The following is a 56,149-nucleotide window of genomic DNA, read 5'->3' as shown; positions in this document are numbered from 1 at the left end:
CCTGGCCTCCGCCCACGTCCTGGGCATCGTGCACGGCGGCGTGTGCCCGGCGGGCGTGCTGCTGACCGCCTGCGGGCCGCTCCTGGGCTGCTTCGGCGCGACCCGCGCCCACCCCCTCGCCGCGGCCTCGCCCACCGCGACCAGCGGCCTGGAGACCGGCTGCCTGGCTCCCGAACGCGCGGCCGGCGGCCCCGCGGACCGGCCGAGCGACGTCTACGCCCTGGGCGCCGTGCTGGCCTACGCGGCGACCGGCCACACCGTGCCGGAACGCGACGAGGTCCCGGCCGGCCTGCGCGAGGTCATCTCCGCCTGCCGCTCGCGCGACCCGCAGGGCCGACCCGAACCGGTCGCGGTGCTGGGCGAGTTGCTGCCGGGTGCGGCGTACGGCGCACTGGCCGGCGCCACCGAGCCGATCTCCCTGCCCGGCCGCGTCGTCGAGGCGTTGTCCCGCCAGTCGGCGGGGGTCCTCGCCGCCGCACTGCCCACCCAGGAGCGCTGAGGCGTGATCTCCCCCCTGCTGCACGACGACCCGCACACCGTCGGCCCGTTCCGCGTCCTGGCCCGCCTCGGCGGCGGCGGCATGGGCACCGTCTACCTGGCCCGTTCGGCGGGCGGCCGCACCGTCGCGGTGAAGACGCTGCACAGCCGGCTCGTCTCGGACACCACGCTGCGGACCCGGTTCCGACTGGAGGCGGACGCGGCGCGCGTCATCGGCTCCGGGCACGGCGCGGCGGTCGTCGACGCCGACCCCCAGGCACCGACCCCGTGGCTGGCGACGGAGTACGTCCTCGGTCCGCCGCTCGACACCGCCGTCGCGGCGGGCGGGCCGCTGTCGGAGCCGGCCGTGCGCGCCTTGGGCGCCGCCCTCGCCGCCGGGCTGGAGCAGCTGCACCGCTCCGAGGTGGTGCACCGCGACCTGAAGCCGTCCAACGTCCTGGTGACGGCACAGGGTCCCCGCATCATCGACTTCGGCATCGCCCGGGCCTTCGGCGACGAGCACCTCACCAGCGTCGGCAGTGCGGTGGGCACCCCGGCGTTCATGTCGCCCGAGCAGGCGGCGGGCCTGGAACACGCGGCGGCCGGCGACGTGTTCGCGCTCGCCGGCGTGCTGGTCTTCGCGGCCACCGGCGTCGGCCCGTTCGGCGGCGGCGCCCCCACCGACCTGCTGTACCGCGTCCGGTTCGGCGAGCCGGAGCTGGGCCGGGTCCCCGATGCGCTGCGCCCCCTGCTCGCCCGCTGTCTGGCCAAGGACCCCGCGCACCGCCCGTCCACCACCGAGCTGCGCACCGCACTGGGCGCCGCCGGCCGGGCCCCGGCCGACCACGGCGCCTTCGCGGAGCTGCTGCCCGACGCGCTGCTGAAGGAGATCGCCCGGCGCAGCGACGAGGTGTGGCGCGAGCCGCCGCACCGCCTGCCGCCGCCGGCACCCGCGGACGCCCCGCGCGCCGAGCCGGGCGCCGCACCCGGGGTCTCCCGGCGGCGGCTGCTGACCGTGGCCGGCGGCGCCCTCCTCGGGGGCGGACTCCTCGGCGGCGGGGGCTGGGCCCTGTTCGGTGGGGGCGGTGGCGGCGGTGGGGGCGACGCCCCGAAGCCGGACGCCGTCGAGCGGCCGAAGCCGCCGACCGCGCTGTGGAGCGCCGCCCTGTGGTGCCCGGACTCCGGCGGCGAGGTGATGCGGGTGGGCCGGAACCTGGCCCTGCGCGCGGGCATCGTGCTGTGCGGCCTCAACGCCGAATCGGGCGGCGCGACGTGGCAGTCGAACATCGAGGAGACCTACCGGTCGGCCACCGACGGAACCCGCATCTACGCCCTGCGCGAGGCCGACAAGGGCGCGTCGCTCGCGGTGTGCGAGGTCGCGCAGACCGACGGCCAGTTGGGCAAGCCCCTGGTGGAGCTGTCCGCGTTCGCCGGCAAGGAGAAGCTCAACCAGCTGCTGTGCGTGGTCGAGGGGGTCGCGTACCTGGTCGCCAAGGCCGCCGCCGGCGGACGCTGGTACCTGGTCGCCGCCGACCTGGGCACCGCCAAGGAGCGCTGGCGCGCCCCGGTGGACGGCCCGCAGGTCGAGAACGGCCCGCCCGCGCTGTGCGGCGCCGTGTCCGGGACCCGGGTGGTGCTGTGCGGGAGCCCGTCGGAGGGCTCGAAGTTCCTCCACTTGTCCGTGCACGACAAGGCCGACGGCCGCCAACTGTGGCAACTCGCCGAGACGTTCGACGGCGCACCCCCGTCCCACCTGGTCCTCGACGACCGCAACATGTACCTGGGCGCGCAGGCCCTCACCGCCCGACGGCTCGCCGACGGGGAGCTGGCGTGGGTCTTCGGCAACCGGCGCGACGTCGGCGACAGCGCGGGGGAGGAACGGCGGTACGGCCCGCCCGCCGTCCTGGACGGCGTCGTCTACTGCACCGAGGCGGACCGCGGCCTGGTCGCCGTGGACGCCCTCTCCGGCACCCTGAACTGGCAGGAGAAGGGACTGTCCGGCAGGAAGAACCTGCGGGACGTGGGCGTGGCGGTCGGCAGGCGGTACGCCTACTGCGCCGACGACAAGGGTGTGCGCGCCGTCGACCTCAAGGCTCACGAGGCCGTCTGGACCTACGAGGCGACGCCCGTCGTCCTGACCGCCGACGCCGAGGCCGGCCACCTGTACGTCCGCCAGGAGAAGCGGACCCTCGCCCTCCCGCTGGCCTGACCCACCGCCCCGCACGACCCAGGAGACGACAACCGTGAAACCCCTCGGCCAGGGAGACCCGCTGCGCCTGGGCCCCTACCGCCTCCACGGCGTCCTCGGCGAGGGCGGCATGGGCAAGGTGTACTTCGGCGTGGACGCGTCCGCGCGCCCCGCCGCGGTGAAGGTCCTGCTGCCGGAACTCGCCCACGACGGGCACCTGGCCGAGCGTTTCCTGCGCGAGGCGCGCACGGCGCAGGCGGTGACCAGTGAGGGCGTGGCGCGCGTCCTGGCCGCCGATTTGGCGGGCGGCCGATCGTGGATCGCCACCGAGTTCCTGGCCGGCCCGACGCTGGACGACGCCGTCACCCGCTTCGGCCCGCTCGACGACGCGGCCGTGCGGGAGGTGGCGCGCTCACTGGCCGGCACCCTCCAGGACGTGCACGCCACGGGGCTCGTCCACCGGGACGTGAAGCCCCCCAACGTCGTGCTGACCTCCCGCGGCCCCCGCCTCATCGACTTCGGCATCGCCCGCCCCGAACACGGCCTGACCCTTACCCGCACCGGACAGATCCCGGTCACGCCCGGCTACGGCGCCCCCGAACAGGTCCTCGGCCAGCGCGTCGGACCGGCGGCCGACGTCTTCTCGCTCGGTGCCGTCCTCGCCTACGCCGCGGCCGGCCGCCCCGCGTACACCGGCGCCGAGATCACCGCGGTCCTGTACGAGGTCGTGCACGGCGAACCGGACCTGGCGGCGGTGCCCGAGGCCCTGCGGTACCTCCTGGCGCCGTGCTTCGCCAAGGACCCCAAGGCCCGCCCGCTGCCCAGCCAGGTCGCCGCCGCCGCGGCGGCCCCGCGGCAGCCCGAGAAGCTGTGGAAGTCCGGCCGGTTGGGGGAGGAGATCCGCAGGCGGGAGGTGGCGGCCCGGCGCGTGACGGCCCGGCCGGCCGGCCCCGCGACCGGCGCCGGACCCGATACGGCTGGCGGCGGCCCCGGAGTCTCCCGCCGGCGGCTGCTGCTCGCGGCCGCCGGCGGGGGCGCGCTGCTGGCCGCGGCGGGCGGCGGAACGGCCTGGTGGCTCAACCGCGGTGCCGCGCCGTCCGACCCGTTCGACGTGCCGCCCGCCGCGCAGGTGCAGGCCGCGCCACTGGGCTCCGCCGACGGCACCCCGACACCGCTGTGGGGCCCCCTCCAGGACGTCGCCGACGTCGGCTCGCCGGCTCCGCTGCCGGTGCGCGACGTGGTGGTGTTCGGGGCCTCCGGCGGCGGCATCGCGGCGCGCCGGGTCACCGACGGCCGCGAACGGTGGCGGGTCGGCGACGCCAAGGCGGACGCCGGCTACCTCTCGATCGGGGACCGCCTGGTGGCCACCGCCGACGCCGAGGGGACGCTGCGCACCTGGGTCGCCGCCACCGGTTCGCCGCGGTGGACGGTGGACGCGCAGGTGGGCGCCCTGCTCGCCGCGGACGCCCGCGCCGTCTACCTGCTCACCACCGACGGCCGGCTGCGCTGCGTGGGCACCGACGGGAAGGTGCGCTGGACGCAGCGGCCACCGCTGTCGCTGGCCGGCGGCCACCCCGTCGCGGCCCTCGGCGCCGGCCACTTGGTGCTGTGCACGCAGACCGGCGACGTGGCCGCGGTTCGCGCCGCCGACGGCGCCCGCGCCTGGGTCCGCAAGGGCCAGGCCGACGGAGCGCTCAGGCCCGCCGTCGACGGCGGCACCGTCTACCTGGGCGGCCGGACCCTGGCGGCTGTGGAGGTCGCCGGCGGTCGCCAACTGTGGTCCCTGGAACCGTTGCGACCGCCCCGGCGCGGCGCCGGCGGCTGGGGCCCGCCGGCCGTGACCGGCGGCGTGGTCCACGCGTTGGACTGCGACGCGCTGCGGTCGCTGCACGCCGACGGCAGCCAGGCCGCCGACCCGATGATGGTCGCCGGCGTCGTCCCGCCGTGGTTGCCACCGGTCGTCCAGGGCAACGGCGTCTGGATCGTGGAGAGTCAGGAGACCGGGGTGAGCGGCCTGCCGCGCTCGGGCCGGGGCCAGCCCCAGACGTACGCCCTCGCCGGCGGCCCGCCCCGCACCATCGCCGCCAGCGGCAACCGGCTCTTCGTCCTCAACCACGCGACCCTGCTGGCACTTCCCGTGTACTGACGCACGTTCCGTCAGCGCCACCCGGCGCGTCCACGCCCCGGCCGTGGCATCCGACACCCCCTCACGAGCCGCCGGACCGGGCCGACCAAGGCCCCGCAACCGCCGAACCTCAGTCGCCGTACGCGGCGACCGCGATCCGGACGAACGCACGGACCAGCGGGCGGGCGTCGCCGGCGGGCCACGCCACCACCACGCGGCTCGGCGCCATGTCGACCAGCGGTACCACGGTGAGACCCGGCACCGGCTCGTGGTCCAGGAGGGTCACGCCGACCGTGCCGCTCCAGAGCACGGCCTGCTGGCACTCCTGAACGGTGCGCACCACCGGACCCTCGCGGGGCTCCCCACCGTGCCAGTACGCCTGCCAGCGCGGATCGGTGCCCTCCGGGAACCGGAACCAGCGGCGGTCGGCCAGGTCGGCCAGCTCCAGTCCGTCGCGGCGGGCCAGCGGATCGTCGGTGCGCAGCAGGGCCCCCACCGGGTCGGTGCGGAGCGTGTGCACGGTCAGACCGGTCTCGTCGAACGGTCCGCGGGTCAGTGCGACGTCGACCGCTCCGGAGTGCAACCCGCAGGTGGGGTCCGTCAGGTCCACGGCGCGGACATGCGTCTCGACGTGCGGGTGCTGCCGGTGGTGGGCGCGGGCCAGTCGTGTCGCGCGCGGGTCGTTGCCGTCCCCCAGGATGCCGACGGCGAGGGTGGCGTGGCCGGCCGCCGCGGCCACCCGCTCGCGCACCCGGTCGGCGTGGTCGAGGAGGCCGCGCGCCTCGTCGAGCAGTACCGTCCCCACCGGGGTGAGGGCGACCCCGGTCGGCGACCGATCGAGGAGCGGAGCGCCGACCTCGGCCTCCAGCCCCTTGATCGCCCGGCTCAGCGGCGGCTGGCTCATGTGCAGCCGAGTGGCGGCCCGGCCGAAGTGGAGTTCCTCGGCGACCGCCACGAAATAGCGCAGCGTGCGTAGCTCCATGCTGCGACGATACCCGTCCGGTATCGCCCCTGCAGAACGGGTCTTGGACGCCGGCGGCATCCGGCGGTGAGATCGGAACATGACCGATCGACCGAAGGCCAGTACGCCCACCTCCCACCTCACCGTTTCCGTCGTCGGGCCGGACGACGGCGAGACGCTCACCCTCGGCACCACGCGCATGCGCATCCTCGAAGACGGCAGCAACACCGGCCACCGTCTCGGAATGGCCGAGTCCGTCCTCGCCCCGCACACGCCCGGGCCGCCGCAGCACCGGCACGCGCAACACGACGAGGGCTTCTACGTGCTGTCCGGCACCGTGCGGTTCACGGTCGGGGACACACAGCACGACGTGACCGCGGGCACCTTCGTGCTGGTCCCGCCGGGAGCCCCCCACACGTTCGCCAACGTCACCGACCAACCGGCCGTCATGCTCAGCACGTTCACGCCGGACCTGTACGTGCAGTACTTCCGCGACCTACAGGACCAGTTCGCCGGCGGCCAGGCACTGACCCGGGAGGCCAACCTCCGCACGATGAGCCGCTACGCCACCGAACCCGCCGACGACTTCGCCGGACCTGGAACCCCCACCGCCGCACCGCGGACGGAGTCATGAGCGCCGCCTATTGGCCCGTTGCCGGTCTCCTCGCCCTCTTCTACCTCCACGCCGGCCGCCTGAAAGCGTTCCGGAGCCGTGACGGGCTCCGACCGATGATGGCGTGGGTGGACGACGTCCCGATGCCTGCGGTCCGGGCCCTCGGAGTGCTCGAAGTGCTGGGCGGACTCGGACTGTTGCTGCCACCGCTGACGGGTGTCGCACCCTGGCTGTCCCTGGCCGCGGCCGTCGGCTTCGTCGTCCTGCAACTCGCCGCGACGCGCGTCCACCTCGCCCGCGGCGACCGCCGGATCGCCCTCAACCTCAGCCTGCTCCTGGCCGCGGCCGCGACGTGCTGGCTGGCCACGACCTGGCTGTGATCCCCGGTCGGACGGGCCCCGCGCCACCCCAGGCATCCGCCGCGCGGCGCCCGTCCGACCCGTGGCACGGGGACAGGCAACGACCCGCGCCCGCCCGGCGCACCACGCACCTGCCTGTTGGCCAAAACACAACGGTTCTTTCGAACTTTCCTGCGCTATGTTCTCCAAAGTCCAGATCGGCGTTCATATCGCCCGTCTAGGGGCGGTCATTTCCCTTTCTTCCCGTACGTGTTGCGTGTATCTGCTGACTTGTTGAGGGAGACGCGATGAGAAACCGGGTTCTTGCCGTGGCGGTGGCGACTGGCGCGGCCGTGCTCTGCCTGCCGGGCACGGCACAGGCCGCCGACCCCGGCGCGTGCACCAAGAGCCACGGCGGTCCCATGGCCACCGTGGCCTGCCAGGGCGTCCCGCCGACCACGGTCTGGCGGGCCACCGACTGGTGCGTGCGCTACGTGAACGGTCAACCCTTCGACTTCTTCGTCCGGGGCGCACAGGTGACCGGCAACGGCACCTCGGTCGTCGCCTGCGGTCCGGGCACGTACGCCACGGACCACGTCAGCGCGGAGATCCTCTACGACGGCCGCCCCCGCACCCCCATCGTCGGCTACGGGGGCAAGTGCCTCGACGTCAAGGACGGCAAGTCGAAGAAGGCCCAGCCGGTCCAGATGTACGACTGCAACGGCACGCCCGCACAGGACTGGACGCTCAACGCCAACGGCACGATCAGCGCGTTGGGCAAGTGCCTGAACGTCGTCTGGGGCGGCAAGGACAACGGCACCCTCGTCGAGATCTACGACTGCGTCGACTCGCCGTCCGAGACCTGGCAGGCACGCGACGACCGGACCCTCGTCAACCCGGTGACGGGCAAGTGCCTGGACGTCCTCGGGTTCAACACCGCCAACGGCGCACGACCGGGCCTGTGGGACTGCAACGGCGCCGAGAACCAGAAGTGGACCGTGACCCGCTGAGCACCCGAACGGGCTGTCGAGGCGGGGAAGTTCCGCCCCGACAGCCCGTTCCCACCCCGCCGGCCTTCCGTACGGCCGACGGGTCCGGTCAGCCGGCCAGGCCGAGCGCGGCCAGGCGCGTCGGATCGGTGAGGATGTCGAGTCCGACGATCCGGCCGTCGCGGATCGTGAACGACATGACGGACAGTGGACGCCCGTCGGCGAAGGAGACCACGCCGGGCGTGCCGTTGACGAGCACCAGGCGCGCATCGGCGGCGAAGCGGGCGAAGGCGATCGCCTGGGAGGCGACGTCGTCCGCGCCACGCCGCAACAGGCTCGGCAGCAGCGCGCCGCCGTCCGAGCGGGCCACGACGTCGGGGTCGAGGAGGGTGAGGAGTGCCTCGAAGTCGCCCCCGCGCGAAGCGGTCAGGAAGGCGTTCACGACCTCGCGCTTGCGTGCCTGGTCGGTGTCGGCTCCCACGGTGACGCCCTGGACGCGGCGGCGGGCGCGACTGGCGAGCTGCCGGGTGGCCGCCGAGGTGCGGTGCACGACGGGCGCGATCTCGTCGAAGGGCACGTCGAACATGTCGTGCAGCACGAACGCCACCCGCTCCGCCGGCGCGAGGGCCTCCAGGACGACCATGAGCGCCATGCCCACCGAGTCGGCGACCAGCACCTCCCGCTCGGGGTCGAGCGTGGCCAGGCCGCTGACGACCGGGTCCGGCAGCCGTACGGAGCCGTCCTGCTCGGGCAACGGCTCCTCGCGCCGCGCGGCACGCGACCGCAACTGGTCCAGGCAGACGCGGCTGACGACGGTGGTCAGCCAGGCGCCCAGGTTCTTCACCTCGCCCACGTCCGCGCGGCTCAACTTCAACCAGGTCTCCTGCACGGCGTCCTCGGCCTCGGCCAGCGTGCCCAGCAAACGGTAGGCAACCGCGCGCAGTTGCCCGCGCTCCGCTTCGAAGCGCTCCGCCAGAACTTCCTCTTCGCTCACCTGTCACGTCCTCATACCGGTGTCCGTCGGTCCCGCGACGGAACCTAATCGATCACGCCGGAAAGGCCCATGTTCCGCGCCCGTACCACCACCGCGTCCCCCGGGGGAGCACCGGATCGCGCCGGTACCGGGTCCCGGGTTCGCCACCGAGGTCGGCCGGTTCCGCCGGGCCGACCGGGACGAATCCGGCCGTGACCAACACCCTCCGGGACGCGGCGAAGTACGCACGGTCCGCCCACTCGAAAGCCAGGACCGCGGGGGAACGGCCGGCGTGCAGCCGCGTGAGTTCGGGCACCCCGCGACTCTAACCGGGCGATGCGCCGAGCCCACCACCGTTTTCCGCCGGCGAGGCGGCCCGCGCGGGGACGGCCTGCCGGACGACGAGGGCGGCGGCCAGGCATCCGGCACCGGCGACGGCCATCCCGGAGACGGGCCCCAGGGCCGTCATCACTCCGGTCGCGGCGGCCAGGACCAACGTCTCCAACGTCATCCGCGTCGTACTGAACAGCGCGGCGCCCGCCCCGCCGTGCCGGGAGGGCACGTACCGCAGCGCCTGTCCGTCCGGTACGCCTTCGGTCAGTCCGAGGGCGAGCCCCACCACCCCCGCCGCGACGAGCAGGGCCGCCGGCCGGTCGGCGACCTGGAGGACGACTGCGGTGGCGGCACAGGCCGACAGGGCCGTCGTCACCAACCACCGGGCCAGGCGACGTGCGAGCCGGGCGGCCAGCAGCGGCAGGACCGTCGACGGCACGGTCAGGAGGCTGAGCATGGCCCCTGCCTGGCCCGGACCCATGCCGTGCGCCGAACCGAGCTGCGGGAGCACCGTCAGCCCGACCACGAGCATTCCCATCAACGCACCCGTCGCCACCGCGTACGCGCGGTAGGCGGGGATCCGCAACAGGTCCAGGGGAATCGCGGGGGCGGGCGCGCGCCGTTCCAGCCGGACGAGGCGGGCCACGCCGGCCGCCGCGAGCCCCAGGAGCCCGGCCGGCCCCCACCACGGGACGCCCGCCCCGAAGCCCAGTCCGAGTGCGGTCACCACGGCGGCGACGACCACCCCGAAGAGCACGGCCCCGGCGAGGTCGAACGCTTCGGACGGCTTCGCACTGCGCAGGGCGGGAAGCCCGACCGCGCCCAACGCCGCGAGCGCGGCCACGCCGCCCGGAGCGGCGAAGACGAGCGGCCAGCCGCCGGCGGCCATGAGCACCTGGGCAACGGCGGGCCCCAACGCCAGGCTGCTGCCCAGCACGGCGCCCGCGTAGCCGTACACCCGGCGCCGCTCCTGCGGCGGGTACACGGCCAGGACCATGGACGATCCACCGGCGGCACACATCGCCGCCCCGACCCCGGCCACCGCCCGCAGCGCCACCAGCGAGGGCACGTCCGGCGCGAGGGCGGACAGCATGCCGGTGGCGGCGACGACGGCATTGCCCACGGCGAAGAAGCGGGTGCGGGCGCTGCGATCAGCGCGCGCTCCGGCCAGCAGCAGGGCCGCCGCGAACAGCCCGTTGTAGGCGAGGACGATCCACGGCCCCAGTGCCTTTGCACCGGGCATCTGCGCCGTCACTTCGGGGACGGCTGCCGTCGCACCGGTGATGGCGAGCGGAAACACCGCATCGGAGAGGAGGGCGGCCACGAGGACGCGCCGACGTTGACGAACGGACAGGACGAACACGGATGCGCTCCGGAACAAGGGGAGTCCGAGCACCACGAAGGCGCTCCTGGCCAGGGCTCAGGAGCGACGACGACAACCGGGTTGTTTGCGCCGCCGCTCTCAGCGACGGCGCACCTTGTCTGTTTCCGGCACGAGCCCACGCTAGCAGCCGGCATGGGCGTGGAGTCCCGACCTCTCACCCCCCCCCGCACATCCCACTCGAACTCGGGCTGCTCGCCGGGAAGTTGGCGGAACGGCGGGCGCCGCATTCCGTGCAACGCCGTCGCGCGGAATCGGCCGGGAGATCGAAGCGCGCCCTCGGCGAAATGCCGCCTGTCAGCAGCGAGCCCCGGTGCCGAGGCGGTAGCTCGACACCGGGGCGTTTCGCCCTTGCTTACTTGCTTGCCTGCCTACTTCTGGAAGGCGCCGTTGTTGCACCCCATGTCGGAGCCCATCTTGGTCTGCTGCGAACCGGCCGAGCCCTCGCCGTTGAGTGCGTTCCCCAGCGCGCCGTCGAGGAGGCCGACCGCACCGAGGACGTCGATGTTCAGGTCGTGCGACCGGCACTGGGTGGCCTGGGTGACGCCGAAGATCCCGTCCCTCCCGCCCCTCTTGCCGCCCTCTTCCCCGTCGCTGGAGAAGGAGTTCGTCCCGCCCTGGCTCCCACCATGGGCGATTGCGGGGCCGGCGCCGAGGAAGCCGACGCTGCCCAGAACGGCGATCACCACGGCGGCCTTGCGAAGCTTGCGCATTTCATCTCCGGTAGGTTGAACGGAAGCGATCGGAAGGCGATCGACTTCGTACGGCTATGAAAGCTAGTGCGGAATGCGTTCCAACTCCGGGTTGACACGCGGAATTTCACGTCTGCCGTAATGCGGCCCGCTCGCGCTTATCGGATAACCCGCACCCTTTGCCGGTCACGGGAATATCGGCAGCTTTACATGAAGTGGGGTGAGGGGTGCGGTCCGGCGGGGCCGTCGGCCAAGCCGGGCTGACGGTTGGTCAGCCCGGCGGGGTGCGGTGCCGCTACGGCCTGTTCCTGAGGCGGGGCCAGCGGCCCCGGCCGCCGCCCGTGGCGAAGGTCGCCACCAGGTCGGCGCCGCGGGCGGCCAGCAGGCGCCTGCGCTCCCAGCGCGAACGCGGCCGGAGGGCCGCCCGGTTGCCCGGCGCGGGGTGCGTGCGGGCGGTGAGTCGCCGACCGGCCTCGGCGAGGTCGGCCAGGATGCGTTCCCGGTGGTGCTCGTCGCGCGCACCGCGCAGCGCGGTGTACAGGCCCTCGATCTCCGCGACGGCCGCCCCGACGTGCAGATTGGTGCTGCCGACCGACGACATCCTGCCTCGCGCCACCTAAGACCTCCCAGAAAATGAGTCAATGCGTAAAACACTTTCCCAACTGCGCAACTCTGCAACCCTCTGGGGCGGCACGAACCCGTGCGGACGTGGTGCCTGGGTGGGGGAGGGGGACGGTCGTCGGGATCGGGTCTTGCTACGGACGTGGTAGCCCGGGGCCGACCTTGCCCTGCTCCTTCCGCGGGCCGGGGACGTTCGCCGTCACCCGGCCGTCCTCGGCGAGCACCACGATGGCGTCGCCCTCGCCCAGCACCAGCGGTTCGGCCTTCGCGGGGTTGAGGACCACGCCGTAGGTCGGGGGTGCGTCGCCGTGCCGGGCGAGCCGGTAGCCGATGGCGGTCTCGCCGCGTTGGCGGGCGGCCTCGATGACGGTGCTGAAGTTCGCCGTGGTGCCTGGGGTGAGGTAGTTGGCGGCCGGCTTGAGGTAGATCTCCGAGCCCTCCGGGTCGAAGAGGTCGGTGAACACGGCGTGCAGGGCCCGGTCCTCGGTGAGTTGGGTCAGCACAAGGCTGATGATCTTGGTGCTGACGATGAAGTCGTCCGCCTTGGTGACCTGGGCGATCTCCCGGTTGGCGTCGCTGTTCATCTCGGTGACGATCGAATACGGATTGGCGGTCCGGATGGCGATGTCGCGCAGGTGCAGCAGGGTCACCAGGGCGCGGTCGTCGGAGCGTTCGGGGTCGATGTCGTCGTCGGTGAGGACGATGATGTGGCTGTAGCGGTCCAGGCCCAGGGACTCCAGGGACGGCCGGAGGGTCGGTTCGCAGGGCTGGTAGCCGACCGTGAGGTGCGCCAACTGGTCCCGGAGGTCCTCGGCGGGGGGACGCAATGCCGCGACGTCGAGCAGCGCACCGGGCTCCACCAGGCGGTCCAGCAGCCGGACGATTTTGGCGCCGCGGGAGTTCCACCCGATCACGAGGGTGCGGTCGGGGACCGGCAGCCGGTCGGCGGGCGGCGCGATCGCCGACGCGACGACGTGCGGGCGGGCCTCCGCCAGCCGGATGAGGATGTCGTCCTCGGCGATCACCAGCACCTGGTCCGTGCTGCCGATGACGGTGTCCATCGGGGGGTTGATCAGGGTCGTGCCGTCGGCCCTGCGCAGGCCGACCGGAATGCCGAGGTCGAACCGGTCGAGGGCCGCCCCGTAGCCGGTGCCGGCCAGGGCGGTGGCGGGGTACGGATAGAACTCGTTGCCGACGAAGCTGAGGAGTTCGTTGAAGACGGTGGACAGGCCGGACTGTCGGTGGGACTGGACGATCAGGCGCACGGCGATGTCCTCGGCGTCGATCACCAGCGCTTCCTCGCCGGCCGCCAGTCGGGCCGCCGCGAGGTTCGGCGAATTCTGCACCGCCGCCACGATGTTCGGTCGAGTCCCCTTCCACGGGCGGCTGTTGAGGAGCAGCAGGACCTTGATGACGTCGGTGTCGCTGTCGTCCCCGACCGGCGGCAGCACCATGACGGACTTGGCCGCGTCCAGGCTCACCAACTCCAGGTCGGCCCGTTGCAGGGGGCTTCCGGAGCGGCAGACCACCCGCGTCCGGCCGGTCTCCGGGATCCGCCGCCGGATCGCGTCCTCCATCGCGACCTTGTCGCGGTCGGCGAGGATCACCACGCAGGAACGCCGTTCGCTCTGGTTGGCCTCCACCAGTTCCGCGATGACCGTGAAGACCTGCTCCGACCAGCCCAGCACGATGGTGTGCTCGTGCTCGATCAGCCGTGACTTGCCCTTGCGCAGCTCCTGGATCCGGGCCTCCAGGCCGGTGGTCAGCACACCGATCAGCGCACTGACGATGAAGATCCCGCCGATCGTCACCGTCAGCATCAGGCCCAGGAACACCGGCCCGCCGGTGTCCCCGCCCATCGTGCCGGGATCGAGCGTGCGGAGCAGGCTCATCCAGGCCACGCCCAGCCAGCCGCCGTTCTTCTCGGTGTCCGAGTTGGTGAACACCACCACCAGCACCGTCACCACGGCGATCAACGCGACCGAGGCGAGGCCCAGCCAGCCGATCAGGGCCGGCGTCCCCCGGTCCATCGTGCCGTCGAACCAGTACCGCAACCGGTCCCGCAGTCTCGCACGTGCCACGGAAGACCTTCCCCTTCACCCGATGAGGTCACTTGCGCTGTTGCGCATCCGTCAAACCTATCGTCAACGCGACGAGTTGACGTGACGTCATGGCGCGGTGCGCGGGCGCAGCGGACCCGAGCGGCTACCCGGGATGCTCGGGCGGCGGGGGCGCCGCCGCGGATTTCGGGGTGGCGAGGAAGAGCGTAGCGAGGGTGAGGGCGGCGGCCAGCCACGTGGCGGTGTGGAAGGCGTCGGCGAACGCCCGGGCCGTCTGCGGGGTGGTGCCGGCGTCCAGCGGGGACGTCGAGGTGCCCGGCGGGAGGAGCGCGCGGTAGGCCACCGCGGTGACTGTGCCGAAGATGGCGATCCCCAGGCCGGCCCCGGCCTCGTAGGCGACGGACTCGATGCCCGCCGCCGCGCCTGCCTGGGAGGAGGGCGCGGTGGACATGATGAGGTTCGAGGCGACCATCTGGACCAGGCCGTGCCCGAATCCGATCAGGGCGAGCCCGAGCGGGACGAGCGTGCCGGACGCGACCAGGACGTACCCGGCCACCGCGAGCAGCAGGCCGGCGGGGACGTCCACCCGCGGGCGTCCCACACGGGAGAGGACCATGCCGCCCACCGGGCCCGCCACCATCGCGGCCGCCGGCATCGGGATCAGGTACAGCGCGGCGTCCTCCGCCGACAGTCCGTTGACGAACTGGAGGTACTGCACCAGTTGGAGTTCGAAGCCGACCATCACCAGCACCGGCAGCACCGAGGCCACCACTCCGGCGCGCAGTCCCGGCAGCCGGAACAGGGACAGGTCCAGCATCGGGTGCGGCGCGCGCTGCTGGCGCCGCACGAACAGCACCAGGGCGCCCAGGCCCAACACGGCCGGCAGGGCCAGCTCCAGCGCTCCGACGCCGTCGTGGGTGACGGCGATGATGGTGTAGGCGCAGCCCAGGAACCCCACGATCGACAGCAGGGGCGAGGTGGCTTCCCAGGGTTGTCGCTCGGACTCGACCTCGTTGCGCAGCAGCAGCATCACGGCGGGCACGGCCAGTGCCACGATCGGCAGGTTGACGAGGAAGATCGAGCCCCACCAGAAGTGTTGGAGCAGGAGGCCGCCGACCACCGGTCCCAGGGCCGAGGCCCCGGCGGCGACGGCGCTCCAGGCCCCGATGGCCACCGCGTGGTCGCGGCCGTCGCCGAACGTCTGCCGGATGAGCGCCAGCGTGGCCGGGATGATCATCGACGCGCCGACGGCCAGCAGCGCCCGGGCTCCGATCAGGGTCAGCGGCCCCGTTGCCGCCGCGCACAGCGCCGAGGCCGCGCTGAACACCGCCAACCCCACCAACAGCAGCCGCTTGTGTCCGATCCGGTCGCCCAACGGGCCGCTCACCAGCACCAGTCCGACCATCAGCAGCGAGTAGACGTCGACGGTCCACAGCAGTTCGGGTGGGGACGCGTGCAGGTCGTGGGCGAGTGTCGGGACGGTGATGGTGAGGATGGTGACGTCCATGGCCGCGGGCAGGAAGCACAGCAGCACCACGGCCAGCACCAGCCAGCGTCGCGCCCCGACCACGGGCAGCGTGTCGATCACCGGTCCGGGCTCAGAGCCGCCTTGACTCCGACGATGAGGTCGTGCAACTCGGCCAGGTTCGGGGCGTAGAACATGCAGCTCAGTCTGCCAGTTCGCAGATCCGTCAGCTCGGTTGGCACCACACCGCGCCCGGCGTGTCGGGGCGAGGCGACGAGCGGTCCGAGTAGGCGCAGCACGTCCGGCAGGTCCAGGCCGGTCGGCAGCCCGTAGAAGTCGTAGTTGCCGACCGCGTGGGTGTCGAGGTAGTCGGGGCCGATGAGGTGCGCGCCGAACTCGTGGACGTGGCTCGACCCGGTGCGTCGGGCGTTGAGGTCGTGCAGGTAGACGACGCCGTCGCGGCCGATCGCGTCGATGCCGAAGCGTCCGCGGTAGCCGCGCCGTTGCATCTCCTCGGCCAGCCGCTGTCCGCCCTCGGTCAGCGGGCGGTACCACCAACGTTCCCGCAGTTCCCGCGCGGTGACGTTGCCGCGCAGGTGCGTGGCGCCCTCGAACAGCATGTCGGTCGTGTAGCACAGGTGCGGTGGGGCGTCCGCGGGCACCATGTACTCCACGGACGGGAAGCAGACGTCGCCGTCGAGGAACTCCTCGACCACCACCTGGTCTTCGTCGTAGAAGGTGCTCGCGGCCAGGCGGGCGGCGACGTCGTCGTCGTCGCACGGCCGGAAGATCAGCAGTCCGAGGCTGGCTTCCCCGCGGTCCGGCTTGACGATGCACGGCGTGCCGGTCGCGAGCATGCCGTGCACCGCGGCGGGCAGCTCGTGCTTGGCCGAGCAGTGCGTACCGGTCGGGATGCGGCAGGGCCCGTGGGTCAGGCCGAGGTCGGTGGCGAGGTCGCGCAGGCCCGTCTTGGTGTCCAACAGGTCGCGCAGGCCCTGCTGCGGCGGGCTCTCGGGCAACTCGACCACCAGGCCGTAGGTGCTGCGCAGGGCTTCGGCGAACCGCCACAGGTCGGTGGTGGTGGTGTGCGGGACCAGCCGCAGCCTGCGGCCCGGACCCGCGTGGGCGACCACCGCGGCCATCAACTCGGGATCGGCGAGCGCGTCGGCGAACAGCGAGCCGGTGCGGCCCGCCGGGCTGAGGTTCACCACGCCGTCGATCTCCAGGAACTTCCGTTGCCAGTCCAGGTCCCCGATCGGCTCGTAGGTGATGAGCATCTTGTCCAACGGGCCCCAGAACAGGGCCTGGTCCTGCTGGGCGTAGCACTCCGACAGCAGTTGCTCGACGTCGTCGGCGCGGACCGCGAAGTCGTGCAGGGTGTCGACCGCGTTGCACACGCAGAGGGTGGGCGTGGTCATGATGTCTCCTCGCGTAGCAGTCCGTTGCCCTCGGACACCAGGGCGACCGCGGCCGCGACCACGTGCCGGAAGAGGTCCTTGCCGAGGGCGGCGGTGGCGTTCGACGTGCTCGACAGGACGCCTTGGTTGGTCGTGCGGTCCACGTCGACGGGGTGCAGGTAGACGCCCGGGCGGGGCGGGTCGGCGTGGTCCGGTCGGGCGGCCGAGACCAGGTCCGGGCGGAGGTACAGCATCAGGCTGGTCTCGGTGAGCCCCGCGTGCTCGGCGTGCCAGCCCGGAAAGAGCGGCACCCGGCCGGCCAGCCAGTCCGTGTCGACCAGGCTCCACCAGCTCAGTGCGAGGAACTCCTTGCCCGCGGCGACCGGCCGGCGCCCCACCTCGTCGAGGGCCTCGAACAGGAACGGTTCGTTCTCGAAGTGGCCGTTGACGATCAGCAGCCGGTGCCACGGCAGGGCGCACAACGACTCCAGCGCGTCCTCCAGGAAGGCCAGCAGCGAGCCGCCCCGTACGTGGATGGTGCCGGGGAAGGCCAGTCCGCCGCCGCTCTGCGGCAACGACCGCGCGGCGATGGACTGCACCGGCAGGGTCAGGGCGTTCAACTCGTGGGCGATCTGCCGGGCGAAGGCGTCGGCGAGGAGGGTGTCCACGGACAGCGGCAGGTGCGGACCGTGCTGTTCGACGGATCCCACCGGCCACACCACGGTCCGTCCGGCGGTGGCCGTCAGGACCTCGGCGCTGCTCAGGTCGCACAGGTGCGGCCCGGCCGACCGGGGGGTCACGACCGCACCTGCCGGGACCGGTCGGCTTCGGTGGCGGGTTGGGTGACGGGTTCGGGGTCGTGGTCGGTGCGGGGCGAGCCGGCGGTCTCGGCGACGATGCGGACGAGCGTGGGGCTCATGTCGGTGTGCAGAGCGGTGTAGACCTGGGCCGCCACCGCGCCGACCCGCAGGTAGTCGTGGACGTCGCGGCCCGACTGCACGCCGCCGGAGCCCAGCAGGGGCAGCGGGAATCCGGCGCGGCGCAGCTTCCACAGGGAGGCCAGGACGAGCGGTTTGATGCCCGGTCCGGAGTAGCCGAACACGCCGCCGAGGCGGAGGTCGCCGGTCTCCGCGTGCACGGCGGCGGCCGGCAGGGTGTCGCTGATGGTCACCGCGTCCGCGCCGGCCCGGGCGGCCGCGAAGGCCCGGTCCTGGACGCCTTCGCCGCTGGCCAGCTTGACCGAGAACGGCAGTCGGGTCGCGGCGCGGGTGGCCGCGGTGTAGGCGTGCACCCGCTCGGGGACGTCGTCGAGGCCGTCCTGCTCGTTGAGGCAGGAGATGCCGAGTTCCAGCGCCCGGCAGCCCGTCGTCTCCACCTGGGCCGCCAGCGCGGCCAGTTCCGCCGGGCTGTCGGCGTGCAGCGACGCGATGACGGGGAGCCGGTCCCGCGCCAGGTCGCGCAGGATGCCCACCCAGTGGTCGACGGACCGCTTGGAGTAGGTGGTGCTGTTGATCATTCCGGTGGGCAGCCGGACGATGCGCTCGTCCAGGCCGGTCGGTGGGTTGGGGTGGATGGTCTTGGTGACCACCGCGCCCGCGCCGGAGTGCAGCAGTCTGCGGATGTTCCGCTCCTGGTCGGTGAGCAGGCCGGATCCGACCACGACCGGATTGGCCAGCTCCAGCCCCAGCACGCGTGTCGCCCTCGCCACGTCAGACCGCCGTCCTGGTCCGGCCCAGGGCCGTGAGCACGCCGTCGACGAGGAGTGCCGGGTCGGCGGCGATCTCCTTGGCGGACAGGAACGTGGCGGCGGCCACCTTGGCGAGGCCCTTGAGGAGGTGGCTGGCCGACTCGGCGAAGGGTTGGTCGGTGATGCCCACGATGGGGCGGCCCAGGGCGCTGGCCCACCCCAGTTCGATGTGCGTGCCGTCGGTGCGCAGCAGGGTGCCGTCGAGCACCGGGAGGACCGGCACGAACACGTCGCACTCGCGCATCCACGCGTAGTCGCGCACCGACACCTGGTCGGGGGTGAACGAGGCGGTGTCGGCGCCGAACTTCTCCGCCACGTGTGCGGAGAGCACGGTGGCACCGGCCCGGCGCGATTGGTCGATGGCCTGACTCAGGCATTCGCGGATGGGCGTCGCCATTCCACCGGGCACCAGGGCGTGCTGGATCGGGCCGCCGACGAACAGGGTGACGCCGCGCAGGGCGTCGGAGGTGACACTCATGGCTTTCGCGGTTCCTTTGAAAGGTTCTGCCAACGGCCAACGGCCGGGAAATCGGGCGGACTTCGGCCACCGGCAGGGAGGGGAATAGGCAGCGCAATCACATAATGCGCTTGCGGTGAATCGCAGGGACTCCGGGCGCGAAACCCGGTGGTGTCACCGGGCTGCCCGGTTGCCTCCTCGTCCCGCACGCGGCGTGCACCAGGTAGGCAAATAGACGACTAAAGGCTAGTCAGGGGTGATTCGGGTCGACAAGCCCCATCTACGCCAGCTGAAAATTTACAGCAAATTACGCATATGGTTCATAACGATCGACCGGAAATGGGGCCCGACCACCCTCGATCGATGCCCGCCGCGGTGATTCCGTGGGCGCGGAGGGTCGCTCAAGGGGTTCCGTTCCGCGGTGCTATTCGCCACCGGACGGGCATGGCCGAAACGCCGCCGAACTCGTGTGCAAGGCCCTTGTGAACGTCGCACACCGAAAAGTATCCAACGAGCAAAATCAGAGGGCGCGTTGACAGGTTCGCAAATCCTCAACTAGCTTCGATAAGCGTGCACGGTCGGCGCCATCATGTTTTCGATGGGGGCCGACCTGCCTTCGGCCGGACCGTTGCCGCGTTCTCATCTCCCTTCCTTTTCCATGCGCCGGGCGCCGGCCGTGGACTTTTCGATGAACCCACCCAGACTGGATGAACCCGCCCAGAGGGGAAACTCCTGGTGAACTCATTGCAGACCATCAAACGCATTCTGCATTCCGATGTGCTGGTGGAAGTGCCGATCGACAAGATGCAGCTCGACGACAGCCTGCGCGAGAGCTACGGCATGGACTCCCTGGGGTTCGTGGAGCTGCGCGTGCAGTGCGAGGAGGCGTTCGGCATCGACATCCCCGACGAGGCCGTCGCCGCCGGGGAGTTGGCCACCCTCGGCGACGTGCTCGCCCTGGTCGAACGCCTGTCGGGGGCCGGCCGCCCCCCGGCCGTCTCGTGACCGCGACCCCGGTCGCCCGCGACGACCGCCCCGGGGAACCAACCGGTGTGCTCGCGCGCGGCACGGACCTCCAGCTGAACCACTACGGCACCGCGCGGCTGCCGTTCGCCTGCGTGGGCGGGCGCGGCCTGGAACTCGACGTGGTCGACCTGGACCCGGCGCGCCGGGGCCGGCGACTGCGACTGCTGGACGCCAGCGCCGGCTACGCCAGCGCCACCCTGGGCGGCGGGCACCCCGTCGTGCGCGCCGCACTGGCCCGCGGCACCGGCGTCGGCAACGTCACCGACGAACTGGGCTCGCTGGAGCGGGCCGCACTCCTCGACCGGCTCCTCGGCCCCGACGGGCTGTGGACCGCGCACTTCCCCGTCGGGAACTACCACGTCAGCGGCCGCAACTCCGGGTCGGAGGGGAACGAGCTGGCGCTGCGGCTCGTGCTGGAGTCCCGGTTCGACGGCCGGCGGCTGCGCCACCACCCGGGCAAGGAACGGCGCGACACCGTCCTGGCGTTCCAAGGTGCCTGGCACGGCTGGACCGGCGGGCTGGTGCCGCTGCTCAACCGCAGGTACTACCGGGCCGGACTGCCGACGCCGGAGGCCGCAGGCCCGTACGGCGTCCGGGTCGACCACCTCCCGTTCGGCGACCCCGACGCCCTGGCGGACTACTTCGCCGCGTCGGCGGACCGGCTGCTGGCCGTCGTGGTCGAGCCGATCCAGGGCGACGCGGGCATCCTCGCGCCCCCGCCCGGCTACCTGCGCGACCTCGCACGGCGGTGCACCGCCGCCGGCGTGCTCCTCGTGGCCGACGAGGTGCTGACGTTCGCCAAGACCGGCGACTGGTTCGCCATGCGCGACGCCGACGGGCCGGTGCCCACCGACATCACCGTGATCGGGAAGTTCCTGGGCATGGGCGCGGTGTCCACGTCGATGGTGATCGCCCGCAGGGAACTGGCCGTCCGCTCCTCCGGCGCCGTGACCACCTCCGACCTGCGCCCGCTGAACTGCGCGGTGATCCGCGACGGCATCGAGCACATCGCGGCCGAAGGGCTCCTGCAAGACTCCGCGGACCTCGGCGCGCACCTCACCGAGCATCTGGACCACGCCTTGGTGGACGACCACCCCGACGTGTTCACCGAGGTCCGCGGCACCGGCGCCATGCTCGGCGTGGAGTTGAGTGCCGCGGCGGCGGACCGGATCGGCGAGCTGCGCAGCGCATTGATCGAAGCCGGGGTGTACGCGGAGTTCATGGCGGGCGCGGGGAAGCGCTCCGGCGGCCGGCGCTACGTCCATCCCACCCTGCGCATCGTGCTGCCGCTGAACGCCACCGCGAGCCAGGCCCACGAGATCGTGGACCGGGTGGCGGCGGGCGCCCGGGCGCTGCGGTGAGCGGGGGGTTCTGCACCCGGATCGAGCACGTCGACACGGACGCGACCGGGATCGTGCACTTCTCCCGCTACGCCTCCCTGATGGAGACCGCGGGCACCGAACACCTCGAAGCGCACCACGCGGGCCTGACCGCCTTCAGCGCGGCGGGCGTCGACCTGGTGGCCACGGACCTGCGGGTGACCTACCTCAACAGCGCGGTGTACCGCGACGTGATCGTCGCGGACACCCGGGTCGACCACGTCGGCGCCGCCTGGTTCGCGCTCGCCGTACGCCTGCTGCGTGCCGAGCCGGACGGCCTGCGCACCCCCTTGGTGACCGGCGACCTGGCCTTCGCCGCCGTCGACCCCGGCACCCGGCGCCCGGTCCCGCTGCCGGCGCCGCTGCGAAAGACACTGAGAGGAATCGCCCCCGATGCGGCACACGAACGAAGCGGCACCCCCTCCCACCCCGGTCCGCGCGGCGCGACCACTGGGCACCTCGGCCATCGCCGCCCTGGTGCGCGGACGCCATCCCCGCCTGTTCATCGACCGGGTGCTGGACCATGAACCGGGCGTGTTCCTGCGCAGCATGTTCGCGGTCTCGGCCGAGATGGGCGCACTCTGCGGACACCTGCCCGAGCGCGGCCTGACCCCGGGGGTGATCCTGCCCGGCAGCCACACCATGCAGGCGTTCGCCCAATCCGGCGTACTGCTCTACCAGTTGAGCAGCGCCCCGCTCGCCGACGACGAGGTGACCCTGGTGGGCACGGTCAAGTCCCGCTTCCTCGCGCCGGTCGTGCCCGGCGACCAGGTCGTGCTCGACGTGCGCGCGGACCGGCTGTCCGGCCACACCTTCTCCTTCTCCGCCGCGGTCACCGTCGAAGACCGCTCGGTCGCCGGGTTCCGCGGCGCGATGAGCCGGGTGACGGTACAGCCCGCGGGAGCCCGGCCGTGGTGACCCCGGTGATCACGGGGCTGGCCTGGGACACCCCGCTGGGCCGCGACCGGGAGGCGGTGTGGCGGCGCCTGTGCGCCGGCGACTCGGGCCTGGCGCCCGTCGACTCGCCGCACCCGCTGCGCAACACCGTCGCGGCCGTCATCGCGTCGGTGCCGTACGCCAGGGCGCCGGGCGAGCGCCAGCGGGTCCTCGCCGGACGGGCGCTGCGCTGCGCGTTCGCCGACGCCGGCCTGTCCCCGGCCGACCCCGACGTCGCCCTGGTGCTGGGCACCAGCTTCGGCGCGTCGTTGGACGAGCAGGAACCGACCCTGCATGCCTGGGCCGACGACGCGGCGGCGGACGTCGGGCACCCGGGTGCGCCGGTGTGCGTCATGACCGCCTGTTCCGCGGGGTCGGATGCGATCGCCGTCGCCGACGCCCTGGTGCGCTCGGGCCAGCGGCGCGCCTGCGTGGCGGGCGGGGTGGACGTGGTCACCGAGGCCAAGCGGCTCGGGCACTCCGCGCTGGGCACGATGAGCCCCACCGAACTGCGGGCGTTCGACCGGGCCCGCGACGGCATGCTGCTCGGCGAGGGCGCGGCGTTCGTGGTGCTCGAACACCCCGATTCCGCCCGGGCCCGCGGCGCCCGGACGTACGCCCGGCTGCGCGGCGCCGGCGCGGCCAACGACGCCGCCGGGCTCACCGCACCGGACCCCACCGGACGCGCCGTGGTGCGCGCGGTGGAACGCTGCCTGGCGAGAGCCGGCCTGGCCCCCGCGGACATCGCGGTGATCAACGCGCACGGGACCGGGACCCCGCTCAACGACGAGGTGGAGGCGCGCAGCCTGCTCCAACTCTTCGGCACGGAAGGCCCGTTGGTCTTCGCCACCAAGGGGGCGTTCGGACACAGCCTGGGGGCCACCGGGGCGATCGAGGCGGTGGCGACGGTACTGGCCCTGCGCCACCGAAGGGTTCCGCCCGTCGTCGGGCTGCGCACGCCGGCGGCCCCGCTGCGGCTGGCCACGGGATCGACGCAACCCGTGGGCCCCGGCGCCGGTTTGAGCCTGACGTTGGGGTTCGGTGGGTTCAACACCTGCCTGCTGTTCGAAGGGGTGAGGGCGTGACGCACGTACCGCCGGGCACACGGGTGCTGGGGTCGGCAACGGTCGTCGCCGACGACCCGAGTGAGCACGCGAGGAACCGACCGTCCTTCTACGCCGACCCCGCGGCCTGGCTGGTGGCCGAGACCGTGGACCGGGCACTGGCGGACTGCGCGGAGCACGTGCTCGCCGCCGCCGACGACACCGCGATCCTGGTGATGAGCGCGACCGGCACCGAGCGGACGATGCGCCGGATCGCCGGCGCGGTGCCGCGCTCGCGGGTCTCACCCCTGCGCTTCGCCGGCGCCAACCCGGGGGTGCTGGCCGGGCTGCCCGCCCTGCACCACGGGCTGCGCGGGCCGTCGCTGCTGTTGGCCGGACACCCGGACGCCGCCGCCCCCGTGGCGGGCACCGTGATCGCCGGATGGCTCGGGGACGGCCACGCCCGGCACGTCCTCCTGGTCGGCCTGCACACCACCGAGGGAGACCGCGTAACGTGCTGCTGCCTGGTACTGACCCGTGCCGGGGAGGACCGGTGAACGGCCTCACCCGCTCCGCGGTGGCCGACTTCCTGTCCCGGGTCGACGGCGCCCCGGCCGGCACCGGCGCCGCGCCGGGCGGGGTGGACGACGTGCTGGCGGACCTGGCCGGGCTGGGCCTGGCACCGGGCGACGCCGTCGTGCTCTGCCTGGCCAACGGAGTGGCGCTGCTGCGCGTGCAGTTCGCGTCGTTGCTGCTCGGCCTGGTGCCGCTGGCCGTGCCGCCCAGCACGCCGTGGCAGCGGGTGCGCGCACTGGCCGGGCACGTCGGGGCCGGCGTGGTGGTGACCACCCGGCTGACCGGCACCGGGCCGTGCGCTTCGGTGGGCGGCGCGTTCGCCGTGCCGACCGGACACCCGACCACCCCGTACCGGCCGGGCGAGATCCTGCTGTCCACCTCCGGCACCTCGGGCATGTTCAGCGCCTGCGTCCACCGGGTCTCCTCGCTGCTGCACAACGCCCGCCTGCACGCCGCCGCCACCGGCATCACCGCCGGTGACACCCTGCTGGTGAACCTGCCGCTGTACTACTCCTACGCGCTGGTGGCCCAGGCGTTCGCCGCGTATCTGACGTCGGCGCGGCTGGTGCTCGACGGACCGCCGTTCTCACCGGTCGCCTACCGCGACGCGATCACCACGCACGGCGTCACCCATTCGTCGGTGACCCCGACGATCGCCCGCCAACTGCTGGCCGCCCCCGCATTCCTGCCCCGGGGCCTGCGGACGCTGGCGGTCGGCGGGGACCGGCTCGCGCCCGCGGAGGTGGCGGACCTGCTGGCCGCGCGCCCCGCCGGGGAGCTGTACCTGACCTACGGACTCACCGAGGCCGGGCCGCGCGTCTCGACCCTGGCCGCGCACGCCGAGCCGGCGCACCGCTACGGCTCGGTCGGCCGCACGCTGCCCGGCGTGCGCGGGTCGCTGCGCGAGGTGCGGGACGGCGTGGGCGAATTGCTGGTCGAGTCCGACACCGTGCTGCTGCGCCGGGTCGGGGAGTCCAGCGGGCGGGTCCTGCTGGCGCCGCGGACCATCGCCACGGGTGACGCCTTCTCCCTCGACGACGGCTACCTCACCTTCCACGGGCGCCTGTCCGACTTCGTGGTGCTGCGCGGCGAGAAGGTCTCGCTGAACACCGTCCGCCAGGCCGCGCACGCCATCCCGGGGGTCGTGCACTGCCTGCCCGAAGTGGTCGACGAGGACGGCACGCACGTGCTCGACGTCCACCTGTCGGTCACCGCCTCCCCGCCCGGCGGCGAGAAGGCGCTGCGACGCCTCCTCAACTCCCAACTCCTGCCCGCCGAACGCCCCCGCGCGGTGTTCATCTCCACCGCCGACCCGGAGACCTTCCGCAAATGACCGTCCGCCTCGGTTGCACCGTCCCGACGGGCCTCCCGCCCGGCGAGCTCCGCGCGTTCGCCGAGACCGCGGAACGCCTCGGGTACGACCACCTGTCCGTCCCGGAACACCTCGTCTCCCGCACTCCCGCCTACGAGAGCCTGACCCTGGTGGCGTTCCTGGCCGCCGTGACCACCCGGATCGAACTGGCCACCGCGATGACGATCCTGCCGCACCGGCCGGTGGTGCTCGCCGCCAAGCAGGCCGCACAGCTCGCCGACCTCAGCGGTGACCGACTGCGGTTGGGCATCGCCGTCGGCGCCGATCCCGCGGAGTCCGCCGCGCTCGGCGTCGCCCGGGGTTCCCGCGCGGCACTGTTCGAGGAACAGGTCCGTGCCCTGCGCCTGCTGTGGACGCGGCCGGACGCGGAGTTCGCCGGCGCGCACGTGGCGTTCTCCGGAGTCACCCTCACCCCCCGGCCGCGTCCGATCCCGCTCTGGATGGGCGGCGGCACCCTGCGCACCGGAGGCAGACCGGGCGCCCTGCACCGGATCGCCACCCTCGCCGACGGGTTCACCATGTCCGGCCTGCTCGCCAACCGGACCCGCCGCGGTGCCGCACTGATCGCCGAACTGCGCAAGGCGGTGACCGAGGCCGGCCGTGACTGGGCCGCCTTCGGGACGGAGGCCCGCCTCCGTCCCGCCCCCGGTCGGCCCGACGCCTGGCGCGCGCTGGCCGATGCCTGGCGGTCCGCCGGCGCCACCCACCTCACCGTCACCACCGACCATCGCTCCCAACTGGCAACCCTGCACGCGGCGTTGAGGGGATAGCCGGAGGGAACGCCGACGACCCGGCGGCCCGTCGCACCGCGTCAGGCGGTGTCGAGGGTGTCGGTGACGGTGGAGGTCGGGGTGTGGAGGACGGCGTCGAACGCTTCGACGACGGGGGTGTGGAGGTAGGCGCTCTGGATCCGGATGCGGTCGGGGCCCGGGGGGAGGTCGGTTCGCCCGGGGGACCGGGGGCGTGCCGGCCGGAGGTCGGCGAGGCCGAGCCCGAGTCCGGCGTCGGTGAAGGCGGCTTCGATGCTTCCCGGTTCGGCCGGCCCCAGCGGGGTGGCGTCGATGGTGAAGCCGAAGCGGGCGTTCTCGTCGCGGGGCATGTCCGCGGTGTGCCCGGTGGTGCTCGTCAGGGCGAGGGGGCGGTAGGCGGCACCGAGTGCGCGGTGCAGGTGCTGCCCCATGGGGAGCCCGGTGAGGTGGCCGTCGAAGGAGACCGGGGTCCGCTGGATGTGGGCGTTGTGCGCCGCCAGTACGACGCGGGTCCCGGGTTCGAGGCGGTCCAGGTGCCACAGCACCGAGCGGGCCATGTAGGCGTCGCGGGCCGAGGTGTCGGCGGTCAGTCCCGTGCCGGCGAAGAGGCCCGCCATGGCGCGGAAGGTGTAGTCGGCGTGGCAGGCGCCTTCGAGCCGGCGCAGGGCGACGTCGTAGTCCTGCTGGTCGCCGCGGGAGACGTACAGCGGTTCGAGGGCGCGGAAGCGGATGAGCAGGCGCGTCAGGAGCGCACTGAGGGCGTCCTGTTCGGCGGTGGCCAGGCGGGCCCACGCGGGTGCGGCGACGGCGCCGGAGCCGGCGGCGAACGTCGCGGCGATCCGCAGCGCCTCCTGGAGCGCGGGCAGCGTCTCCGGGTCGATCCGGTGCAGGTAGTCGGCGACCGGCGTCAGGGCGGGTAGCAGGGAACCGCCCGCCGCGGGAATGTCGACGCCCGCGAAGCGCACCGGCGTCGGGGCGGTGCGGTTGTGGCGGCGCAGCCACCGCAGCGGTGCGTCGAGTCCCACGGGAACGGTTCCGGCGAGGTGTGCCGCGAGGGCGTCGTCCGTTCCCTCGCCCCGGGCCCACGCGTCGAGGGCGAAGCCTTCGCTGAAGCCGTACTCGAAGGCCAGGACGGTGAACCCGCAGCGCTCGACCAGGAACCGCAGGATGCGCTCGCGCAGGAGCGCGAACTCCTGGATGAAGTGGGAACTCTCGCCGATCGCGACGACCCGGGCGTCGCCGACGACGGCACGCAGCGGCTCCAGGTCGTCGAGCGGCGCTTCGGGGTCGAGGTGGGCCAGGGCGGTGGCGTGGGTGCGGAGCCAGTCGGCGAACGGGTCGGGGTGGGGCGAGGCAGGCATGCCGGCGGCTCGCTTTCTCGGGAGGGCGGGGTGGGCGGGTCGTCGTGCGGGCGGTCGCTGCGGGGCCGATCGCCTCGCGCGGGGACCGTTCAACGGCCCCTCAACCAAGGGGCGTTGGACGCTGCCGTTTGTGTTCAGCTCCGCTCGGGTGCCGCGTTCTCCAAGTCGTCGACGCTGCCGGCCATGATGGTGCGGACGTGCGCGGTCAGGTGTGGGAGGGGCCAGTCCCACCAGGCCAGCGCGAGGAGGCGGTCGACGTCGGCGTCGCCGTAGCGGCGCCGGATGAGGCGGGCGGGGTTGCCGCCCACAATTCCGTAGTCGGGAACGTCGTCGACGACCACCGATCCGGCGGCGATGATCGCTCCGTGGCCGATGCGGACGCCCGGCATCACCATGGACCGGTAGCCGAACCAGACGTCGTGGCCCACCACGGTGTCGCCCCGTCCGGTCAGGCCGGTGAGCAGGTCGAAGTGGTCCGACCAGGAACCGCCCATGATGGGGAACGGGAAGGTCGAGGGGCCGTCCATGCGGTGGTTGGCGCCGTTCATGATGAACCGCACGCCCTCGCCCAGCGCGCAGAACTTCCCGATGACCAGCTTCTCCGGCCCGTAGTGGTACAGCACGTTGCGCGTCTCGAAGGCGGTCGGGTCATCGGGGTCGTCGTAGTAGGAGAACTCCCCGACCTCGATCAGCGGCGAGGTGACGAGCGGCTTGAGCAGCACCACCCGCGGCTGCTCGGGCATCGGGTGCACCACGGTCGGGTCGGCGGGCACGGGCGGCGTCATGGAACGTTTCCTTCCGGGAGAACGGTGGGGACTTGGGGGAGGGCGGCCCAAGGAGTGGGGTCGAGGAGCGGGGGCGAGGAACGGAGTGAGCAACGGACGCCGAGGGGTGCCTGAGCGCCGTTCGACGGGCGGCTGCGGGTCGGCCGCGTGCGGGCCGCGCGCCCGGGTCGGGCCTCAGCAGGCGGCGGCGGACGGTGCGGTCGCCCGCAGGTCCAGGCGGGTGCCCTGCCAGCGCCGACGCAGCCGGCGGTCGTGGCTGACGATGACGAGGGTGCCGTCGTACCCGGCCAGGGCGGCTTCCAACTCCTCGACGAGGGCGGGCGAGAGATGGTTGGTGGGCTCGTCGAGCAACAGGACGTCGGACGGCTCGTCCAGCAGCCGCGCCAGGGCGAGCCGCTGCAGCTGCCCGGTGGACAGCCGGCCGACCGGCACCGCCAGATGGTCGGGGTCGAACAGGCCGAAGGACAGCAGCCGTTCGGCCTGCGCGTCGGCCGCTCGGGCCCGCCCGCGGGCGAACGCCGCCAGCACGGTGTCGTCCGGATTCCCGGGCCGCGGCTCCTGGCTGAGGTAGCCGATCCTGCCGCGGCGGCCGACCTGGCCGGCGTCGGGGGCCAGTTGCCCGGCCAGGACCCGGAGCAGGGTGCTCTTGCCCGCCCCGTTCGCCCCCGTGATCAGCAGGCGGTCGCCGGCCGTGAGGGTGAGGTCGGTGCGGGCGAGTCGGCCCGTGACGGCGACGCCGGCGGCATCGAGCACGAGGCCGTCCAGGCGACCGGCCCGCAGGACCGGGGCGAAACGCAGGGGTTCCGGTGGCGGCGGGACCGGGTCGGCGACGAGGCGGCGCAGTCGCTCCTCGGCGTTGCGCACCCGGCTGGCCAGGGACTGCTGCACCCGGCCGCCCGCCCGGTCGTAGGCCATCTTGTTGCCGTCCTTCATCGCCCGGCCGGGGGCCACCTGGCGGGCGGTGGTCGCGGCGGTCTCCCGGAGCCGGTCGACGTCGGCCCGCCACTGCTCGTGCGCCTGGGCCCAGCGCTGCCGGGCGGCCGCCTTCTCGGCGAGGTAGCCGGGGTAGCCGTTGCCGTACCGGTCGACCTGGTGCCGATCGGCGTCCACCTCCAGCAGGGTGGTGGCGACCCGTTCGAGGAAGACCCGGTCGTGGGAGACCGCCACCGTGGTGCCGCGCCGGGCGCGCAGGTGGTCTTCCAGCCAGCGCAGGGCGTCGTCGTCGAGGTGGTTGGTCGGCTCGTCCAGCAGCAGCACCTCCGGTGCGGAGGCCAGGACGGCCGCGAGCCGCAACCGGACCCACTCGCCGCCGGACAGGCTGCCCACGGTGCGCTCGCGGCCCACCAGTCCCAGGCCGAGACCGTGCAGCGCACGTTCCACCCGGGCGTCGGCGTCGTAGCCGCCGCGCAGCTCGAAGACCGTCATCAACTCCCCGTATGCGGCCATGCCGGACTCGTCGCCGTCGGCCATCGCGGCCTCCAGGCGGCGCATGCGCCGCTCGATCGCGCGCAGGTCGCCGAGCGCCCGGTCGACGACTTCCTGGACGGTCGCCCCCGCCGCCAGTTGCTCGTCCTGGGCGAGGTAGCCGACCCCGCCGGTGGCCTGGACGACGACCTCGCCCTGGTCGGGCCGTTCGCGCCCGGCCAACAGGCGGAGCAGGGTGGACTTGCCGGAACCGTTCTCACCGATGATCCCGGTGCGCTCGCCGACGGCGAGCGAGCAGGTCACGGCGTCAAGGACGAGCCTGCCGCGGAAGGACTTGCTGACGGTGAGCGCACTGATCTGGGTGGGCATACAGGGTCTCCAAAGCATTCGGGAACGAGGTGACGGTGCGGGGCCGTGCGGCCGGGCGAACGCTTCGGAAGAGCATGGTCACTCCACTAGTGCGACAACTGATGCTTTAAGATCGTGCCACACCACCGCCCCCTGAGCAAAGGAACTTTTCCCGTGACGCCTCCAACGGACCCGGACCCGGAAGAAGGAGCCGCCCCGCAAGGCGCCGCCCCGCAAGGCGCCGGGCCGTCACCCCGACGGCGCCCCGGCGGCCGCACCGCCCGGATCCGCCGGCAGGTGCTCGACGCGGTCCTCGCGGAACTCGGCGACCAGGGTTACGACGGGCTCACCACCGACAACGTGGCCGCCCGGGCCGGCGTGCACCGCACCACGGTGTACCGGCGGTGGGGCGACGTCGGCGGCCTGCTCGCCGACGTCCTCGACGCGGCCGGCGACGACGACTGGCAGCCCCTGGACACCGGGTCGTTGGAAGGCGACCTGACCGCGCTGAACGAGGAGATCCACTCGGCGCTGACCGCACGACCGCCGATCGTGGCCGCACTGATCGCCGCCTCGTTCCGATCCGAGCAGGCCGCCGCCGCCCAACAGCGGCTCTGGGACGACCGCTACGCCCGCTGCGAGGTCGTCGTCAGCCGGGCCGTAGAACGCGGCGAACTTCCCCCGCACAGCGATGCCCGGCGACTGCTCGTCGCCGCCACCGCACCGCTGTACCACCAACTGGTGCTCCTGCGCACGGCCCCCGACCCGCAACTGCCGGGCCACGCTGCCCGAACCATCGCCCTCGCCGCGGCCGCCGGCGCCTTCGTCGAGCCCCCGCCGACGGGCGACGGCTGAGCGGGGCCCGCCCGCCGCCCCGGCGCGCACGGCCTACTGGGGCTGCTCCGCAGCGGAGAAGAGGTCGAGCAGGCCCTGGGGAGTGGTGCCGCCGAACAGCAACTCGTAGTGCCTGAGCCCCTCGGCGGCGGCTTCGGCGCTGCGCGGGAACAGTGCCTGCTCGTACGCGGTGAGGGCGGCCTCGACGTCATCGGGGTGTGCGGCGAGGGCCTGGCCGAGTTCGGCGCCGTCCTGCATGGCCAGGTTGGCGCCCTCGCCGTTGGGCACCGACAGGTGGGCGGCGTCGCCGACCAGGGTCACCCCGGGCACCCGGTCCCACCGGTGCTCCGTCGGCAGCGCGTAGTGGGGACGCACGACGGGCGGGGTGTCGCTGTTGGTGATCAGGGCGGTCAGTTCGGGGGCCCAACCGTCGAATTCCCGCGCGATCCGCGCGGTGGCCGCGGCGACGTCGGTGACGTCGACGGCGGTGAACCACTCCTGCGGTTTGCGCAGCGTCACGTAGGCGTGCAGGGTGCCGCCGCTCTCCCGGTGGGCCCCGATCCACTTGTCGTTCCCGCCCGGTTCGAAGGTGCCCAACGACCCGCCGCCGACCGCCTTCGCGCTGGCCGGGTGCCGGGTGTCGGCGTCGAACAGGTAGGTCTCGACGAACGACCGGCCGCTGTACTCGGGCGCGGCGTCGGAGAGCAGCGGACGGACCCGGGACCACGCGCCGTCCGCCCCCACCAGCAGCCGCGTGACGGTGCTGCGCCCGTCGGCGAAGGTCACCTCGTGGCGGCCCCCGCCCAGGGCGCGGACGCCGTGGGCCTTGTGCCCCCACCGGACGGTGCCGGCCGGCAGTGAGTCGAGCAGGAGCTGCCGCAGCGCGCCGCGGTGCACCTCCGGGCGTCCGCCGGTGCCGTCGTCGGCCCGGTCGAGCAGGACGGTCCCGTCCCGGTGGAGGATCCGCATCGCCTGGTGTCCCTCCAGGATGATGCTGCGGAACTCGTCCGTCAGCCCGGCCGCCTGGAGCGCGAGTTGCCCGTTGTGGTGGTGGATGTCGAGCAACCCGCCCTGCGTGCGGGCCATCGGCGAGGGCTCCGCCTCGTAGACCGCGACCGGGATGGCGCGGAGGTGCAGGACGCGGGCCAGTACGAGGCCGCCGAGCCCGGCGCCGATGATCGTGACGGGGGTGGTCATGGTGGTTCCCTCCTGATCGTTCACCGCCGGGCGGACGCCCGGCGGATCACGCCTGGAACGCCGCGCCCGCCCGAGGGGGCGGCGCGACGACGGCGGCCGGCGTCGTACGGTCCGACGCCGGCCCGCCCCACGGTTCCGGCGGCCGTCGACAGACCGCCGACAGACCTCCGACACGACACCGACCACCGCCGACAGCTCACCGACGGGCCCCGCCGCCACCCGTCGTCACCTCACCCCCACGACGGCGACACCGGCACCGGGAACGGCGGCCAACTCGCGCCCCGGGCCGCCTGGTTGACGTGCACCGCCCGCACCACGTGCGCCGGTGCGGGAGGGGTCAGTCGACGGCCGCCCCGGACGCGTCGAGGGGCGAGCGGGGGCGATCCACGATCCCCTGCACGATCCGCAGCAGCCGTTCCCCCGCCCGGTCGATGCTGCCGTTCTGCGTGCTGACCTGCGCGCCTTCCAGTACGAAGGTGATCTCGGCCGCGGCCTGCTCGGGGTCGGGCAGCCCGGCCGCGGTGCACATGCCGATGAGTCTGCGGGTCTGCAGCGCCTTGTGCTGCTCGATGACCTGGCGTGCCGGATGGGCGCGGTCGGGCAGCTCGGCGAGGGAGTTGATGAAGGGGCAGCCGCGGTAGGAGAGCGCGGGCAGTCCCTCGGCGATGAAGCGGGCCAACGCCAGGATCTGCTCCCTGGGCCGGTCGTGGAATTCGGCCTCGACCCGGTCGAAGGCGGCCTGGTAGTCGGCGGCGACGATCCGCAGCCACTCCGCGACCAGCGCGTCCTTGGTTTCGAAGTGCCGGTAGATCGCCATTTTGGTGGTCTCGGCCTTCTCGGCGATCGCCTGGACGCCCACCCGCCGGATCCCCTCGCTCTGGAAGAGCTCCTCCGCCGCATCGAGGATGCGTTCGCGCGGCGGGAGTTTCGCCACCCTGCTCGGCCTGCTGACGGTCGATGCCATGACTGCTCCGTGACGTCCGGTCGGTGGTGGGCCCTCGCGCCCCCTGCTACGGTACCAGCTCGTCCTGCGCGATACCGATGGGTATCGTAGGGAACTCATCGGTATCGTTCTTTCCTCTGGGAGTGACAGTGAGAGTTGCCGAGTACGTGCAGTTCGACGGGGTCGGGCTGGCCGAGCTGGTGGCTGGCGGCGAGGTGCGTCCCGCCGACGTCGAGGCAGCCGCACGCGAGGCGGCACGGGCGGTCGATCCGCAGCTCAACGCCATCGTGGAGACCTGGCCGGCCGACGACGCGCCCGCCCCCGGCAGCGCACCGCTGGCCGGGGTCCCGTTCCTGATCAAGGACATCGGGGTCGCCATGGCCGGCCGGCGCACGGAGTTGGGCAGCCGCCTCGCCGCCGGCAACGTCGCCGCGGCCGACTCCGCCCTGATGCGGCGCTTCCGCCGCGCCGGCCTCGTGACGTTCGGGCGCACCGCGACACCGGAGATGGCGTACAGCACCACGACGGAACCCGTGCTGTACGGCGCGACCCGCAACCCCTGGGACCCGGAGCGGAGCGCGGGCGGCTCCAGCGGGGGAGCGGCCGCGGCCGTCGCCGCCGGGGTGGTCCCGCTCGCGCACGCCACCGACGCCGCCGGCTCGATCCGCATCCCCGCCGCGTACAACGGCCTCTTCGGGTTGAAGCCCACCCGCGGCCGGGTCTCCTGGGGGCCCGACTTCGACGAGATGTTCAACGGCCTGGCCGTACAGGGCAGCGTCAGCCGCACGGTGCGCGACAGTGCGGTACTGCTCGACCGGATGCGCGGCCCGGAGCCGGGCGACCCCTACTCCGCCCCGGAACCGCGCCGGCCCTATGCCGAGGAAGTCGCCCGCCCCCCAGGCTCGTTGCGGATCGGCGTCCTCGCCCAGGCATGGGGCGGCCGCCGCACCACCGCACCGGTGGCCGGAGCCCTCTTCCACACCGCGCGGCTGCTGGAATCCCTCGGGCACCACCTGGTCGAGGTCGAGATCGACCTCGGCGTCGACTGGGAGGAGTTCCTCCTGGCCAACGCCCGGCAGTGGACGGCGAACCTCACGGCCCAGGTCGACGGACTGGCGGCCGCCCTCGACCGGCCCGTCGACTCCTCGACGCTGGAACCTCCCGTCCTCGCCAGCTACCACTACGGACAGCGGGTCAGCGGCGCCCAGTTGGTCACCGCGCTCGCGGTCCGGAACCGGGTCGCGCGGCGCCTGGCACGGTACTTCGACGCGCACGACGTGCTGCTCACCCCGACCATGCCGGAGCTTCCCGTTCCGCTGGGCACCCATGCCGAGGGCGCGGAAGCCCTGGACGGCCTCGGCTGGCTCCGCCGCCTCTTCGACCTCGGGCCGTTCACCGCGGCGTTCAACGTGGCGGGCACGCCGGCCATGTCGGTGCCCCTGACCGCGGACGCGGAAACCGGGCTCCCGATCGGGATGCAGTTCGCCGCCGGCTACGGGCACGAAGGCCGCCTCTTCCGCCTCGCCGGCCAACTCGAACGGGCCAACCCCTGGTCGCACCGGACCCCCGCGGTATGGGCCGGGAACGCCACGGGCTCTTGAGGAGTGGCGCCGGTGGGCGGGCCGGCTGGGGGTGGCTTCGGCGGCTTCGGCGTGGGGAGTTGACGGACGCCACCGACACCTTCCGGGGGCGTGCCGCCCGGGGAGTAGATTCGCGCGCATGCGAGCAGTCGTGATTGACGGCAGGGGCGCGTTCCGGCTCGAACGGCGTGCTGATCCGGTCCCCGGGCCCGGGCAGGTGGTGGTGCGGGTGCGCGCCGCCGGGCTCAACGCGGCCGACCTCCAACAGGCCCGGGGTGACTATCCGGCGCCCCCGGGCTGGCCCGCCGACGTCCCCGGACTGGAGATCGCCGGCGAGGTCGAGCAGCTCGGCGCGGGGGCGACGGGGGTGGGCGTCGGCGACCGGGTCATGGCCCTGGTGGGCGGCGGCGGTCACGCCGAGCGGATCGTGGTCCCCGTCGAGCTGTTGCTGCCCGTCCCGGCCGGGCTCTCCTGGCGGGAGGCGGCCGGCTTCCCGGAGGCGTTCAGCACCGCCTGGGACGCGCTGGTGGTCCAAGCCGGGACGCGCGCCGGGGACCGGGTGCTGGTCACCGGAGCTGCGGGCGGGGTCGGCACGGCGATGGTTCAGGTGGCCGCCGTCGCCGGCGCCGGTGTGGTGGCGAGCGTGCGCCGGCCCGCACTGCACGACCGCGTCGCGCAACTCGCCCCCGACGGGGGCCGCGTGGAGGTGGTCGAGCCCGCCCAGGAGGGCGAACGGGCGCCGTACGACGTCGTCGTCGAGTTGGTCGGAGGGGAGGACTGCCTCCGGCGGGTCGAGCTGTTGCGTGCCCGCGGGAGGATCCTCGTGGTGGGTGTCCAGGGCGGATCGGTGGCCCCCCTGCGGATGTTCGACCTGATGCTCGCGCGTGCCCAGTTGATCGGCACCACCCTCCGCGGCCGCTCCCCGGCGGAGAAGGCGCTCCTCGCGGCCACCGTGCGCACCGCCGTCGTCCCGCTCCTGGCCGAGGGGCGCCTGCGGGTGCCCGTCGACGCGAGCTTCCCGCTGGACTGTTTCGCCGATGCCTACGCCAGGCTGGCGGGCCCGGGGAAGTTCGGCAAGGTCATCCTGGTGCCGTGACGGCGCCGTGCCGCTGCCCGGGGACAACGCCGTCTCCGGCACGGCGGAAGGCGCCGACGAGGTCGTGGCACGGGCCCGGAAGATCGCGTCCTACGGTCTCCGCTTCGCGCTGCTGCACATCCTGGTGAGCCGCGAGAACATGGCTCTCTCCCTGCACAACACCGCCCGCCGGGGCGACGTCCGGCTGGACGAACACCTCTCCACCGTCTGCCGCCTGCGGGACGGCAAGATCGCGAGCATCGAGACCTACCTGTCCGACGTCGCGGGCATGAACGCGTTCTTCGTCTGACCGGCCGACGGCCCGCGGGGCACGTCGACGCCGCCCCGCACAACCCCCCGGCGCGGCAATCCCTTTGCGCCGCTGTTCCGTACCGGTGGTCGAGGGGGTGGGTCGGAGGAAGGAGCGATCATGGGAATCTTCGCAACCCTCGTTCCCGCAATGGGTCGTGGCCATGGTGACCACGGCGAGCGGGGCCGGCACGGGGACCGGGACGACCGGGACCGCGACCGGCACGGGCGGGACGATCGGGACCATGGCCACGACGGTGGTCGCGATCGCGACCGGGACCGCGAAGGGAGGTACTGAGTGCTTGTGTGGCCGTCGGCGGCCGGGCCCCCGCCCGGCCGCACGGGTCGGTGAAGCGACGTGCGCTGTTCCGGACCGCGCTCCTGCACCCGCGGTGACGCCCGGGGCGCCGACGCGGCCGGGGCCGACGCGCCTGCCGCGACCGCACGGGAGCGGACGTGCGCACGGCGCCGGCGGACGACGAAGTCGCCGTCCGTGCCCCGTGCTTCCGGCGGCGCCGACGCGGTCGTCGAGGCGGCTCCGCCGGTGGCGCTGCGCGAGGTGTTCCGGCGGTTCTGGCCCTACACGCGCGGTGGTCGCCCGTGGTTCGTGGTGATCCTGGGCCTCGTGGTGCTGGGGCCCGTCGTCGACGCGGCCGAGGTCTGGCTCTTCAAGATCCTCATCGACGACGTGCTGATCCCGCGCGACCTGCACCTCCTCCTCCCGATCGCCCTCGCCTACCTGGGCCTCACCCTCGCGGCCGGGGTCCTGGACTTCGCGGACGACGTGACCTCCACCTGGGTCGGCGAGCGGTTCCTGCTGGCGCTGCGCTCGGCGCTGTTCCGCCACGTCGAGGGCCTGTCACTCGGCTTCTTCGAGCGGCGGCGGCTCGGCGACGTGCTCGCCCGGATGACCGGTGACGTCGACGCGGTCGAGACCTTCCTGCTCTCCGGGATCGTGAACGCCCTCGCACAGGTCGTGCGGCTGGGCGTCTTCCTCGGCGTGCTCTGCTACCTGAGCTGGCACCTGACGCTGCTGGCCGTCGTCATCGCTCCGATGTTCTGGTGCACCGCGCGGTGGTTCTCCCGGCGGGTCAAGGTCGTGGCGCGGGAGCGGCGGCGGCGCAGCGGGGCGATCAGCGCGATCACCGAGGAGACCCTGGGCAACATCGCGCTCGTGCAGGCGTACAACCGGCAGCGGTGGGAGCACGGCAGGTTCGAGCGGGAGAACCTCGGTCGCTTCCGGGCCGTCATGGCCTCCGCCCGCCTCGGCGCCGTGTACGCCACGGTCGTCGAACTCATCGAACTGCTCGGCGCGCTCCTGGTGTTGGGCCTGGGAACCTGGGAACTGATCCGGGGTCAGCTCACGCTGGGCGGCCTGCTGGTCTTCCTCACGTTGCTCAGCAGGCTCTACGGCCCCCTCCGCGGTCTGTCCGGCCTCAGCAACACCTTCTCCTCCGCGTCGGCCTCCGCGGAGCGCATCATCGAACTGCTCGACCAGCGACCGCAGGTCCGCCAGAGCGCGACTCCCCGGGCGCCGGGACGCTGTCGCGGCGAGATCGCGTTCGACGACGTCTCCTTCCGCTACCCGGGTGCCACCGCGCCCGCCCTGACGGGGGTCTCGTTCCGCGTGGCACCCGGTGAGACGCTGGCACTCGTGGGCGCCAGCGGCGCCGGGAAGACGACCGTCGCCAAGCTGCTGCTGCGCTTCTACGACCCGGACGACGGCACCGTCCGCCTCGACGGGCACGACCTTCGCGACCTGGGCCTGGACGCCCTGCGGGACAACGTCGCCGTGCTCCTCCAGGAGACCGTGGTCCTCCACGGCACGGTGCGCGACAACATCGTCTACGGCCGGCCCGGCGTGGGCGAGGCCGAGATCGTCGCCGCCGCCCGTCGTGCCGACGCCGACGGCTTCATCAGCCGACTCCCCGACGGCTACGACACGGTGGTCGGCCAGCGCGGGCGGTTGCTCTCCGGCGGGCAGCAGCAGCGCCTGGCCATCGCCCGCGCGATGGTCCGGGACGCGCCGCTGCTCGTCCTCGACGAGCCGACCACCGGCCTCGACGCGCAATCCGGCCGGCGCATCCTGCAACCCCTGCGCCGGCTGATGGACGGCCGCACGACGATCCTGATCTCGCACGACCTGCTCACCGTCCGCGACGCCACCCGGATCCTGCTGCTGGAGCACGGTCGGGTCACCGCCCGCGGCACGCATCGACAACTGCTCGCCCGCAGCGCGGCGTACGCACGGCTGTACCGGCCGTACGGGGCCGCCGCCGGGCCGCAGGTCGGGGGGCCGTCGAGCTGACTTCGAACCGTTCGCCGGCCCGACACCCGCGCAGGACGTGCCGACCGGGCGGTGCCGGGCGCGCGGACCGGGTAGCGAGCACGGCCCCCGCAGCCCTCCCCGTGAGCGGGCCGGCGCCCCTCCCGGAGCGGCGGTGGCGGCGGAGGAGAATGGGAGTGTGGCATTCCGTCGCCGCCCGGCAGCAATCCCCGGGCCGGGCCGGACCGTACGTAGGGGTATGCAGTGGTTGCAGCTCCCGGTCGGACGCATCCCGGACGAGGCGCTGCTGGCCGGCCTGGCCACCGGTGACCCGGAGCTCGCCGTCACGTTCGTGCGGCGCTTCCAGCACACCGTCTTCGGCGTGGCCCTCGCGGTCACCCGAGACCCCCAGCTGGCCGAGGACATCGCCCAGCAGACGTTCGAGCGCGCCTGGCGGCACGCCCAGGTCTACGACTCCCGTCGCGGCTCGGTGACCGCCTGGCTGACGACCATCGCGCACAACCTCGCCATCGACGCCGTCCGATCGCGCCGACCGGACCCGGTGGCGCCGAAGGACCTCGACGCCCTCCTGGGCGCGGTGACCGACACCCCCGAGCAGCAGGCACTTGCCGACGAGGCGTCGGCCACCCTGCGGGCGGCGGTGGCGCGGCTACCGGAGGGACAGCGCCGCGCCCTGGTGATGGCGGGCCTGTACGGGATGACCGCCCGGCAGGTCGCCGACCGGGAGCACATTCCGCTGGGCACCGCCAAGACGCGGATCAGGGCCGCGATGGGCAAGCTGCGCGCCACCCTCACCGCGCCGGAGCATCCGCACCCGGGCGCCGCGCCCCCGACGTCCACGACCCCGCACCCCGGGTCTCCGAAGCGAGGCGACCATGGCTGAGGACCTGACCTGCGCACAGCTGCACCAGGCCGGTGCCGAACTGGCCCTGGGCGTGCTCTCGGGCCGGGAGCGGGCCGAAGCGACCGCCCACCTGGACCGCTGCGCGGACTGCCGGGAGTACGTCGGGCAGCTGGCCCGCGTCGGTGACGGGCTGCTCGGCCTGCTGCCCGGCAGTGCGCCGCCGGCCGGATTCGAGACCAGGGTGGTGCGGCGGCTGGCCCGGGCCCGGGCCGTGCGGGACGGGCGCGAGGCCGCGCGTGGCTTCGGGGCCCGGCGCGGAGCGTGGCGCAAGGGCGTCTGGCTGCGGGTGGCGTCCGCCCTGGCCGTACTCGCGCTCGGCTTCGGCTTCGCCGGCTGGGCACTGGGCACCGCCGTCGAGGACGTCGTGGCCGGCCCCGCCGCGTCCGCCCCGGCCGCGGCGGGCACGCTGCACGCGCCCCTGACGGGAGCCGGCGCGGGCCACCGCCAACACGCCGGTGACCTCTACGCCCACCGCGGGCCGCCGGGCTGGGTCTTCATGTCCGTCGACCTCGCCGACGCCGGACTCCCGTACAGCGGGAAGGTGACCTGCCTGCTGGAGCGGACCGACGGCTCGACCGTCCGGCTCGGCAGTTTCGCACTCCGCCACGGATACGGATACTGGGGCGCCCCGGCCCCCGTGGACCCCAGCACCCTCGCCGGCATCCGTCTGGTCTCCGCCGAGGGCCACGACCTGGCCACCGCACGCTTCACCGCACCGTGAGCCTGCGCCGGTGCGGACGCGGGCCTCACGTCGCCGGCGCCTCCTGGCCGTTGGCGGGGGCCGGCCCGCCTGCGGTGTGGGGCGGGAGCGCGGCCGGTGGGTTCGTCCGGATGAGCGTGTCGATCTGGGCGCGGAGGAGGGTGAGCGCGGTCTGCGGGGTGAGGTGGCCGATCAGGACGTGGGTGGTCAGGCCGTCGGCGAGGGCGAGGAGCGTGCGTGCCGCCCGGTGCGGTTCGTGGTCCGGGCCGGGAGCGACGCCCCCGTCCGGAACCGGGGCGGCAGTGCGGCTCTCGCCGAGCAGGCGCACGAGCAGGGGGTGCAGTTCGGAGTAGCGGTTGCGCAGCACGGCGGCGAGTTCGGGCGTCACGGCGGCCTGCGCGACGAACGCGAGCCAGACCCGGGCCTCGGCCCGTTGCGCCTCGTCGACCAGGGCGACCTCGCCCAGTACGCGCGCCAGCGTCGAACCCGCCGGCTCGGCCGGCTCGTCAGCCGTGGCGGTGCGGGCCCGTGCGCGCGCGCTCACCCGCTCGGTGACCCGTTCGCCGATGTGGTCGAGCGCGAAGACGAGCATCTCCTGCTTGGTCTTGAAGCAGCGTTGGACGGCTCCCATCGACACGCCGGCCCGGGTGGCGACGTCGCGCAGGGTCACGCCTTCCAGGCCGCTGTCGTCGGCGAGCGCGCACACCGCCTCGGCGATCCGGCGCCGCCGTTCCTCGTGGTCCACCTGTCTGGGCACGGTCCCGCCCACCCTCCTCGTAGTAATGCGGTTGCATCGCTTCCCAGCATAGGATGTGATGCAAGCGCATCGGAACGAAGGGGTGTCCGACGTCGCGGCGTGCCGTGGCGTCGGCACGACGCAGCGAGGGGAAGGGGGCGGGGGTGCGCGCTCGCCACGAGGCGGAGCGGGCGACCCGGAAACGCCATGAACACGGAACTGTGGAAGCTGAACGCGACGGAGTTGGGCGCGGCCGTCGCCCGCGGCGAGGTCTCGGCGGCCGAGGTGGTGGACAGCCACCTGGCACGCATCGCGGCGGTCAATCCGCGCGTGAACGCCGTCACCCAACTCATGGCCGACAGCGCCCGCGAGGCCGCGCGCGCCGCCGACCGGCGCCACGCGGCGGGCGAGCGGCCCGGTCCACTGGCCGGCGTGCCCTTCACCGTCAAGGAGAACATCCACGTGGCGGGGTGGGCGACCACGCACGGCGTGCCGACGTTCCGCGACCACGTGGCCGAGGTCGACTCCCCGCCGGTGCGCCGGCTGCGCGCCGCGGGGGCCATTCCGATCGGCCACGCCAACATGCCCGACCTGGCGATCTCCTCGGACCCCGCCAGCCAGTTGTACGGCCGGACGTACAACCCCTGGGACCGGTCGAAGACCCCGGGCGGGAGCAGCAGCGGGGACGGGGTGGCGGTCGCGGTCGGCATGGCCGCGCTCGGCCTCGGCAACGACTCGGGCGGCTCCGTGCGCCTGCCCGCGGCCTTCAACGGCGTGGCGGGGCTGAAGCCGAGCTACGGGCGGTTCGCCGCCGACCACCGCATCATGGGTCAGGAACCCCTGCTGGCCTCCCAACTCATCCCCGTCGACGGCCCGATCGCCCGCTCGGTCGCCGATCTGCGCGCCGCCTACGAGGCGTTGGCGGGCGCGGACCCGGCGGATCCGCGGGCGGTCCCGGTGCCCGCGTACGGGGCCGACCCCACCGGCCCGGTGCGGGTCGGCGTCGTGGTCGACCCGGCCGGAGTGGGCGTCCACCCGCAGATCAGGGCCGCGCTCGACGAGGCCGCCACCGTCCTGGAGCGGGCGGGCCACGCCGTGGAGGAGGTGCGCATCCCCCGGCTGGCCGAGTCCCTGGAGTGCTACGGGACGCTCATCATGACCGAGTTCGGCGTGAAGTGGCCCCGCATCAGGAAGCTGCTCACCGAGAAGGGCGCCCGGCACCTCGACCTGTTCATGGCGCGCACCCCGCACACCGAACTCGACGAGTTCCTCCGACAGACCGGTGTCCGGCTCACCGTCCAACGTGACTGGGCCGAGTTGCTCGACGCCTACCCGCTGCTCCTCGGCGCCACCTGTCCCCAGCCCGTGCCCGGGTTCTACCTGCTCCCCGACGACACCGACGTCGACAGCCACGCGCAGATGATGCTGGCCGGGGCGCTGTGCACGGTGACCTCCCTCGTCGGCGTGCCGGCGGTGAGCGTGCCCACCGGCTTCGCTGACGGCATGCCGCAGGGCGTCCAGGTCATCGGGCAGATGTACCGCGAGGACCGGTGCCTGGCGGCCGCCGAGGTGATCGAGCGTCACTTCGGCGTGCTCACCCCCGTCGACCCGCGCCCGTAACGCGAGCGCGCACCGGTGTCCGCCCTGGCGACGGGGCAGGGCGGACACCGGCACCCCGCCCCAGGCACCGCCGCGCGGCCATCGCGCGCACCACCGTGCGCGCCAACTGCGCACGGGCGGCCGGCAACGGACGGACCGGACGGACCGGAAGTGTCCCCGCGGTCCGCCCGGTCGAGTCCGGTCAGCGTCGCCCGAGGACCTCGACGATGCGACTGAACCCGTCGTCCCCGTGCCCCAGTCCGATGGCCCGGCGGGTCATTCCCTCCGCCCCGCGCATGACGCCGGCATCGATGCCGTGGGCCTCGGAGGCGTGGACGATGTGCGCCATGGACGACACGGCCGAGGTGATCGGGTTGAGCTCGCCGGAGAAGGTGCCGTCGTCCAGGTCCTCGGCGTACTGGTCGAAGAGCGGCGGGAGGATCGCGCCGATGCCCTTGGCGAAGGGCGCCAGTTCCCGCGCGGTGATGCCCTCGGCCCGCGCCACCGCCAGGGCGTGCGCATAGCCCGCCATCGCGGTCCAGAAGACGTCGAGCAGTGCGACGTCGTACGCCGCCGCGCGCCCGATCTCCTCGCCGAGGTGGGTGTGGGTGCCGCCCAACGCCTCCAGCACGGGACGGTGCTCCTGATGGAGCCCCGCCGGGCCGCTGAGGATGAACACCGCGGCGGGCGTTCCGATGGTGGTGGTCGGCGTCATGATCGCGCCGTCCAGGTACCGGATGCCGTGTGCGGCCGCCCAGTTGGCCGTGTCCCGGGCCCGGTCCGGGGTGTCGGCGGTCAGGTTCACCACGGTGCGCCCCTTGAGCGCACCGGCGACCGCCGCGGGCCGCAGGACGGCGTCCGCCGCGTCGTAGTTCACCACGCAGACCACGATCAGCGGGCTCGCGGCGACCGCCTCCGCCGCCGTTCGCGCGCTGACCGCCCCTCGTTCCACCAACTCCCCGTCCCTGCCCGGCGTGCGGTTCCAGACGGTGGTCCGCACCCCCGCGTCGAGCAAGGCGCCGGCCAGGGCCCGGCCCATCGGCCCCAGACCGAGCACGGTGACGGCAGACTGTTCAAAGTGCCTGGACAAGTTCCCACTCCTTGATAAACGTTGCTGAATATGATGAAAGGGGCGAACATGACGCGCAGTCGTGCCCAAGACCCGAATGTCTGTGGGGTGACCGCCGCGATCTCCGTGATCGACGGCAAGTGGAAGACGGCTCTGCTCTGGCTGCTGGAGTCGGGGCCCTACCGTCCCGGTGAGCTGCGCCGGCAGGTGCCGGGCCTCAGCGAGAAGGTGTTGACCCAGGCGCTCCGCGAGATGGAGGCGGACGGACTGGTGCACCGGGAAGTGCACGAGGCGCTACCGCTCAAGACCGTCTACTCCCTGACGGAGTTCGGCCGCGACCTCTCCGAGGCGTTGGCGCCGCTCTCCGACTGGGGCCATCGCCGCTTGGTGAAGCTCGCCGATTCCGCGTCGGCCTCCTGACGCGACGCCACTGCCTCCCATCCCCCTCCGGCGACCGCCCCTGACTGCGCCCCACCAGGTTCGCCCGGGCCGTCGGGCGCTGCCAAGTACCCACAAAAAAGTGGGTACGACGCACGACGCGGAGGTGGACGTGACGTCGGCGGGTGCGCCACCGTCCGTCGGGAACGGGCGATCCGTGGTGCGTTCGGCCCGGCCGCCACAGTCCTCTGCGGCGGCCGGGCCGAACGGGCATCCGGGTGCCAAGTCACCGGCCCCCGTCAGCGAACGGCGGGCCCGGTGACTGGCCGTGGAGGAGCTACAACGGTCGGAAGGACCGCCGCGGCGCATCCCACGCCGACACGTCTCCCGTGGCGTCGTCGTAGTGCCAGGCATGGAGCGTGACCTGGCGCTTCACGAGACGGCGGGTGACACACGGGTAGGTGCGCAAATGGTGCAGCTGCGCCAGCAGATGGCGTTGCTCGGCCGCCGTCGAGGACGCCGCACCGGCCTGCTGAGGCGTGTCGTCCGCACGCGTGCGGTGGGCGGCGCGGCTGAACCAGTTCTGGACGAGCGGCAGGTCGGCGACGGACGGGTCCCGGCGGAGGGAGTGCAGCGCGGTGCAGTTGCTGTGGCCGCAGAGGATGATGTCGCGCACCCCGAGGAGCCCCAGGGCGAACTCCAGTGTTCCGCCGACGCCGCAGTGTGCGCCGGGCCGGAACCTCGGGATGATCTGTGCCGCGGTACGCAGCTCGTGCAGCTCACCGGGTGCGGCGCCGGTGAGGAGGGTGGGCGAGACGCCCGCGTCGGAGCAGCCGATGAACAGGGCGCGTGCGGTGGGCGGGCCGGACGTCGGCCCGGAGTCCGCAGGGGGCGCCGGGTGGGAACGCGTGTCGGTGCGGAAAGCATGCATGATCGACCTCTGGCTCTTCTCGGTCAGTGGTTGCGGCGAGGACGCGGCGTGCTCCGGGCGCCCGTGGCGGGAGGGCGCGTCGACGTCCGGCGGGGCACGGCCCTACGGGCGGTGCCACCGTCGTGCCGACGCGTGCCGTGACGGGCGGGAGCGCGCGGTCGCTCAGCAGCGGATCACTTGCAGCGTGACGGGGTCCGGTGGCCGACCGGCGTCGGTCGACCGCCCCGCGCGACACCGGTGTGCGGTGGCGTCGATCGTGGAGAACGGGCCGTCGTGTGGTGCCGTACCGAGGGCGCGGGTGACCTCGGGGAGTTGACCGACGTAGCGGTCCGGCAGGACGACGGGGGCTGCCGCGTCGGAGAGTTGGACCTGGTCGCCCGCGTCGTCCTCCGCCTCGTCGTAGCGCGGAGCCGGTGCCTGGGTCGTCGTCCAGGCGACGCCGGTCTCGCTCTCCTCCCCCCAGGGAGGCGGATGGTGACCGATGGTCAGGAGCATCAGGAGACAGGAGAACAGCAGCGCGATCAGCGCGACGCCTCTGCGCGCCATCGTCCCTCCCCTCCCTCGGTCACCTGACACGACATCAAGGTCTACAGACGTGTAGACGATGATGTCGCTCCATCGGTTCCCTCGGGCGCGGCACCTCATGCCGGCCGCGGACGGATTCCCGCACCGGCCACGGCTCGCCGTCCGTCCGCATGCGCCGATCCGTACGCGCCGACGTGGACCGGCCTCAGCGCCGCGCCAGGCCGTCGAGCAGCAACGCGACGGTGAAGTCGAAGCGTTCGTGGTCGGTTCCCGAGGTGAGTTCGGCGGCGTACCGCTTCGTGTGCGGGAAGGTGTCGGGCAGGTTGGCGAACCGGCCCAGCAGTTCGTCCCGGCTGACGACCCACTCGCCGTCGGGGCCGCTGACCAGCGAGACCTCAAGGCTGTAGGCGTTGACGTAGAGCATCAGGGAGTCGATGCCCCAGGCGGCGGTCTGCGGGGCGATGCCGCCGGCGAGGAGGAGGGCGAGCATGCCTTCGGCGATGCGCAGGGTGTCCTCGTTGGTGGGGGCGGTGGCGAGGGCGGCCCGGGAGATGCCGGGGTAGCGCAGGTACTGGTCGCGCAGCTGGGTGCAGACGTCGGTGATCTGCTCGCGCCAGGTGTCGGGGTCCGGTTCGGGCAGGTCGACCTCGGCGCAGAGGCGGCCGATGAGCAGCTCGTCCAGGTCGTCCTTGTTGACGACGTGGGCGTACAGCGACGCCGGTCCGGTCTCCAGGGCGGTGGCGACGCGGCGCATGGTCAGGGCCCCGTAGCCCTCCAGGGCCACGACGTCGAGCGCCGCGTCGACGACGGCGTCCACGGTGATCGGCTTCGCCCGCCGACCCCGTGCCGGCGGCGCGCCCGCATCGGGAACGGGCTGGTGGTGCCGCGCTGCGCGCCGTTGCTGAGGAGTCGGTGGCATGTGGCGAGCATACCGGATGCACGAACCCCGTTCCATGAGTCACGAACGCAGTTCGTCTTGACGCGAACGCCGTTCGTGTGTGGAATGTCGTTCGTGAGTCTCGAACAACGCTCTTCCTCTCGCGGCGTCCCCGCTGACGCCCCCGCCGTCGCCCCCGCCGTCGCTCCTGCTGATGCCCCTGCCGTGGCGCCGCCGCGCGCCGCGTGGCTCGTGCTGGTCGTCGTCCTCCTCGGCGAGATCATGGATCTCGTCGACTCCAGCGTTGCCAACCTCGCCGGGCCGTCCATCCGGGCCGACCTCGGGGGCGGGCCGACGACCCTGCAGTGGACGCTGTCCGCCTACACCGCGGCCTTCGCGCTCGGCCTGGTCACCTCGGGCCGGCTCGGCGACCTGCTCGGCCGGCGCCGACTGTTCCTGATCGGCATGGCCGGTTTCACCCTCACCTCGTTGGCCTGCGGCCTCGCCCCCGGCCCCGCCTTCCTGATCGTCGCGCGACTGCTACAGGGCCTGTTCGGCTCCGTGCTGATCCCGCAGGGCATGACGTTGGTGAAGGTCGTCTTCCCGCCCGCGCTCCTGCGCAAGGCGCTGCTGCCGTTCGGGCCGATCATGGGCCTGGCCACGGTCGGCGGGCCGATCCTCGCCGGTTGGCTGCTGCACCTGGACCTGTTCGGCAGCCAGTGGCGCTCGATCTTCCTGATCAACGTGCCCTTCGGCGTCCTCGCCCTCCTGCTCGGCCACCGCGTGCTGCCCCGCAACGGTGGCGAGGACCCCGACGCCGGCCTCGACCCGACCGGCGTGGGTCTGCTCACCGCCGGCTCCGCCCTGCTGATCGTCCCGCTCATCCAGGGGCGCGAACTCGGCTGGCCGGCCTGGACCTACGCGATGCTGGCGGCCTCGGCCGTGATGTTCGCGCTGTTCGTCGCCTCCGAGCGTCGCACCAGGCACCCGGTCATCGCGCCGTCCCTGTTCCGCAAGCGCAGCTTCGTCGTCGGCCTGCTCGTCGTCGCCGGCTTCCACGGCGCGTTGAGCGCGTTCGTCCTGGTCGTCAACCTGCTGCTGCAACTCGGCATGGGCTGGACGCCGCTGCGCACCGGCCTGACGCTGATTCCGTGGGCCCTGGGCACCACCGTCGCCGTCCTGTTCGGCGGGGGAGCGCTCGCGAGGCGGCTGGGGCGGGCGGCCCTGCGCATCGGGCTGTCCGTCGCCGTCCTCGGTCTGCTCGCCCTGTGGTGGTCCACCCACCACTGGGGCACCGCCCTCACCGTCGGCAAGCTGACGCCGTCGCTGTTCCTGACCGGCTTCGGCGCGGGCCTGGTGTTCGTCCCGCTGGTCGACTTCATCCTCGGCGACGCCACCGCCGAGGAGGTCGGTACCGGCGCCGGCCTGCTCAACGCCGTCCAGCAGTTCGCCAGCGCCATCGGCGTCGCCGCCTTGGGCACCGCGTTCTTCGCCGGCCTGGGCACCCCCTCCCCGCACGCCTACTTCGCCGCCGCGCAACGGGTCTTCGGGCTCTGCGCCGGCCTGTACTTCCTGACCCTGCTGCTCGTCGGGTTCCTGCCCCGACGCGCAGCACACGCCCCACACTGAACCCCCGTACCCAGCCGTGGAGTTCACCCGCCCCCGCCCCCGCCTTCGAGGACCGGCAGTCCCGGTCGGCACCCGACCCCACCACGGGAGGAAAACGGCATGACGACGAAGGTCGCACTCATCACCGGCACCAGCCGCGCGCTCGGCCTCGGCTTCGCGGTCGCCCGCCAACTCGCCCAGCTCGAACACCACGTGATCCTCACGGCGCGCGACGCCTCCCGGGCGGAGTGCCTGGCCGCGCGACTGCGCCGGGAGGGCCACCAGGCCACGGCCCTGCGCCTCGACCTCACCGACCCGGCCAGCATGGACGCGGCGGCCGACCACGTCGCCCGGACCGTCGGCCACCTGGACGTCCTCATCAACAACGCCAGCGACGCCGTCGACTTCACCGTCCTGTCCGCACTGGACGCCGACCTCGACGCGGTGCGGTCCGCGTTGGAGGTGGACGTGCTCGGCCCCTGGCGCCTGGTCCAGTCGATGCTGCCGCTGCTGACGGCCGCCCCCGCCGCCCGCATCGTCAACGTCTCCAGCGTCTGTGCCCAACAGATCGCCACCGGCCTCGACCTCGGCGCCAGTCTGCGCGCCCCGGCCCACTCCTTCGCCAAGCACGCCCTCGACGTCCTCACCACCGTCCTGGCCCGAGCCCTGAAGGACACGCCGATCCTCGTCAACGCCGTAGACCCGGGTGAAACCGCCACCCACCCCGAGCGCGGCGACGAGGAGGGGGCGCGCCCCGCCGCCGAAAGCGCACGCGGCGTCGTCCGGGCGGCGACGCTGGACGGGCACGGCCCCACCGGCCGGCTCTTCCGCGACACCCGGCCGCTGCCCTGACCGCGCCCCGCCGCACCGTGGTCCTGCCGGACTTCTCCTGGCTTGAGTGGAGCTCGGTGATGACGGCCGCCGTCGGGGCCCCCGCGCCGGAGGCCCGACGGCGAGTGGCCTCAGGCGGACCGGCTGACGTCGTCGAAGTCGGTGGAGGCCGACAACTCGGCCCAGGCCCGCATGGTGCGCTCGAAGGCGTCGCGTCCGGCCCGGATGTGCTGGAGCGCGTCGGTGCCGAGCAGCAGGCGCGTCGGCGGCTGGTCGGCCGCCACGATGCGCAGCACCGCGGCGGCGGCCTTGTCCGGGTCTCCCGGCTGGTGCCCCCTGCCGCGGATGCGCCGGGCGCGCAGCGGTTCGAACAGCTCGTCGTAGTCGGCGATCACACGGGGTGCGCGGATCATCGAGCGGCCGGACCAGTCGGTCCGGAAACTGCCCGGCTCGACGGCGGTGACGTGGATGCCGAAGTCGGCGACCTCCTTGCCGAGCGTTTCGAGGATGCCCTCCACCGCGAACTTGCTGCCGTGGTAGAAGCCGAGGCCCGGCATGGTGGTCAGCCCGCCCATCGAGGTGACGGCGATGACGTGGCCCGAACGGCGCTCCCGCATGTGCGGCAGCACGGCCTTGATCACCGCCACGGTTCCGTAGACGTTCACCTCGAACTGACGGCGAAGGTCCTCCATCGACGACTCCTCGAACAGGCCCTCGTGGCCGTACCCGGCGTTGGCGACGAGTACGCGTCATGTGTCCGTCAGGTGGCGGGCCGGGCGTCCCAGGCGTTCTGCAGGGCCGGTCGTACGTCCTTGCCCAGGGTGATGCGCGTCTGCCGGCCGGGCAGCGTGGGCAACTCGGCCCAGTGCGTCACCGTTTCGGCACTCGTGAGGCCGTGGGGGAGACGGATGATGCCGTCGGAGTCGACGAAGCAGTCCCGGTGCTCCACGCCGTCCTCACCCCGGTGCAGCGTGGTGAAGTGCATCGGCCTCACGAGCCAGAACTCCTCCCCCGACCCGGTGCCGGAACCGCGGGCGCCGTCCGCCGGATACCGGCCCGTGATCGCCGCCGCCACCGGTGTACCGCTCCGGGGCAGCCTCTCGCGTGCGTCGACCCACGTCACGACGGCGTGGAAATCCGTCATCCCGCTCCTCACCCCAGCACTCGGAAACGCGTCATTGGCTCAGGTGCCGGCGCGCCGGCAGGGGCGCCGACCCGACCCCGGCATCCGGAAGGACCGCGCGACGCCCGCAAAGGTTGCCTGCGGCGCAGCGTGCGGCACCGGGGGGCGAGTCGCCGCAACAAGAACGCCCCCTCGCTGCGAGGGGGCGCCGACACTCACTTCGTTGTGCGCTTCTTGCGTGCAGGCTTCACCGTGGGGTCCTCGATCGTGCGGGCCACGTCGGTGAAGGGCTTGACCGCCTCCTGGAGCGCGACCACGTTGGCCTCGCTGAGGTCGATCTCGTACCACTGCGTGTCACGGACCTGACGGACCCCGAGCTTCGCCGTGCCGTCTTCGTTGGTCTCCCCGGTTTCGTACTCCTCCTCGACCAGGGTCGGCACGGCGAGCTTCACGGTCGTGACGCCGTCCGTCGCCTGGGGGTCGAGGTCGTCCTGGAGAATCGACCGCCAGTAGGTCGCCTTCTTGACGACCTCACTGCCGACCGGCACGGGAGTGATGACCTCCTGCACTCCCGGCTCGTCCTTCTGAGATTCGTCGACCTGGATGGTTTCCTTCACGGCCATAACGGCGCCCCTTTCGATTGGTGCACCCAAATTCTAAGGTAAATAGGGGAGTTGAAGCCAATCGAGCCCGGCCCGTGCGGGAGGCGCTTGATTACGGATCTTCCTGGTCAACTCTCCGGGTGATCCCGGAGCGCCCACTTCTTTTCGTTCCGGCGTCGATCCCGCTCTTCGCAGAATGGCTGTGACGTGCAGAGGTCCCGAAAGCCTTAAAAGTCCTCATCGAAGAGCGGGCCCGCCTTTTCCCGGGCGACTTCGCGTTCTTCTCCCGCGGGCCGGGGAACCGCACGCTCAAGGTGCGCAAAGAGGTCCGGAAAGCGGCGAAGCGGCCGGCATTCGAGCGCCGGGCCGCAGGCGTCGCCGTGCGGGGCCGGGTGCGCACCCGGTGGGGGACCCTCCCACCCGGCAGCACCAGGGACGGTCGCTCAGGCGGTGGGGGAGATCGCCCAGTAGTGTGCGCGCTCGTCGGTGAGGTAGTGGTGGTCGGCCAGGCACTCGATCACGGTCAGCCGGCGCTGCGCCTCGCGGGACCTGAGGAAGCCGTGGAAGTCCGTGACGGACAGGTAGTTGGCGCTCGTGGTGAGGAGCACCAGGCCGTTCGGGCGGGTGACGCGCAGGAGTGCGTCCAACGCGTGCGGCGCCACGTGCCCGGTGGTGAACACGCCGCAGCTGAGGGTGAGGTCGTAGGTGGCGGGTGCGCATTCGGGCAGGCCGAGGTTGAGGTCGGTGCCGCTGGTGAGGAGGCGGTAGGCACCCGTCCCCGCGGCCTGCGCGACCATCTCGTGGTTGAGGTCCAGGCCGTCGAGGTGGCCGATGCCGAGTTTCTTGAAGACCGGGCCGACCAGGCCCGTTCCGCACCCCGCGTCGAGTGCGGTGGTCTCCTCGGGGGCCGGCAGCATGCGGGGCGCGAGCGAGAGGTAGAAGTCGGCCATGCGGAGCGGCCCCTCGTACCCCATGTTGCTCGCGTCGTTCTCATAGGTCTCGGCCCAGTCGCCGTAGAAGGCGCTGAGCAGTTCGGGGCGCCCGTCGAGGCTGTGCGAGCGGTCCACGATCTCCTGGCTGTCCATGTGCGGTCTCCTCCGCGCCAAGGCGCCTGGCCCCGAACCGGGCCAGGCGCCTTCGTGCATCAGGTGGGATGGGTGGTTCGTGCACGGGGTCGGTTCAGACGAGACCGATGGTCAGGGTGTCGCCCGCGGCCACCCCGTAACGCTTGAGGAAACTGCCCTGGTTGAGGCCGAGGGCGACCTTGCCGCGGCTGTTGTTGTAGACCAGCGGCTCGCCGATCGGCACCTCGCCGAAGGTGGCGTAGTACGGGATCTCCACGGACAGCCCCTCGGCCGTCACCTGGAGGGTCTTGCCGTCCAGGGTCCCGCCGCCGGACAGGGAGTCCAGGGAGATGTTCGTCCAGACGTTGCCGAACGCCTTGTCGATCCGGACGACTTCGCCGCGCACCGAACCGTCGTCGAGCTGCACGGCCGCGGTCGTCGGCAGGGTGACCAGCTTGGCCACGTCGATCTTGGGTCCGACGGCGGACGGGGCGACCCCGGCGGCCAGGTGGGCACCGCAGGCCACCACGACGTCCTTGCCGTACCAGGTCGGGGTGACGGGCTGGTTCATCACGTCCGGCGAGGTCACCTCCCACGCCTCGACGGCCGGGACCGCCTTCAGGGCCCAGGTCAGCAGCCCGTTGTTGGGGGCGACGAGGAGCTGGTCCTTCTCGTTGCGGACCACGACGGTGCGGGTCGAGGTGCCCGTCTCGGGGTAGACGTAGGCGGCGATGACGGTGTGGGCGGGGAACGACGCCGGCACGTCCTGCAGGTACAGGCCGCCCTCCCGCACGTCGAACGGGGTGACCTGGTGGGTGATGTCGACGATCTCTGCGGCCGGGGCAATGGTCTTGATGAGGCCCTTGCCGAGCGCGTGCGCCTCGTCGTGGTTACCGATGTCCGACAGGTAAGCGATGATGGGCTTGTCCACCGATTCGACCTTCCGTGGTCCAGGAATGTTCCGATTCTGACCGCAATGGATCCGGTGTTGGGTCCGGGATTCCGGCGGGGTTTTCATCATCATGATTCGTCCCGGCAGCCCGGCACCATTCGGCGATGGTGACAAAAGCCAATGCCACCTTAGGGACATTGCCGCTTGCGACCTGGGCCCTCGATGATGGGGCGGGTGGCGGCCCGGAGCGCTCACGGGCATCGGCTCGAAGGCGCTGCCGACGTGCGGAGAACTGAACTGCGTCGGTGAAGGAATGCCGGGGTGCCGGCAGCGGCGCAGGGCCGTCGCTTCGGGAACATCGCCCGACGGCGGCGTTCCAGCGAAGGGAGTCCGGAAGTTCCCGTGGGGCTCGCCGCGCGCCGTGCCGGGCGTTCTCGGAGGAATTCCGTCGTAGAGAGGACTGGATTGCATGAGTGTGCGTGAAACCGGACGAGTGGCCGTCGTAACGGGTGGAACCAAGGGAATAGGTCTGGCATTCACCCGGAAGCTCGTGAAACTCGGCTACCAGGTCGTCGCGCTGTACCGACACGATCCCGAGGCCGCGCGGACGGCCGCCGCCGAACTCGGCGACGCCTGCACGGTGTTCCGGGCCGACGTCTCCGACAGCGGCGAGGTCGGCCGCCTGGCCGACGGCGTGCTGGCGCACCACGGCGTTCCGCACGTGCTGGTCAACAACGCCGGCCGGAACATCGACCGGCCGTTCGCCGAGATGTCGGACGACGAATGGCACACGGTCCTCGACACCAACCTGTCGGGCCCCTTCTACCTGGCGCGGGCGTTCGCCCCCGCGATGCGCGAGGCCGGCAGCGGAGTCATCGTCAACATCGCCGCGACGACCGGCATCAGGCCTCGGTTCAACGGGATCAACTACTGTGCGAGCAAGGCTGGTCTGCTCCACCTGACGAAGTGCCTGGCGTTGGAGCTCGCTCCGCACGTCCGCGTGAACGCGCTGATCCCCGGCATGATCGACACCGAGGACATGCAGATGCGGGTGCGGACCGCGGCGCCCGAGCACCGCGCGAGCATGCTGACGAGCATCCCGCAGGAACGGATCGGAACGGTCGAGGAGATGGCGTCGGCGCTGGAGTTCCTCGTCGGTGACGGGGCCGCGTACGTCACGGGCCAGAAGCTCATCGTCGACGGCGGACAGTTCATGTGGTGACGATGCGTCAGGACGGCGTGAGGGGGCTGCCGACGGCGGCCCCCTCACGCCGTCTCCGAGCCGGGAAACCCCTCAGCGTCGGGTTATCACGTGCGTGGTGAAGGTGACCTGCTCGTTCTGGGTGCCGGTGATCGTGGTGCGGGCGAGGTCCGGCTGCGGCCACTGAAGCGGCGTCGCCTCGATCCAGCAGGGTGCGTCCAACTCGGTGTAACGCGAGAAGTGCGTACGCAGCGTCACCGGCGTGGTGGGGTCGGGCCCGGCGAGGCAGTGCGCGGCCTGGCCGGCAGCCTCCAGCAACACCATGCCGGGAAGGTGGTCGTGGGCGTGGTCGAAGAGCACCGGGTGTGCGGTGTCGACCCGCAGTTGCCACCGTCGGGGGGCCGTCGTCGGGCAGAGCACGACGTCCTTGTCGCTCGTGCGACCCACGTGCGCGGGCGGCACCGGAGTGCCGGGGAGCGGTGCGTGCGAGGTCGCCGCCCGGGCATCCGCGTACTGGCCGCGCAGTCGCTCGTAGATGGCGGGTGCATGGCAGGTGTAGCGCAGGTGTGCCGCGCCCAACAGTTGACCGTCGCGGACCGCGGTGATCTGCGCCTCCAGACGGACCGAGCCGCCCTTGCGGCGCGCGGCGGGCAGGGCGTGCGTGATGGTCAGCTCGACCTCCGCCCCGTGGTCGTCCGGTCGGATGTCCAGCATGGCCGGCGTGAGGGTGCACGAGCAGTATTCCCAGCCCAGCTTGTATTCCAGCGGCACCTCGTAGGCCGCGTTGGAGAGCAGTGCGAGGGCCTGGCGCACCGTCTCGACCAGTAACAGGGGGCTGTAGCGGCCGGAACGCGGCGTGTAGAAGCTGTGGTGTTGCGGCCAGTGGGCGGTGACGTGGTGGGTGGTGTCGGAGACCGTGCGCCAGTCGGTGATCAGCACTTCGTCGGCGACACGCTTGCGGACCAGGGGACCCAGGTCCGAGGCCGCTTCGGGACGAGGGGCGGCGGGGGCGGCGGGGGCGACGGGGGCGACGGGGACGGCGAGGGGGGCAGGCATACGACTTCTCCTCAAGGGTGGTGAAGGGTCGTGTGCAGCAACTGGGGTGGACGGGCATGGAGTTGAACCAGCCGTGTGCCGTAACATAGAGAACGTTATTTATTCTGTCGAGAGCAGACCGGAAAGATGCATGTCAAGACAGCGACAGGACCGTGCCCTCCAGACCCGAGCCGCCATAGTGCGGGCGGCGGCCGAGGTCTTCGCGGAGCAGGGCTACGCGGGCGCCAGCGTCACCAAGATCACGGAACGTGCGGGTCTGACGATGGGCGCCATGTACTTCCACTTCAAGAACAAGGCGGCGTTGGCCCGCGAAATAGTCGTGGGGCAGCCGGAACGGGTGCTGCCGCGACACGAGTCCGTCGGGCTCCAACGTGCCGTCGACATCACTCTGACCTGGGCGCACCAGATCCGGGAGGACCCCGTGCTGCTCGCGGGTGCGCGACTGGTCATGGAGCAGGAGGAGTTCATCGGCCAGGAGCAGAACTCCCACCAGCAGTGGGCGCGGATCTTCGAGCAGGAGCTGGCCGAAGCGCAAAAACGCGGTGAACTCAACGGAACGTGCGACGAGTCGGCGGTGGCGCGTCTGATCGTCAACGCGTGCACCGGAGCGCAGATGCATGCGCACATGTTGACGGGTTACCGCGATCTGCCCATCCGTGTGGTGGAGATGTGGCGCTGCCTGCTGCCGTCGCTGGCCACGCCGGCGGCGGCCGCGTCGGTCGACCTCAACTCCGACCGCGGGAAGTCGACTTGACGATCCATCGGCTTCGTTCGGGAAGAGAAATTGACCCGGGCGGGGTGCGGCGAGTGCACTACGGTGGCGAACTGGGATTCGTATAATTCCCAACTAGTGGCTGTCCACATACGGGGGCATGGGATGACGCCGACGATTCCAGCGCAGGCGGCAGGCACCACACCGACGAAGCAGAGTGCAGGGCAGGGGCGGCGTGCGCCCCATGTGAGGCCGGCGGCGTCCAGGTGCCGCGAAGGGGACCGCGGACGCGGCACCCTGAATCGCAAGACGATCATGATCACCGGCGCGTCCAGCGGCATCGGCGCGGCCGCCGCGCACTGCTTCGCGGAGGAAGGCGCGTCCGTCGTCCTCATGGCCCGCCGCGAGGACCGGCTCCGGGCCCTGGCCGGGGAGATCGAGGAGAGCGGCGGCCAGGTTGCGGTGGTGACCGGCGACGTCACCAACCAGGGCGACGTCGACCGCGCCGTCGACGTGGCGGTGGCCAAGTTCGGCACCCTCGACGCCGCCTTCAACAACGCCGGACAGGGCACGCTCGGCGCTCCCTTGCACGAGACGGAGCAGGCGGTCTTCGACCAGATCATGGACGTCAACGTCCGCGGCGTCTGGAACTGCCTGCGTGCCCAGATCCGCACGATGCTCACCCAGGGAACCGGTGGCGCGATCGTCAACACCTCCAGCACGGCGGGCCTGTTCGCGACCGGTGCCGTCGCTCCGTACGTGGCCGCCAAGCACGCCGTCCTGGGCCTGACGAAGACCGCGGCCGCCGAGTACGGCGACCACGGCATCCGGGTCAACGCCCTCGTCGTGGGGGCCACCCGCACCGACATGGTCACCTCCGCCCTGGCGGAGGTGGACGGGCTCCAGGAGGCGGACCTCGTCGCCCGGGCCATCCAACGCCGGCTGGCCGACCCCGTCGAGGTCGCGCGCGCCGCTGCCTGGCTCTGCAGCGACCAGGCGTCCTTCATCACGGGAGGAGTGGTGCCCGTGGACGGGGGCTGGTCGGCGGTCTGAACGTCCCGGCCCGTGGGTGGGTCGGCGGTGGCGGTCAGTAGCGGTAGTGGTCGGGCTTGTACGGGCCCTCGACCTTGACGCCGATGTAGTCGGCCTGCTCCTGGCGCAGGGTGGTGAGTTTGACGCCCAGCGCGTCCAGGTGGAGCCGGGCCACCTTCTCGTCCAGGTGCTTGGGCAGCACGTAGACGTCGGTCGGGTACTGCTCGGGCTTGGTGAACAGCTCCAGCTGCGCCAACGTCTGGTCCG

55 protein-coding genes and 1 pseudogene (1 of these 56 cut by a window edge) are annotated in these 56,149 nt (G+C 72.8%); 28 read left to right on the top strand and 28 right to left on the bottom strand.

The window, feature by feature from the left end; all coding sequences use genetic code 11:
• The 3 genes in view from ABD385_RS31770 to ABD385_RS31760 are tightly spaced (at most 34 nt apart) and all read left to right on the top strand, a layout consistent with a single transcriptional unit that may run on beyond the window.
• A protein-coding gene (locus ABD385_RS31770) for a protein kinase family protein (protein ID WP_344582519.1) crosses the window boundary here: on the top strand, positions 1 to 499 show its 3' portion. Its footprint begins 290 nt before the window's first position; the window shows 499 of its 789 coding nt (coding positions 291-789); its start codon lies off the left edge, out of view; its stop codon occupies positions 497 to 499.
• 3 nt (positions 500 to 502) lie between these two features.
• Positions 503 to 2,686, top strand: coding sequence for a protein kinase domain-containing protein (locus ABD385_RS31765; RefSeq protein ID WP_344582517.1), 2,184 nt, complete (start codon positions 503 to 505; stop codon positions 2,684 to 2,686).
• Between the two features lie 34 nt (positions 2,687 to 2,720).
• Complete coding sequence (locus ABD385_RS31760) at positions 2,721 to 4,811, top strand: serine/threonine-protein kinase (RefSeq protein WP_344582515.1); 2,091 nt, start codon at positions 2,721 to 2,723, stop codon at positions 4,809 to 4,811.
• Positions 4,812 to 4,920: 109 nt separating this feature from the next.
• On the opposite strand, the gene ABD385_RS31755 is transcribed toward ABD385_RS31760, so the two are convergent.
• On the bottom strand, positions 4,921 to 5,772 hold the full coding sequence (locus ABD385_RS31755; RefSeq protein ID WP_344582513.1) for a LysR family transcriptional regulator: 852 nt from the start codon (positions 5,770 to 5,772) through the stop codon (positions 4,921 to 4,923).
• A 79-nt stretch (positions 5,773 to 5,851) separates the two neighbouring features.
• On the opposite strand from ABD385_RS31755, the gene ABD385_RS31750 reads away from it, so the two are divergent.
• From ABD385_RS31750 to ABD385_RS31740, 3 genes are all read left to right on the top strand, one after another.
• Positions 5,852 to 6,385: a cupin domain-containing protein gene (locus tag ABD385_RS31750; RefSeq protein WP_344582511.1), complete on the top strand. Its 534-nt coding sequence runs from the start codon at positions 5,852 to 5,854 to the stop codon at positions 6,383 to 6,385.
• On the top strand, positions 6,382 to 6,744 hold the full coding sequence (locus ABD385_RS31745; RefSeq protein WP_344582510.1) for a DoxX family protein: 363 nt from the start codon (positions 6,382 to 6,384) through the stop codon (positions 6,742 to 6,744). Before ABD385_RS31750 ends, ABD385_RS31745 begins: the two co-directional genes overlap by 4 nt.
• Positions 6,745 to 7,010: 266 nt before the next feature.
• A complete protein-coding gene (locus ABD385_RS31740; protein WP_344582509.1) occupies positions 7,011 to 7,712 on the top strand; it encodes a ricin-type beta-trefoil lectin domain protein in 702 nt (233 codons plus the stop codon).
• Positions 7,713 to 7,800: 88 nt separating this feature from the next.
• Here ABD385_RS31740 and ABD385_RS31735 read toward each other — a convergent pair whose 3' ends face one another.
• From ABD385_RS31735 to ABD385_RS31690, 10 genes are all read right to left on the bottom strand, one after another.
• Complete coding sequence (locus ABD385_RS31735; RefSeq protein WP_344582508.1) at positions 7,801 to 8,685, bottom strand: sigma-70 family RNA polymerase sigma factor; 885 nt, start codon at positions 8,683 to 8,685, stop codon at positions 7,801 to 7,803.
• A 304-nt stretch (positions 8,686 to 8,989) separates the two neighbouring features.
• Positions 8,990 to 10,396: an MFS transporter gene (locus tag ABD385_RS31730; protein WP_344582506.1), complete on the bottom strand. Its 1,407-nt coding sequence runs from the start codon at positions 10,394 to 10,396 to the stop codon at positions 8,990 to 8,992.
• Positions 10,397 to 10,749: 353 nt separating this feature from the next.
• Complete coding sequence (locus ABD385_RS31725) at positions 10,750 to 11,091, bottom strand: hypothetical protein (RefSeq protein WP_344582505.1); 342 nt, start codon at positions 11,089 to 11,091, stop codon at positions 10,750 to 10,752.
• 274 nt (positions 11,092 to 11,365) lie between these two features.
• Positions 11,366 to 11,686 (bottom strand): hypothetical protein, encoded by a 321-nt coding sequence (locus ABD385_RS31720; RefSeq protein WP_344582503.1) that lies wholly within the window; start codon positions 11,684 to 11,686, stop codon positions 11,366 to 11,368.
• Positions 11,687 to 11,825: 139 nt separating this feature from the next.
• The gene (locus ABD385_RS31715; protein WP_344582501.1) at positions 11,826 to 13,772 is read right to left on the bottom strand and encodes a CASTOR/POLLUX-related putative ion channel; all 1,947 of its coding nucleotides are present in this window, start codon (positions 13,770 to 13,772) and stop codon (positions 11,826 to 11,828) included.
• 124 nt (positions 13,773 to 13,896) lie between these two features.
• Positions 13,897 to 15,339 carry an MFS transporter gene (locus ABD385_RS31710; RefSeq protein ID WP_344582500.1) on the bottom strand — a complete coding sequence of 481 codons (1,443 nt, stop codon included), beginning with the start codon at positions 15,337 to 15,339 and terminating at the stop codon, positions 13,897 to 13,899.
• Positions 15,336 to 16,634 carry an ATP-grasp domain-containing protein gene (locus tag ABD385_RS31705; RefSeq protein ID WP_344582498.1) on the bottom strand — a complete coding sequence of 433 codons (1,299 nt, stop codon included), beginning with the start codon at positions 16,632 to 16,634 and terminating at the stop codon, positions 15,336 to 15,338. The genes ABD385_RS31710 and ABD385_RS31705 overlap by 4 nt, the downstream gene beginning before the upstream one ends.
• Positions 16,631 to 17,413 (bottom strand): creatininase family protein, encoded by a 783-nt coding sequence (locus ABD385_RS31700; RefSeq protein ID WP_344582497.1) that lies wholly within the window; start codon positions 17,411 to 17,413, stop codon positions 16,631 to 16,633. The genes ABD385_RS31705 and ABD385_RS31700 overlap by 4 nt, the downstream gene beginning before the upstream one ends.
• Positions 17,410 to 18,321: a beta/alpha barrel domain-containing protein gene (locus tag ABD385_RS31695; protein WP_344582495.1), complete on the bottom strand. Its 912-nt coding sequence runs from the start codon at positions 18,319 to 18,321 to the stop codon at positions 17,410 to 17,412. The genes ABD385_RS31700 and ABD385_RS31695 overlap by 4 nt, the downstream gene beginning before the upstream one ends.
• A gap of 1 nt (position 18,322) precedes the next feature.
• Positions 18,323 to 18,838 carry a nucleoside 2-deoxyribosyltransferase gene (locus ABD385_RS31690; RefSeq protein ID WP_344582493.1) on the bottom strand — a complete coding sequence of 172 codons (516 nt, stop codon included), beginning with the start codon at positions 18,836 to 18,838 and terminating at the stop codon, positions 18,323 to 18,325.
• A gap of 714 nt (positions 18,839 to 19,552) precedes the next feature.
• On the opposite strand from ABD385_RS31690, the gene ABD385_RS31685 reads away from it, so the two are divergent.
• Genes ABD385_RS31685 through ABD385_RS31650 form a run of 8 tightly spaced genes read left to right on the top strand, consistent with a single transcriptional unit; the run spans position 19,553 to position 25,919 of the window.
• Entirely contained in the window at positions 19,553 to 19,822 is a 270-nt protein-coding gene (locus tag ABD385_RS31685) for an acyl carrier protein (RefSeq protein WP_344582492.1), read from the top strand.
• Positions 19,819 to 21,204, top strand: a complete 1,386-nt coding sequence (locus ABD385_RS31680) for an aminotransferase class III-fold pyridoxal phosphate-dependent enzyme (protein ID WP_344582491.1) — start codon at positions 19,819 to 19,821, stop codon at positions 21,202 to 21,204. Before ABD385_RS31685 ends, ABD385_RS31680 begins: the two co-directional genes overlap by 4 nt.
• Positions 21,201 to 21,749 (top strand): acyl-CoA thioesterase, encoded by a 549-nt coding sequence (locus ABD385_RS31675; RefSeq protein ID WP_344582489.1) that lies wholly within the window; start codon positions 21,201 to 21,203, stop codon positions 21,747 to 21,749. The genes ABD385_RS31680 and ABD385_RS31675 overlap by 4 nt, the downstream gene beginning before the upstream one ends.
• A complete protein-coding gene (locus ABD385_RS31670; protein WP_344582488.1) occupies positions 21,736 to 22,140 on the top strand; it encodes a 3-hydroxyacyl-ACP dehydratase FabZ family protein in 405 nt (134 codons plus the stop codon). The genes ABD385_RS31675 and ABD385_RS31670 overlap by 14 nt, the downstream gene beginning before the upstream one ends.
• Positions 22,134 to 23,243, top strand: coding sequence for a beta-ketoacyl-[acyl-carrier-protein] synthase family protein (locus ABD385_RS31665; protein WP_344582486.1), 1,110 nt, complete (start codon positions 22,134 to 22,136; stop codon positions 23,241 to 23,243). The genes ABD385_RS31670 and ABD385_RS31665 overlap by 7 nt, the downstream gene beginning before the upstream one ends.
• Positions 23,240 to 23,758: a polyketide synthase gene (locus ABD385_RS31660; RefSeq protein ID WP_344582484.1), complete on the top strand. Its 519-nt coding sequence runs from the start codon at positions 23,240 to 23,242 to the stop codon at positions 23,756 to 23,758. Before ABD385_RS31665 ends, ABD385_RS31660 begins: the two co-directional genes overlap by 4 nt.
• Entirely contained in the window at positions 23,755 to 25,110 is a 1,356-nt protein-coding gene (locus ABD385_RS31655; RefSeq protein ID WP_344582482.1) for a class I adenylate-forming enzyme family protein, read from the top strand. Before ABD385_RS31660 ends, ABD385_RS31655 begins: the two co-directional genes overlap by 4 nt.
• Positions 25,107 to 25,919 carry a TIGR03619 family F420-dependent LLM class oxidoreductase gene (locus ABD385_RS31650; protein WP_344582480.1) on the top strand — a complete coding sequence of 271 codons (813 nt, stop codon included), beginning with the start codon at positions 25,107 to 25,109 and terminating at the stop codon, positions 25,917 to 25,919. The genes ABD385_RS31655 and ABD385_RS31650 overlap by 4 nt, the downstream gene beginning before the upstream one ends.
• Before the next feature lie 41 nt (positions 25,920 to 25,960).
• On the opposite strand, the gene ABD385_RS31645 is transcribed toward ABD385_RS31650, so the two are convergent.
• The 3 genes from ABD385_RS31645 to abc-f form a co-directional block, all read right to left on the bottom strand.
• The gene (locus ABD385_RS31645; protein ID WP_344582479.1) at positions 25,961 to 27,259 is read right to left on the bottom strand and encodes an erythromycin esterase family protein; all 1,299 of its coding nucleotides are present in this window, start codon (positions 27,257 to 27,259) and stop codon (positions 25,961 to 25,963) included.
• A 134-nt stretch (positions 27,260 to 27,393) separates the two neighbouring features.
• The gene (locus tag ABD385_RS31640) at positions 27,394 to 28,044 is read right to left on the bottom strand and encodes a CatB-related O-acetyltransferase (protein ID WP_344582477.1); all 651 of its coding nucleotides are present in this window, start codon (positions 28,042 to 28,044) and stop codon (positions 27,394 to 27,396) included.
• Positions 28,045 to 28,218: 174 nt separating this feature from the next.
• Positions 28,219 to 29,838, bottom strand: a complete 1,620-nt coding sequence (gene abc-f, locus ABD385_RS31635) for a ribosomal protection-like ABC-F family protein (RefSeq protein ID WP_344582475.1) — start codon at positions 29,836 to 29,838, stop codon at positions 28,219 to 28,221.
• A 153-nt stretch (positions 29,839 to 29,991) separates the two neighbouring features.
• On the opposite strand from abc-f, the gene ABD385_RS31630 reads away from it, so the two are divergent.
• On the top strand, positions 29,992 to 30,672 hold the full coding sequence (locus ABD385_RS31630; RefSeq protein WP_425585520.1) for a TetR/AcrR family transcriptional regulator: 681 nt from the start codon (positions 29,992 to 29,994) through the stop codon (positions 30,670 to 30,672).
• Positions 30,673 to 30,705: 33 nt separating this feature from the next.
• On the opposite strand, the gene ABD385_RS31625 is transcribed toward ABD385_RS31630, so the two are convergent.
• Both ABD385_RS31625 and ABD385_RS31620 read right to left on the bottom strand, forming a co-directional pair.
• Positions 30,706 to 31,848, bottom strand: coding sequence for an FAD-dependent oxidoreductase (locus tag ABD385_RS31625; protein ID WP_344582473.1), 1,143 nt, complete (start codon positions 31,846 to 31,848; stop codon positions 30,706 to 30,708).
• A 337-nt stretch (positions 31,849 to 32,185) separates the two neighbouring features.
• Positions 32,186 to 32,812, bottom strand: a complete 627-nt coding sequence (locus tag ABD385_RS31620) for a TetR/AcrR family transcriptional regulator (protein WP_344582472.1) — start codon at positions 32,810 to 32,812, stop codon at positions 32,186 to 32,188.
• 128 nt (positions 32,813 to 32,940) lie between these two features.
• On the opposite strand from ABD385_RS31620, the gene ABD385_RS31615 reads away from it, so the two are divergent.
• The 6 genes from ABD385_RS31615 (at position 32,941) to ABD385_RS31590 (ending at position 39,667) form a co-directional block, all read left to right on the top strand.
• Complete coding sequence (locus tag ABD385_RS31615; protein ID WP_344582567.1) at positions 32,941 to 34,392, top strand: amidase; 1,452 nt, start codon at positions 32,941 to 32,943, stop codon at positions 34,390 to 34,392.
• Positions 34,393 to 34,510: 118 nt separating this feature from the next.
• Positions 34,511 to 35,467 carry an alcohol dehydrogenase catalytic domain-containing protein gene (locus ABD385_RS31610; protein WP_344582471.1) on the top strand — a complete coding sequence of 319 codons (957 nt, stop codon included), beginning with the start codon at positions 34,511 to 34,513 and terminating at the stop codon, positions 35,465 to 35,467.
• Positions 35,468 to 35,474: 7 nt separating this feature from the next.
• A complete protein-coding gene (locus ABD385_RS31605; protein ID WP_425585519.1) occupies positions 35,475 to 35,756 on the top strand; it encodes a nuclear transport factor 2-like protein in 282 nt (93 codons plus the stop codon).
• Positions 35,757 to 36,248: 492 nt separating this feature from the next.
• Complete coding sequence (locus ABD385_RS31600; RefSeq protein WP_344582469.1) at positions 36,249 to 38,063, top strand: ABC transporter ATP-binding protein; 1,815 nt, start codon at positions 36,249 to 36,251, stop codon at positions 38,061 to 38,063.
• Positions 38,064 to 38,280: 217 nt separating this feature from the next.
• Entirely contained in the window at positions 38,281 to 38,925 is a 645-nt protein-coding gene (locus ABD385_RS31595) for an RNA polymerase sigma factor (protein ID WP_344582468.1), read from the top strand.
• Positions 38,918 to 39,667 carry a zf-HC2 domain-containing protein gene (locus ABD385_RS31590; RefSeq protein WP_344582466.1) on the top strand — a complete coding sequence of 250 codons (750 nt, stop codon included), beginning with the start codon at positions 38,918 to 38,920 and terminating at the stop codon, positions 39,665 to 39,667. The genes ABD385_RS31595 and ABD385_RS31590 overlap by 8 nt, the downstream gene beginning before the upstream one ends.
• Positions 39,668 to 39,692: 25 nt before the next feature.
• Here ABD385_RS31590 and ABD385_RS31585 read toward each other — a convergent pair whose 3' ends face one another.
• Positions 39,693 to 40,403, bottom strand: a complete 711-nt coding sequence (locus tag ABD385_RS31585; protein ID WP_344582465.1) for a TetR/AcrR family transcriptional regulator — start codon at positions 40,401 to 40,403, stop codon at positions 39,693 to 39,695.
• A 186-nt stretch (positions 40,404 to 40,589) separates the two neighbouring features.
• Between ABD385_RS31585 and ABD385_RS31580 the strand changes: the two genes are divergently transcribed.
• Positions 40,590 to 42,002: an amidase gene (locus tag ABD385_RS31580; protein ID WP_344582464.1), complete on the top strand. Its 1,413-nt coding sequence runs from the start codon at positions 40,590 to 40,592 to the stop codon at positions 42,000 to 42,002.
• Between the two features lie 181 nt (positions 42,003 to 42,183).
• Here the strand turns inward: ABD385_RS31580 and ABD385_RS31575 are convergent, their stop codons facing one another.
• Positions 42,184 to 43,071, bottom strand: a complete 888-nt coding sequence (locus ABD385_RS31575) for an NAD(P)-dependent oxidoreductase (protein WP_344582462.1) — start codon at positions 43,069 to 43,071, stop codon at positions 42,184 to 42,186.
• A gap of 48 nt (positions 43,072 to 43,119) precedes the next feature.
• On the opposite strand from ABD385_RS31575, the gene ABD385_RS31570 reads away from it, so the two are divergent.
• Positions 43,120 to 43,470, top strand: a complete 351-nt coding sequence (locus tag ABD385_RS31570; RefSeq protein ID WP_344582460.1) for a winged helix-turn-helix transcriptional regulator — start codon at positions 43,120 to 43,122, stop codon at positions 43,468 to 43,470.
• A gap of 295 nt (positions 43,471 to 43,765) precedes the next feature.
• Here the strand turns inward: ABD385_RS31570 and ABD385_RS31565 are convergent, their stop codons facing one another.
• From ABD385_RS31565 to ABD385_RS31555, 3 genes are all read right to left on the bottom strand, one after another.
• Entirely contained in the window at positions 43,766 to 44,359 is a 594-nt protein-coding gene (locus ABD385_RS31565; protein ID WP_344582458.1) for a carbonic anhydrase, read from the bottom strand.
• A 162-nt stretch (positions 44,360 to 44,521) separates the two neighbouring features.
• Complete coding sequence (locus ABD385_RS31560; RefSeq protein WP_344582456.1) at positions 44,522 to 44,905, bottom strand: hypothetical protein; 384 nt, start codon at positions 44,903 to 44,905, stop codon at positions 44,522 to 44,524.
• A 184-nt stretch (positions 44,906 to 45,089) separates the two neighbouring features.
• Positions 45,090 to 45,803, bottom strand: coding sequence for a TetR/AcrR family transcriptional regulator (locus tag ABD385_RS31555; protein WP_344582454.1), 714 nt, complete (start codon positions 45,801 to 45,803; stop codon positions 45,090 to 45,092).
• A gap of 183 nt (positions 45,804 to 45,986) precedes the next feature.
• Between ABD385_RS31555 and ABD385_RS31550 the strand changes: the two genes are divergently transcribed.
• A complete protein-coding gene (locus ABD385_RS31550) occupies positions 45,987 to 47,390 on the top strand; it encodes an MFS transporter (protein ID WP_344582452.1) in 1,404 nt (467 codons plus the stop codon).
• 99 nt (positions 47,391 to 47,489) lie between these two features.
• On the top strand, positions 47,490 to 48,221 hold the full coding sequence (locus ABD385_RS31545; RefSeq protein ID WP_344582451.1) for an SDR family NAD(P)-dependent oxidoreductase: 732 nt from the start codon (positions 47,490 to 47,492) through the stop codon (positions 48,219 to 48,221).
• A gap of 110 nt (positions 48,222 to 48,331) precedes the next feature.
• Here the strand turns inward: ABD385_RS31545 and ABD385_RS31540 are convergent.
• The 5 genes and pseudogenes from ABD385_RS31540 to ABD385_RS31520 all read right to left on the bottom strand — a co-directional run.
• Positions 48,332 to 48,946: pseudogene (locus ABD385_RS31540) on the bottom strand (oxidoreductase); the annotation flags it as partial.
• Between the two features lie 14 nt (positions 48,947 to 48,960).
• Complete coding sequence (locus tag ABD385_RS31535; protein ID WP_344582450.1) at positions 48,961 to 49,344, bottom strand: AQJ64_40280 family protein; 384 nt, start codon at positions 49,342 to 49,344, stop codon at positions 48,961 to 48,963.
• Between the two features lie 194 nt (positions 49,345 to 49,538).
• Positions 49,539 to 49,946: a hypothetical protein gene (locus ABD385_RS31530; protein ID WP_344582448.1), complete on the bottom strand. Its 408-nt coding sequence runs from the start codon at positions 49,944 to 49,946 to the stop codon at positions 49,539 to 49,541.
• Between the two features lie 422 nt (positions 49,947 to 50,368).
• Positions 50,369 to 51,010 (bottom strand): class I SAM-dependent DNA methyltransferase, encoded by a 642-nt coding sequence (locus tag ABD385_RS31525; protein WP_344582447.1) that lies wholly within the window; start codon positions 51,008 to 51,010, stop codon positions 50,369 to 50,371.
• 94 nt (positions 51,011 to 51,104) lie between these two features.
• A complete protein-coding gene (locus ABD385_RS31520; RefSeq protein ID WP_344582446.1) occupies positions 51,105 to 51,920 on the bottom strand; it encodes an SAM hydrolase/SAM-dependent halogenase family protein in 816 nt (271 codons plus the stop codon).
• A 430-nt stretch (positions 51,921 to 52,350) separates the two neighbouring features.
• Between ABD385_RS31520 and ABD385_RS31515 the strand changes: the two genes are divergently transcribed.
• A complete protein-coding gene (locus ABD385_RS31515; RefSeq protein ID WP_344582444.1) occupies positions 52,351 to 53,103 on the top strand; it encodes an SDR family NAD(P)-dependent oxidoreductase in 753 nt (250 codons plus the stop codon).
• A gap of 72 nt (positions 53,104 to 53,175) precedes the next feature.
• Here the strand turns inward: ABD385_RS31515 and ABD385_RS31510 are convergent, their stop codons facing one another.
• The gene (locus ABD385_RS31510; protein ID WP_344582442.1) at positions 53,176 to 54,138 is read right to left on the bottom strand and encodes a ScbA/BarX family gamma-butyrolactone biosynthesis protein; all 963 of its coding nucleotides are present in this window, start codon (positions 54,136 to 54,138) and stop codon (positions 53,176 to 53,178) included.
• A gap of 130 nt (positions 54,139 to 54,268) precedes the next feature.
• Between ABD385_RS31510 and ABD385_RS31505 the strand changes: the two genes are divergently transcribed.
• Entirely contained in the window at positions 54,269 to 54,892 is a 624-nt protein-coding gene (locus tag ABD385_RS31505) for a ScbR family autoregulator-binding transcription factor (RefSeq protein ID WP_344582440.1), read from the top strand.
• A gap of 123 nt (positions 54,893 to 55,015) precedes the next feature.
• A complete protein-coding gene (locus ABD385_RS31500) occupies positions 55,016 to 55,903 on the top strand; it encodes an SDR family NAD(P)-dependent oxidoreductase (RefSeq protein ID WP_425585518.1) in 888 nt (295 codons plus the stop codon).
• Positions 55,904 to 55,937: 34 nt separating this feature from the next.
• Here the strand turns inward: ABD385_RS31500 and ABD385_RS31495 are convergent.
• The coding region (locus ABD385_RS31495) for an adenosylhomocysteinase (RefSeq protein WP_344582438.1) at positions 55,938 to 56,149 on the bottom strand (212 nt) is incomplete at its 5' end.

Source organism: Streptomyces lunalinharesii, from assembly GCF_039532155.1.
In the GTDB taxonomy this organism is placed as follows: Bacteria; Actinomycetota; Actinomycetes; order Streptomycetales; family Streptomycetaceae; genus Streptomyces; species Streptomyces lunalinharesii.
This window is presented reverse-complemented; position numbering and strand designations above follow the sequence as displayed.

Excerpts from the sequence above, each read along its gene's own strand:
- ABD385_RS31755 (WP_344582513.1), bottom strand. The coding sequence starts at position 5,772 with ATGGAGCTACGCACGCTGCGCTATTTCGTGGCGGTCGCCGAGGAACTC.
- ABD385_RS31750 (WP_344582511.1), top strand. The coding sequence starts at position 5,852 with ATGACCGATCGACCGAAGGCCAGTACGCCCACCTCCCACCTCACCGTT.
- ABD385_RS31745 (WP_344582510.1), top strand. The coding sequence starts at position 6,382 with ATGAGCGCCGCCTATTGGCCCGTTGCCGGTCTCCTCGCCCTCTTCTAC.
- ABD385_RS31740 (WP_344582509.1), top strand. The coding sequence starts at position 7,011 with ATGAGAAACCGGGTTCTTGCCGTGGCGGTGGCGACTGGCGCGGCCGTG.
- ABD385_RS31725 (WP_344582505.1), bottom strand. The coding sequence starts at position 11,091 with ATGCGCAAGCTTCGCAAGGCCGCCGTGGTGATCGCCGTTCTGGGCAGC.
- ABD385_RS31705 (WP_344582498.1), bottom strand. The coding sequence starts at position 16,634 with ATGACCACGCCCACCCTCTGCGTGTGCAACGCGGTCGACACCCTGCAC.
- ABD385_RS31690 (WP_344582493.1), bottom strand. The coding sequence starts at position 18,838 with ATGAGTGTCACCTCCGACGCCCTGCGCGGCGTCACCCTGTTCGTCGGC.
- ABD385_RS31650 (WP_344582480.1), top strand. The coding sequence starts at position 25,107 with ATGACCGTCCGCCTCGGTTGCACCGTCCCGACGGGCCTCCCGCCCGGC.
- ABD385_RS31645 (WP_344582479.1), bottom strand. The coding sequence starts at position 27,259 with ATGCCTGCCTCGCCCCACCCCGACCCGTTCGCCGACTGGCTCCGCACC.
- ABD385_RS31640 (WP_344582477.1), bottom strand. The coding sequence starts at position 28,044 with ATGACGCCGCCCGTGCCCGCCGACCCGACCGTGGTGCACCCGATGCCC.
- abc-f (WP_344582475.1), bottom strand. The coding sequence starts at position 29,838 with ATGCCCACCCAGATCAGTGCGCTCACCGTCAGCAAGTCCTTCCGCGGC.
- ABD385_RS31625 (WP_344582473.1), bottom strand. The coding sequence starts at position 31,848 with ATGACCACCCCCGTCACGATCATCGGCGCCGGGCTCGGCGGCCTCGTA.
- ABD385_RS31620 (WP_344582472.1), bottom strand. The coding sequence starts at position 32,812 with ATGGCATCGACCGTCAGCAGGCCGAGCAGGGTGGCGAAACTCCCGCCG.
- ABD385_RS31610 (WP_344582471.1), top strand. The coding sequence starts at position 34,511 with ATGCGAGCAGTCGTGATTGACGGCAGGGGCGCGTTCCGGCTCGAACGG.
- ABD385_RS31595 (WP_344582468.1), top strand. The coding sequence starts at position 38,281 with ATGCAGTGGTTGCAGCTCCCGGTCGGACGCATCCCGGACGAGGCGCTG.
- ABD385_RS31590 (WP_344582466.1), top strand. The coding sequence starts at position 38,918 with ATGGCTGAGGACCTGACCTGCGCACAGCTGCACCAGGCCGGTGCCGAA.
- ABD385_RS31580 (WP_344582464.1), top strand. The coding sequence starts at position 40,590 with ATGAACACGGAACTGTGGAAGCTGAACGCGACGGAGTTGGGCGCGGCC.
- ABD385_RS31570 (WP_344582460.1), top strand. The coding sequence starts at position 43,120 with ATGACGCGCAGTCGTGCCCAAGACCCGAATGTCTGTGGGGTGACCGCC.
- ABD385_RS31565 (WP_344582458.1), bottom strand. The coding sequence starts at position 44,359 with ATGCATGCTTTCCGCACCGACACGCGTTCCCACCCGGCGCCCCCTGCG.
- ABD385_RS31560 (WP_344582456.1), bottom strand. The coding sequence starts at position 44,905 with ATGGCGCGCAGAGGCGTCGCGCTGATCGCGCTGCTGTTCTCCTGTCTC.
- ABD385_RS31555 (WP_344582454.1), bottom strand. The coding sequence starts at position 45,803 with ATGCCACCGACTCCTCAGCAACGGCGCGCAGCGCGGCACCACCAGCCC.
- ABD385_RS31545 (WP_344582451.1), top strand. The coding sequence starts at position 47,490 with ATGACGACGAAGGTCGCACTCATCACCGGCACCAGCCGCGCGCTCGGC.
- ABD385_RS31535 (WP_344582450.1), bottom strand. The coding sequence starts at position 49,344 with ATGACGGATTTCCACGCCGTCGTGACGTGGGTCGACGCACGCGAGAGG.
- ABD385_RS31530 (WP_344582448.1), bottom strand. The coding sequence starts at position 49,946 with ATGGCCGTGAAGGAAACCATCCAGGTCGACGAATCTCAGAAGGACGAG.
- ABD385_RS31525 (WP_344582447.1), bottom strand. The coding sequence starts at position 51,010 with ATGGACAGCCAGGAGATCGTGGACCGCTCGCACAGCCTCGACGGGCGC.
- ABD385_RS31515 (WP_344582444.1), top strand. The coding sequence starts at position 52,351 with ATGAGTGTGCGTGAAACCGGACGAGTGGCCGTCGTAACGGGTGGAACC.
- ABD385_RS31510 (WP_344582442.1), bottom strand. The coding sequence starts at position 54,138 with ATGCCTGCCCCCCTCGCCGTCCCCGTCGCCCCCGTCGCCCCCGCCGCC.
- ABD385_RS31505 (WP_344582440.1), top strand. The coding sequence starts at position 54,269 with ATGTCAAGACAGCGACAGGACCGTGCCCTCCAGACCCGAGCCGCCATA.
- ABD385_RS31500 (WP_425585518.1), top strand. The coding sequence starts at position 55,016 with ATGACGCCGACGATTCCAGCGCAGGCGGCAGGCACCACACCGACGAAG.